Source organism: Mongoliitalea sp. (genome assembly GCF_054166905.1).
On sequence record NZ_JBSZCK010000047.1, the window covers coordinates 1 to 57,671 of the forward strand.

The following is a 57,671-nucleotide window of genomic DNA, read 5'->3' on the forward strand; positions in this document are numbered from 1 at the left end:
GTTGGCTGAAAGGAAGGCATTGAGGGCATCCATCCCACCGACAAACTCGGGCGCATCTTCTACCAGATCAAAAATTTCTGGCTCTTGAGGTTCTGCAATGGGTACGTCTATTAATTCGACTATTTCTACGGCTTCCTCTTTCTTGTTTTCACATGCAAAAACCAGCAGCATCGCTGCCATCAAGGGGAGTGCCAACAAAAATAGAGACTTTTGGAAGGCAGGGGATGGTTTGGATTTCATCATCATTTGGATTCGTTTTTTGGTTTGAAAATGGTTGAAATTATTAACTAAACTGCCATGGCTTTCGCTGATCAACAGACCCAAAAGCAGGCGAGCATAGGCGGATTTGGGGTAATTACTGGTAACCACCTGGTCTGCTTCGTATTCATGAACTTCCCGAATACTCGCCTCGTAGTAGCGACAAACTGGATGAAACCACAACAAGGCTTGCACCAACTGAAAGAAGAGCAAGTCTAGCGTATGGCCCTTGCGGGCATGTACAGACTCATGATGGATGATGGGTTGCATGGTAGCATCCACCGTGGCGGCATGCGGCAAAAAAACATAAGTAAAGAAAGAAGCCGGCTGAAAATCCGGATGAACTACCAAGGTCAAGCCATCCTGTGTAATATGCTTGCCTCGACGGATTTGACGTACAAGCTGTACTAAGCCCATACCTAAGACACCCAACTTCCAACAAACACCCAGCACATAGACTAATAAAAGGATATGTCCCAGACTCAGCGAACTCGATTGAACCGGCTCCACTCCTACTTGGAACGCTGGCAAGGCATACTCCAAGAGTTCAGGCATCAATCTCTGCGCAGGCCCTATGCTAAACTGCATCAAAGGTAAGCTGACCACAAAAACCAACCCGGTCATCAAGTACGCCCGATTCCAGCTAAAGAAGGTCAACCGAGCTAGGAACAAGTAATAAAATCCATACAGGATTAGGAGCGCCACACTCGCTTCCCATAGATAATTGGTTAATGAATTCATGGCTCTTGGGAGTTATCGTAGTCATCGATCAACTTCTTAAGTGCTTCCAGTTCCTTGTCGGAAATCCCTTGTTCCTTCACCATAAAGGACAATACATTTTGTACAGAGCCCTCAAAGTAGTTGTTTACCAATTGAGTGAAACTCTTCTTGCGGTACTCTTCCTGTGAGACCAATGGGTAATACTCATGGATATTCCCATAGGTCTGATGCGACAGGTATCCCTTTTTTTCCAGTTGCTTGATACTGGATGCCAAGGTGGTATAGGGCGGTTTCGGTTCTGGCAGTTCATTCAAGACATCCCTCACCAACCCCTTCCCCAACTTCCAAAACACCTGCATCAATTGTTCTTCGTTTGCTGTCAATGCTTCCATAGTTTCAAATGTATTACTAGTTTTTTAAATAACCTACGAAATTTTCGTAAATCTACGGGAGTTTAGTAATTAGTTGATTGAGTGATTAGTTAAAAGTGAGTAATGAACAGTGAGCAGTTTAAATTAGGAATGAAAAATGAGGAATTAGGAATGATTGTACACAAGACATTCCTTTTTTTAAACAGCAATTCCCCCTAGGCAACAACATCCCCATATTTCGACCATATTTTTAAAAAAGTAATCTTCTTTGCAAGCCACAAACCCAATATCTTAGCATCTAACAAATATCCCAATATCTCCATTAGACCTTATTTCAAATTATTTCCACCATATTTCAACTTTATTTCAATTTGATTCCGTGTGTTCTGCGCATTCCGCGAGCCAAACTAATAGTTTGCGCCAGCAAAGCATCTGTGTAAATCAGTGAAGATCACATTTTCAATCCGTGTCTAAAAATCACCCCTCTGCCCCAAAGAAATTCAACCCCCATCCGGGGGTTGCTATAACCAATAAACTATCCATCAAAAAACCCCGAGTAGCGACTCGGGGCTAATAACCTTTGGTATTCAACCCCTAGCGGGGTTTTTCATCCTTAATAAATCCACCACTTCGTTTTTCAAAAAATTGTCTTTTTTCCAGACGGTATTCCCAATATCCTAATATCTAGTATCCCAATATCTACATCAGTCCAGATTTCAATTTATTTCCACCATATATCAACCTTATTTCCCTTTATTTCCGCGTCTTCTGAAAGCAAAACCTTTTTCCAAATTTCCGTATAAACATATACATGCGCTCGGTATCACCGGTTTACTTGATTAGGTGGTTTTTTTATTATCCTATTTCCTTCTTCCATTACAACAACATTCCTATGAAAACCTTCCTAACAACTCTTATCAGTTTGGCTTGCTTGATGGGTTTGCAGGCGCAAACATTCCAAAACTTTCCTGCTCAAAATGGGGTGCAATCCATCTTCCCAAATAAAACCATCAGCCCTGCATCGGGACAGAGTAATACCTTCCATGTGTACGAACATACCAATGGGATCCAAAACATTGCCCCCTCTCAAGTTATCCGTGTACAGCCCAATGGGAAAAAAGAAATATTCAACACCCAATTTGGAATCCCAGAAATCACACCCAGCCAAATCATCAAACCTACCAATACTGGTGGATTTGACGTGTTTTCAACACAAAATGGAATTCAAAGCATTTTCCCTACCCAACGTGTGCAACCTACGTCTTCTGGAGGATTGAACGTATTCCCGACTACTAATGGCATCCAATCGATCAATCCTTCAAATACGATCAAACCTATCAATAACAACAGTTTTGGGGTATTTCCCACGACCAATGGGATACCATCCATCTTCCCAGATAAAGTAATCCATCGGAAGGATTGATTCACCCGCGCACTGATTGGACCATTTTTGTGTGAGCAAAAGCACTGTGTAAATCCGTGAAAATCACCTTTTAGATCTGTGTCTAAAAAATTATCCCTCTGTCCCAAGGAAAATTCAACCCCCAACCGGGGGTTGCTATAACCAATAAACTATCTATCAAAAAAACCCGAGTAGCGACTCGGGGCTAATAACCTGCGGTATTCAACCCCTTTCGGGGTTTGTAATCTTTAGTTAGTACCCAATTAGTATTTCAAAAAGTAATCTTCTTTCCAGATGGTATTCTCAATATCCTAGCCCCGAGGGTCGGGACAAGTTATCTAATATCCCAATATCAAAGCCAGACCTTATTTCAATTTATTTCCACAATATTTCAACTTTATTTCCACACCTCCCCCAATATCCTAGTATCTAATCCCGAGGGTCGGGACAAGTTATCCCAATATCTTTTGAATACCCTATTTCAATTTATTTCAACTTTATTTCCCTTTATTTCCCGAATAAATTAAATAAGCCTAGGTCTCCAAAAATTCAACTACTCCCAAAATCCCTCATCCCCATCTGTGCAAATCTGAGTAATCTGTGGACCATAAATAAATGATGAATTAAAAATTTAGAATGATAGTATACGTAAGATGAATTTCCTAAATGGCAGGTAGCGATAAAAAGGGGAAGGGATAGGCGGAGGGTTCAGGGTGTGGGATTGCAAATCCCAATTATCTGTTTCCCGAAATTACAAATTTCGAGAAGCGTAGGAGCCTAATCCCGAGGGTCGGGACAAGTTATCCCAATATCTTTTGAATACCCTATTTCAATTTATTTCCACCTTATTTCAACTTTATTTCACAAACCAAATTCCAATTCCCCTGAATATCGAAGACAGCTTTGCTTTTTCGTGATTTTTTCACTAACTAAGGGATTAAAATAAAATGCAGACCTGATTTTTCCAATGAACAAATCTTACTCCTCATACAATCATTTTTCTTGGACTTACCTTTTCAGTTGGCTGATTCTTATGATTGGGTTGCCAACTAGCACATCACATGCACAAGACCTCCTTCAAAGCAGGCAAAGCAGTTTTTACACCTACATCTATCAACTTACCGACCAAGAAGCCGAGAAAATCTACCGAGACAAACCCCCAATCATCAACCCACGCTACTTCCATATCCTTGTTGATTCCTTTCCCACCGATGCTGTTTTCGATAAAACCCTCCCCAAAGGACATTACATACAGACATTCGCTGCACAAAATCAGCAAGTCAATACCCTGCTTTCTATCCAAGACATCCAACTTTTCATCCTCAACAATGAACAAGATCTCCTCTTGCAACTATTGGACACGGATGGCCAGCTGATAGCAGATGCACAGGTGCGCTTGGGTAACAAAAAGCTCAAGTTTGATGAAGCCACTCAATCCTATATAGATCGAAAGTCCAACAAAGACGGACTTCTCATAGTGAATCACAAGGGTTCTACTTCCTTCTTTGAGCTTTCCAAGCAACAGGACAACCCGTGGATTCGAAGAGCAAGCAAAAATATCCTGTACCAAAGCCCCCTTCAGTATGTATGGAAACCAGTATATTTTGTGATCAGCCTGCCGGTAGATGCTTACAAATCCATCAAGCGACACTCAACCACAGGCAGCATTTATCAGACAGCTGACTTTTTCCAAAGAGCTTACCATCGGACAGCCTGCCTTTTTGATCCCGCACACTGTAACTGGAGACGGTATAACCTCCCTTCTACCAAAGGCTATCTTGTATTCAACAAACCGAAATACATGCCACAGGATAGCGTGTTTTTTAAAGCGTTTATCACCAACGCCAAAGGTAAACCTATACACCAAGAGGCAGAGGCTTACCTATTGGGTGGAGACAAACCCATCTCTCTTGGGCGAATTGAAAGCTACCGGAGAGGGGCATTTGAACACAGTTTTTTCCTCCACGACTCGTTGGGATTGAGGCTGGACAAATCGTATAGGCTCGTTCTTCAAAATAAAAATAAGTCACCACTTATCTTCGAAGAGTTCTACTATGAAGCTTACGAACTGAATAAAATTACCCTAGATGTTAAATCTGATCAACCCATACATCAGCAAAAGGAATCATTGAAATTTCAAGTAAGTGCCACCGACGAAAATGGCTTAAATTTAAAGGATGCACGCATTCAGGTTTCATTGCTGACTGATCGAGCTACCCAGGTTCATCAGCCAATTGTCTTTATTCCAGACACATTGAAGCATTTTACCCAAGAACTACTTCCGGACAAAGTTACCGAGTTACTCATTCATACCGATGATTTTCCCACAGCGGACTTTACATACAGCATTGATGTGCGCTTGTTGACAGCAGACAATGAATCTGCCAAGAAAAGGATACAGATAGCCTATCAGCATGCAGGAAATCCTTTTTTGTTGGGCTTCCAACTGGATTCGTTGATTGTCGACAGACATCCGCTCAACGAATCTGCTGAAGCTACTACTCAACTGATTGGTTTGGATGCTTTTGGCAATGGGCAGCTGATTACAGAAGGCATGCTACCCTTTTCCTATCCTATTCAGACACAATACAGTAAATTTCGGGTTCAATCCTCCCAACAATCTCAGGAGTTTGATTGGAATGAAGCAAATTCCAGGGTGGAAATGTTTGCCGAGCGTAATGCTAAGCAGTTGAACATACAAGTCCGTAACCCCAGAAATCTTCCTTTCTCTTATCATTTATTCAAAAAAAACACACCCGTTGCTTCGGGTTATGGCAATTCGCTAGCGTTTGAGCGCAAAACTCTTTCCAAACAAAATTACTACCTGAATATCAATTACCTATGGGCAGGAAAAATGGTTCAGGAAACATATCGCATTGCTTACAAAAAGAAACAATTGACTATTCAGGTTGATGAACCGCTGATTGTAGTCCCAGGACAGGAAGCTGAGGTACAGATTCAAGTGACAGATAGCAAAAAACGTCCACAAAAGGATGTAGACATCACAGCTTTTGCACTGACCAATAAATTTGGCTTTACCCCACCGCGAGTCCCTGATTTTGAAAAACCAAAACCTGGGAAAAAGCTAATAAATAGCTTTACAGTCCATCAACCTTCTGAACTTAAAAACACACAGCCACTCGACTACCGCACATGGAAACTATTGGCTGAAATTGATTCGATTGAGTTTTATAAGTTTATGTATCCTCAGCAGGACATGTATCGCTTCCAAACCCAAGCACATGAGGGACTTACCCAAATCGCTCCATTCCTCTTTATCAACGGGAAACCAGAAGCTCCCTCCATTATTTACGTGGATAATGTCCCGGTTTATTTTGCATGGAATTCTGTTCAGACACCCTACGCATTCCCGATCAGTGCCGGCAAACATCAAATCAAAATCAGGACTCCTCATTACCTGATTACCTTGGATGACTTGATCGTAGCGGAAGGAATGAAAAACATTTTTTCCATAGATTTGAACGAGTACCAAGGGGCCTTCCAAAAAGAACTGCTTAAACCTGTCTTGAGTGAAGATGAAAAAACTGCACTTTACCCCTATGTTTTTCCCCTCCGAAATATCCCAAGCGAACGTATGGCCTATCTCAAAAAAGGGAACCAAATTCACTTCCTGGGAATGCCTGGCACCCAGTTTGGCAATAGACTTTTTACAGGTCCGATCTATGGAGATTTCACTTATCAGGTGGTGGATGGATTTTCCCATCAACTCAGACATGAACCTCGTATGGAGTATGAGTTTTTTCCCGGGGTCGTAAAAATGCGAGAGTTGCAAACCAATGCTTACCCTAGGAACTTATATGCTCGCTCCCGATTTCTGCCCATTCAAGATTTTGCATGGACTGAAAAACAACTGGAACAAGAATGGGAAAAGCACTTGGAAGAAAAAAGGAAAGAATCCATTATCTTCCGCTACCCCCAATACGCACGTCAAAACACAGGGAAACTTCGGCTAGACCTCATTCAAAATGACGCTCTAAAGCAGGCCCAACCCATTAGCATTGTATTGAGACACAAAGAAAACCCCTTGGACCTTTGGGTGTATCCTAGTAGTCGATCGCAAATGGATAATTTAAGTCAAGGATTCTACGAAGTGACCCTATTCTTTCCAGGTATGCAATACATCCACATAGATTCGGTGGAAGTTCAAAAGAATGGTTGGAATTACGTGCAGCTGCCTGTTGCAGCGCTTGAAAAAAAGGATGTCTTCAGTAGTGAAATCACGCAAGCACTCGAGCGCTATGTATTTGCCAAAAGCATCAGCATTTCAGATGAAACCCAACTGATTTCTGAAATCAATAAAAGCTATTTTCAAAAATTCACCTACAATGGTCCTGGACAAGTAATCTCAGGATATCTACTGGACAAGGAAGACTCCCAACCCTTACCTGGAGCCATGGTGATGATAAAGGGGACCAATTTTGGAACCACTACAAATCTGAATGGCTTCTTCTCTTTGGTTGTGCCCTTCGATAAAAATACACTCGTTTTTGCGTTTATTGGGTACCATCGACAAGAGATCTCAGTAGATAAGATCCATCAAGATTCGTTTTTTTTGGAGCCCGATTACAGCCCACTCTATGAAGTGGTCGTGACAGGTTATGCTGCATCCAATAAAGAGTCTTTGATCTTTGGAAATAGTGTCAGCAGTCCTTTAAACTTTTCTGAAAGTATGTCCTATTCAGACGCTCTGCAAGGACAGGTGATGGGCATAGCTACTGGCTCGGAAAGCAGCAAACAAGTCTTCATTCGCGGATTAGCAAGCAGTAATGCAAATGAACTTCCTTTAATTATACTGGATGGGTCAGTTTTCCTCGGGGATATCACCTCAATCAATTCCTCAGAAATCATTTCCATAGAACTTTTGACCAAGGAAGAAGCAGTCAAAAAATACGGAACTGCTGCTCAATTTGGAGCACTCCTTATCCGAACAATGGAAGGAAGCATACGTGATAGTGAATGGGGGGAAGCTTTGAAAACGAAAAATTCACTTCGTCAAAATTTCTCAGATGCCGCATTTTGGCAGCCTACCTTACGTACGGATAAAGAAGGCAAAGTATCTTTCAAAACCACCTTCCCGGATGATTTGACAAGTTGGCAAACCATGTATCTTGCGATGAATGACCGAAAGCAGACCGGGCAATCCAAGGGCCAAATCAAAGCCATCCTACCCCTGGCAGCACAATTGAGTGTTCCACGGTTTTTGGTGAGCAATGATACAGCTACGGTCTTAGGCAAAAGTATCAACTACCGCTCAGATTCCAGTTTGGTTCGACGGTCTTTCGAGGTTAATGGAAAGCAAGCTGGTATCAAAGAAGGATTTTTGAGTCAACTCTTCCTTGACAGTGCACAAGTAATCGCCCAAGATTCCTTATCCATCAGCTATCAATTAGTGCGGGAATCGGATGGCTATGAAGATGGCGAGCTGAGAAACATTCCAATATTTCCCAAAGGAATGATGCGAACCCAAGGACACTTTGCCGTTTTAAATGGAGATACTATTCTTCAGATTCAAAAAGATCCAGCCCTTGCAAGCGGAACGCTATGCCTTCGATCTGATCTCCGTTCAGTTTTGGAGGAAGAAATGCAATTCCTGCGTGCTTACAGGTACGAATGCAACGAACAACTGGCTTCCAAATTGAAAGGGTTGCTAGCCATGCAAGACCTTTCGGCTATGAGCAGTCAACCCTTCCAAGAAAGCAAAGAAGTTACTCGAATCATCCGTCTTTTGGAGAAAAATCAGGGAGAAAAAGGCTTATGGGGCTGGTGGAAAAGCTCCCCTGGCAACCTTTGGATCACCCTGCATGTGATAGAAGCCTTAGTGAAAGCCCATGCAAAAGGATATCCTCTTTCCATCAATCAATCGAAATTGCAGCAGCAATTAATCTGGGAACTGGAATATACAGACAACTTTGATTCCAAGTTACGAATCGGGCAAATATTCCTAACCCTTGGAACTGCTTTTGACGCGCAATCCCTCATCAGCAGCTTGGAAAGTTCCATGAAAGGAGGTCTTATGGAAGAGCTTCGCTTGATGGAATTCCAAACGAAAATAGGTCTACCGCTTAGCATCGACTTCGTGAGGCGTCATCAGCGAAGCTCTATTTTGGGGAATACCTATGTTGGAAATGCAACATCCTATGTGGACATATGGTCAAATGATGTTCAAAGCACCCTTCTCGCCTACAAAATCCTGAAAAAGCTCACGCCTCAAGACCAAGAAACGCTACGAAGTATGCAAAACTACCTGCTTGAAAAACGTGGAAACAAAGGCTGGACCAATACCTATGAAAGTGCACAAATCATCGAAACAATCCTTCCCGATGTCTTGGCCATGCAAGCCAATGGACTCCCTAGCGTTCGTCTGCAAGGGAAGGAGACCCTAGCAATAGATAAGTTTCCAATGGAATATACCTTGCAGGAGGATGAATCCATTTCCCTCATCAAAACTGGAGCAGAACCACTCTATTATTCCTATGTAGAACGATTTTGGGAAGAAAAACCTGAGAAATCCGATGGAGTCTTTGAAATCAGTTCCTCTTTTTCGGACGGAAGTCAGATGCATTTGCAGGCGGGTAAAGAGGTTACTATAGATGTTCAAGTAAAGGTACATGAAGATGCCTCCTACGTCATGATCAACATCCCCATCCCCGGAGGTTGTTCTTATGGAGAGAAAAAAACCGCTCATAGACGGGAATCTCACCGTGAATATTTCATCAACGAAACGGCGATTTTCTGTGAGCGCTTACCCAAAGGAGATTACACGTTTACAGTTTCAATTCTTCCACGATTTGAAGGCACATACACCCTCAATCCTGCCACCATAGAATTGATGTATTTCCCTACCATTCAGGCAAACGAACAATTAAAAACAATAACGGTAGCAGGGGAAGCGAAGAAATAAGAAAAAACCGGGTTAAAGATAGACTGACGGTTCAGGGTATGGGATTGCAAATCCCAATTATCTGTTTCCCGAAATTACAAATTTCGAGAAGCACAGTATCCAACCATCGATTTCCCCCTATTTCAAATTATTTCACAACGTATATTTCAACTTTATTTCAATTTATTTCTGCGATTTCAGCGCTTTCCGCGCCTTCCGCGAGCCTACTTCACCTTCCACACATCTCCTTATACGCACAATACTGGCATTTCTTCGGATCATCTGTTTGGTCAAAAGGGATCTCTGGATTGAATAATTCGCTGAGTAAGTCGCTCAAACCTTGTTCAAACTCCTCAGCAACATCCAAATAATTTTGAAGCTCTTCCTTGCTGCGTGTTTCCCCCATCAATAAAAACGGGCTGAAGCCTTCCTTGAAAATCTCTTTCACATTAAAAAGACCGGGTTTCAAGGGCTGTTGATTGGCAGGATTGGAGAATTGGTAGAAATAGGCATACAACAGGGTCTGCATAGCAGCCTTATTCCGCTTGGAATCCGCTCGGTCAAATAAGGAGGCAATCGTCGTAAACTTATTCTCATCCTTACCTGTCTTGTAATCCAACAAGCGCACCACACCATCTTTCTCATCTACCCGATCAATCAGCCCAAACAGACGAACATCCTCCCTCCTGCCATTCACCTCAATCGGAATGCTGGTGGTATGCTTCTGCTCCAAACCCAAGACCTTAAAGTCTCCACCCTCATGGTCATAATCCACAATCGCCTGAATGTACTCGATAAAAATCTCCCGCACGACCTGCATCTGACCGCTTGGTACAAATTCTTGCCCTTTCTCCACATGGTAAAACTCCCGTATGGCTTCATCCACAGCAGGGGCAATCATCGGCTGAATCCGATTTAATTCATGTGGAGTAATCAACTTGGGTGCTTTGTCTCCTTCCGGCAAATACAGCAATTCAATGGCTCTATGCAAAATCGTCCCAAATACACCCGCATCCACATCAGCGGCAACCTCCTCCTGCTCCTTCAAACCTGCCACATAACGCAGATAAAAACGTAGGCGACAATCCAAGTAGGAATTGATGGCAGAGGCGGACAGCGAACGGGGATAGGCATCTTCCTCGCTCGATAGCCAGTAAGCAGCCAACTTCTCCATTACAGCAGGATCTTTGCTAACCACAATTTCCTTCCCCATGCGCACATCTGCGGGCAAGAGTTGTACTTGTGGCTTTGCTATATTCAACTCTACTTGCATCTGTTGCAGGAATCGGCTCATTTCTCCATTCTTCCCTTGGTCGGATGCTGTACTGTAAATCAAATGCACTTCTTCTGCCTGATGCAGCAAGCGGTAAAATGTGTAGGCATAGATCGCATCATTTTGCTCTTGCACAGGCAGGCCAAAGGCTCTACGAAGGTTATGAGGAATCATGGAATTGATACCACCTCCGGGCGGGAAACTCCCCTCATTCACATCACAGATAATCACCCTTCGAAAATCCAAGTTCCGAGACTCCAATACCCCCATCACCTGCAGTCCCTGTAAAGGTTCCCCTTCGAAAGGAAGGCGAACTTCCTGAAACAACTGCCGGAAAAGCTTCAGGAAAAACTCCAGAGACAAATCCCCCAGTCGGTGATCAGACAATACTTCATGAATTCGGTTCAATTGCTTGAATGCTTGGAATAGATAGCTCGATTGAATACTGTCCGCTTTCAACTGTTGCGCGAGCAATTGCATCAATTTCCCCAGGTACTTAACCAATTCATGGGAAGCTACCTTTTGAAAGACTTCTTGGAAAAGCCCTCCTCCTGCGTGCAATTGCTCGATGGACAATTCGATCAAGTTATCCGATTGAATCTTGACTTTGAGCGCTTGAGTAAACTCCGGATTAGAGTCCAGTAGGTAAGGAAAAGACAAAAGGTCCAATACCTGCTTGTGATAAAAAGTCACTTTTCCATCCTTCACCTTGATATACCGCTGCAAATCCAATATCGCATCCAAGAATGCATACACAGGCGCATTCCGAATGGGATACCCCATGGTCACATTCAATTTGTCCACGTTCCCTGGCAAAACATGAAGCAAGGGAAAGAGCAATTGCTCATCGGGCAGGATGACGACCGTTTCTTCCAAGGACTCCTCTGCCCCTACCGTCTCCAATAACTTACCCACCACGTTGGCCTGATTGATTTTTAAAGGAATCGCATAGGTATGAATATTCCTCGCTTTGGATGCTATTGTTTGAGGTAATTCTTGTGGGAATGTAGGTCCCAATACAGGATCTTTGATATAATCTCTGAAAAATAGCCCAGATTCCTGCCGCTTATCCTCTATATAGTAAGCATCCACGTCCCAGAAGACCTCCGCTCCAAATTCCTTGATAAAATGCTTGATCAATTTTTCCTCTGCCAAGGTAAAAGCATTGAATCCTACAAATACATACTGCTTCTCCGGTTGGGCTAATTCGGGCAACTTGCCTACAGCCTTTCTATATACCTTCCCACCATAAGCTAAACCCAAGACATCCAGCTGTGCATTGAACTGCTCGTACAACTTTTCCAAAATCTGCCAAAAGCGAAGGAATCGCTCCTTTTCTTCCGGTTTTTGTGCCTGAAAGGATTTCCAAAATTGAGAAATCAGCGCAACCTGCTCTTCAGTCAGGAAACTTAAATCGGACTCAATGGCTTTGATTTCGGATAGATTTCTGTACACCAGTTTCGCATCTGCCAAAAATTGGTCTAAATCATTGAAATCTTTTAAAATCAATTCTCCCCAAAAATAAAAGCGATCAAAGGTTTCTGCTTCGGGTTGGAGCTGCTGATAGACATCGTACAACTCAAAAATCAGCGTGAGATCATCTGCTTTCCGCTGCTTGGCAATGCCTGAGAAAACCTGCTCAATGGTTTTCACCTCGGGCATCCAAGTAGGAGACTCGATCAACTCCTCCAAATACTTGACAAAAAACAAGCCTGCCCTTCTGTTCGGTAATACGATAACCAATTGGCTAAGGTCTTTGCCTGAATTCAGGACTTTTTCTGCTGTATTTTTCAAAAAACTGTTCATAGCACTTCAATTAATTCTGTAGGCTCCAAATAACAAACATATCCCTTCACCGGCTTATGCACGATGGTGGCAACCAAGTCCATGTACGAGCGGACCTGTGCTTGGTGTTGAGGCTTTCTTGCCCCGGTCTTAAAATCTACTACCAATGCCTCCTCCGAGGAGATAAAGATTCGATCCGGTCGCTTTTGCCCACCTTGGGGAATTAAAATTCCTTGTTCAGCTAAGGATTGATATCCCTCACCAAACCAAGCCTGTAATTGTGGGAGGGCGAATAACTCCTTCAATTGCTGTTCTACTTCTTGCTGAATTTCTGAGGTAAAACGTCCTTCAAACCCATACTCCTGAACCAATCCAAGGGCATCCTCTAACCGGTTGGAATGTTCCAGAATCTCGTGCACCAACACACCGATTCTTCGTTGGGAGCGGTCCTGCACTCCTTGTGGAGAAAAATCCCATGCATATTCTTTGGGTTTCAACAGCTCATTCCAGTCCCGAAACTCCCAGCGCAACAAGGGTGGCGCAATGGCTCTTTCTGATTTTTCAAGGTTAATTCCCTCCAAGTCACCCCAAGCAAACAGCTCCTGTTCTTCATCCCAAGTCATACCCTCCATGCTTGCTTCCGTTCCCATTTGCATCATCAGATTTCTCAAAACCCCACCGGTACTTTTGGTTTGAATACCCTCTTTGGTAACTGTGTAATCCGAAAATCCCCACAACATATCCTCCGCCCGAGTAAAGGCCACATACAACATATTCAAGGTATCCATATAGGCCAACTTCACCTCTTGGGCATAGAGTTCTGCAAAGAGCGTTTTGGTAAGGTTACTTTGTTGCTTGATAGGGGCAATAGTCTGAAGGCCATTATGCTCATAATTGGCCCAAAGAATGGGGGCTAATGAATACGGGGGGAGAATATCCCAATTGAGGTAAGGCATGATGACTACCTTAAACTGCAAGCCTTTGGACTTGTGGATGGTCAAAATACGCATGGCATCGTGGTCCTCCGGGATTTTGACGGTGCGCTTGCTTTTATTCAATTCCCACCAATCCAGCAAGCCATTCAGGTCGGCTCGATTCTTTTTCACATAATCAAACACCGCCTCTTTAAAACCAGCGATGTAAGCCAAATCAGCTCCAATTCTTGTCAAATCCAAAAACTGCACCACATGCTCGATCAGCTCCAACAAAGGATACTGCAACCAACGGCCACGCAATCCCTGCAATTCCCTATATTTTCCTTTCAATTCTCCCGGCAAACTGAATTTTTCAAAGAGCTCATGGGAAAAAGGAAGGTCTTTCATGAGGGCGTAGTAGTAAAAAGCAGTTTTCAAAGCTACCGTATCATCGGCATTTCGCAGGTAGGTCAACAAAGCCACCATGGCTTTCACAGCAATGGATTTATCAATAAATAAAGACTCCTCCGATAATACATCAAAGCGATAGTTTGAAGCCGCTTCTGTTTGCACATATTCCATTAAAAAATCTGCAATCGCTGCTCCTTCGCTTTTCTTACGCACCAAAAAAGCAATATCCCTTAATTGATAGCCTTGATCCTGCAGGTTCATCAAGAGCTGGGGAAGCTTTGATAATACACCTGTACCTTCGGATTCCTCCCCATTTTCCTCTAGGGAGGCGCTATCACTGCTTCCTCTACCTGCCTTTTGCTGAAATGCAAGTTGAATCATTCCCTGAAAAGGAAGTTTCCGCTTTTTAGAAGGCACTTGCTGCTTCACATCTGCATAGGCTTTTTGCAGTAGATTTTCAGCTGCTACTTCCGTGTTTGCCAACATGTATTCTTCCAATAAGCCTGGGAGTTGCTCAAAAACGGAATTATTGAAATCAATGACCTTGGGCAAACTTCGGTAGTTGACATCCAGATTTTTTATCGCTATCAGCTGCTTGGAAATCTGCTGCTCCACTTCCTCCAAGAGCAGCTCCAACTTTCCTCCTCTCCAGCGATAGATGGATTGTTTCACATCGCCTACCAGGAGGTTGGTGTGACCGGATGCAAGGGAATTTTCCAACAATGGTCGGAAGCTTGCCCACTGAAAGTCGGAGGTATCCTGAAACTCATCGATGAGAAAATGACGGTATTGATTACCAATCTTTTCATAGACAAATGGAGCCTCGTTGTCTTTGGTAATTTCTTTCAAAAAATCGTTGACATCCGAAATCAACAAAATGCTTTCCTCATCCTTCAGATCCCGAAGTTCCAAGATCAGATCTCTGAAAATCCCGAAAACATTCAACTGCTTCAGTAAAGTACTATAGGTCTCCCATTGAACCATGTGCACATGGCAATTCTCTATCATGTCCCGCAAGCCTGCATTCGCTGCGGCTTCTATGGCAGCCTTCTGTTTGCTGGTTTTGGTATACCATCCCTCCACACTTGCTGCTTTGGATAGTTGATTTGGGTTGAAGCTTGGGAAAGGATTGTCCTTATCTCCCAGATTATCCAGTTTTCGAACGAAATTTTGGTTCCCATTCCCTCCACTGAAATCTGTCCATTCCAAACCAAATTGCAGGCGGATATCATTCGCTTGTTGCTTCCATTCCAATCCTTTTTGAATCAGTAGGGCTCTCTGTTCCAAGAGCTGCTTTTTCAGTTCCTTGACAAAGTCCTCTTGGTCCATAGCCTGTTGGAAGGTACTTCGATGGGCCTTGAATCCCTCCGTGAAAATCTCCCGACCCAGCGTTTGTATGCCTCCACGGATATCCCAGGTACCCCCCTGTTGAATTTGTTCGGTTGCGTATTCCACCATCCATTTTTTCAAAGATTCATCCGAAGACACCTTCTCCATCAAGCGATCCACTAAGCGCTCCAATACCGCTTCCTGATCCAATTCCAAATCAAATTTGGCCTGCAGATCCATTTCCTTCGCAAAGGATCTAATGACCCGTTGAAAAAAGGCATCAATAGTACTGACAGAAAAGTAACCATAGGCATGCAAAATATCCAATAAAGTTTGATGAGCTTTTTCTTGTAAAGTCGGAGCATCGATATCCAAATGTCTCATCAACTCCTGATCCAAAAACTCCTCGGGTTTAACTTCTCGTGAAAGACGCTCCAAGTACTCCAGGATACGGGATTTCATCTCCTGGGTAGCTTTATTCGTAAAAGTTACTGCCAAAATACCCTTAAATGCACCTGGATATGCCAAGGCAATTTTGAGGAATTCCAAGGTCAGGGTATAGGTCTTACCCGATCCAGCCGAGGATTTATAGATGATAAAAGGTGCTTGTTCCATGCTGTCAAAAATGGTTTAAGCAAATCAAGTTCATTTTGTGCTGAATAAAAAATGAATGACGGAGGTTGTCGTAATTATTGTACCAAGTACCAAGTACAAGGTACCAAGTAGGGATGCTGGGAGAAAAACTGATGAATCAACCATTTATTAGTTGACAGATGAGGACCTGTTCTTATTTCAAAGTTTGACTCATTGATGTTTCAGGAAAAGTTTTCTCATAGGAGTCGTTGCGATAACACTTTGCGGACGTTGCGTGAAAAAAATAGGCTGATTCAAAAAAAATTTCTCAATTTGTGGCTTCGAAAATACATACACATGATTATTAATAACAATAAACTCTTCACCCAAGTAAAAAAAGGACTATCGGTCTTGATATTCGCAGGATTGATTGCCTCTTGTAGCAGTTCCAAAAGTATCTTGGACAAAAATCCCGATGCCATTCAGTTTTGGGGGCATTTGGATCCCAAAAAAGATAAAGTTCCCGGGATGTCTGTGGATAAAGCCTACAAAAAAATCATTAAAAACCAGTCCATTGCTCCGGTAATCGTTGCAGTCATCGATTCGGGAATTGATTTAGGTCATGAAGACCTACAAACAGTCCTCTGGATCAATGCGGGCGAAATCGCAGAAGATTTGCAAGATAACGACGGGAATGGGTACATAGACGATATTCATGGTTACAACTTTTTGGGAGAGTCCTATCATGAACAGTTAGAAGCTACCCGTATTGTCAACTTGGGAATTGGTGATGCTTCCCTGCAGGAAAAAGCAAGGGCACGTTTTGAGAAAGACCTGACCAAGGCTGCCAATTCAGCTGAGGAGATGCTCATGATGAGTCAGATTTTTCAATATACAGACCAACTCATTCAGAACAAGCTTGGAAAAAACTTCTACACAGCCCAAGACTTGGAAAATTTCCCTACGGATGCAGAAGTGACGCCCATGCATATTGAATTGATGCAAGATATTCTTTCATCAGAGGGTACTATTCAAGTGGTATTTGATCAAATTGATGAAGCCATCAAGTACTACAAAGATCAATTGGATTACAATTTGAAGTTGGATTTTGACGGAAGAGCCATGGTGGGTGATGATCCTTATGACATTACTGATACCAACTATGGGAATGGAGACCCCATGCATCGGGTAAAGGATGAAAGCCATGGAACTCATGTGGCCGGTATCATCGCAGCCGACAGAAACAATAACAGGGGTATCAAAGGAGTTGCTACCAATGCCCAAATCATGGCCCTGAGGGCTGTTCCGAATGGGGATGAGTATGACAAGGACATTGCCTTGGCCATTCGCTATGCGGTAGACAATGGAGCAAAAGTAATCAACATGAGTTTTGGAAAGCCGTTCTCGCCTAATGCCGAGTGGGTATATGATGCGATTAAATATGCCGCAGAGAAAGATGTGCTGTTAGTACATGCTGCGGGCAATGATGGACAAGATTTAGATGATCCGGAAAACCCAAATTTCCCAAATGATCATAAATTATTAAATGAGCCGGAATTTGCACCCAATGTTATTACCGTAGGTGCTTTGGCTCCTGCCTGGGGTGAAAATATGATTGCTTCATTTAGCAATTACGGTCGTCTAAATGTAGATGTATTTGCACCTGGAGCACAAATTTATTCCACTATGCCTGAAGACGAATATGATTTTCAGAGTGGCACCTCCATGGCAGCACCGGCAGTTGCTGGGATAGCTGCAAAAATCAGAGGTCTTTACCCGGATCTGACTGCTGTTCAAGTTAAGCAAATCATCATGCAATCAGGAGTACGCCCAGACTTTCAGGTGACTGTCAATGGGGATAACCCACAAAAAGTATACTTGAATCAAGCTTCTCGAAGTGGGAAAATCGCCAACCTTTACCAAGCACTGCGCATGGCCAAAAATGTTGACTCAGGCAAAGTTCGCCTCTAGTTGAAATACTGTTGATTAAACACTACCAAACCAACTCACCATGTCTAACATTGATCTAATAATAGAAGAACGTGCTGCAGATATCGGATAAGGACCTTATCAAGTCAGCCAAAGAAAAATGGAGCAATCAGGCATTTGATAAAATAAAAGGTGAAGAGGATAAATTTGTGCCCTATCCTACTTTTCAAAAAAAATAATCATCAAAACCCATATTTAGGAAGCTCTTTTGAATCGAATTCTGAACTTTCAGTAGCCCAAATTGATTTCATAACATGGGTTTTGGAAGCCCGCTTTATTTAAAACCAACGATTCAATTACCGCTATGAATGAGCAACAATACCTCGCTTACATGAATACCCTTGTCCGTACACCATTGGAAGAAAATCCAGCTCCCTATAACAAGGCTGACTACATGGAATACACCAAACTCAACACCAGCAGACAATCCCGCTGGTTGAAGACGCAGACGGTTTCCGAAGAATTGAAATCTGTATTAAACGAAATCACAAGCCCACAGCAATGGTTGGTGATTACCGAACCTTGGTGTGGAGATGCGGCACATGTGAATCCATTCATTCTATTGGCAGCCAAGGAAAATAGCCTCATCAACTTGACATTTGAATTGAGGGATTCTGCTCCATTCAGTATAGAAAAATACCTGACCAACGGTTCAAAATCCATCCCAAAATTGGTTATCCGGGACGAACAAGGAAATGATTTGGCCACTTGGGGCCCACGCCCAGCGGGTTGCCAGACACTTTACAATGAGTTGAAAGAACGCAATGCACCTTTTGAAGAGGTACTGACTTCTGTCCAAAACTGGTACAATGCCGATAAGGGCAAAGAAATTCAGGCTGAATTGGCCCGATTAATTGAAGAAACACTTACTATAGCTTCACACAAATAAAGTATTCATGGCTTTGTGGTTCCTTGATTCTTGGGGCCACAAAGCCTGCTTGTTTTAAAGAATATGCAAAGGAGCATGGGCAAAGTTTGTCAGAAATGGTTGAAAATTGTTCTAAGCTATTGACTGCTGACAGAAGGGCCTTGAAGGAAGAAAAACTTTCCTCCAAAGTCAAAAAACTTAAAGGCATCTTGAAAGTAGAAAGTGATTTTGAAAAAATTCCTAGGGGTAAACCATAGCCATTCAGCTATTGTAAGTGAAAAGATTCAGATTTCTTTGAGGAATTCGTCCACTTGTGATTTAAGAGCAGGTAACTCCCTTATAATGATGGTCCAAATTACTTCATCCGAGATGTTATCATAACTATGTATGATTCGATTTCGTGTACCAATGATATTTTTCGCATCTCTTATCGGGAAGTTTTCATCTATTTTTAGAATGCGGTTTACAGCCTCTCCAATAATTTCCAAATTTCTATCGACTGCTTTTTTCGTTTTTAGATCCTAACGATACGATGAAAAGGTTCTACCTTCTTCTAAGAACTCAAATATTTCATCTATTGATTTCTGAATATCAAGAAGCCATACTTTTACTTTAACATCCATAAATCATCACTTTATTTTTCTCGAGCTCTTCCCGAAAATATCGATTCTTAATGGCTCTTTCTTCAAGCAAATCAATCTGCCTTTGGAGAATTTCTTCAAGTTTACTTTTTAGGCTGAAATATAGATCTGTGTATTTAAATGGATCGTCTTCATTAAAATCCACAATTAAATCAATATCAGAATTGTCATTAAAGTCATTTGTTGTTACAGACCCAAAGGCAAAAAGAGTTTTGACCTTGTTTTTTTTACAAAGCTCAATAATTTGATTTATTTTCTGTTTTTGAATATTCATAAACGAAAGTTAATCAAAAACTCTAATTGTTTTTGCATCTAGCCCTCCTTACCCAAACACAAATTAAAAGCTATAAGGTGACAGGACCTACCTCCAGAACTCTGATCTTTGGTGAATCCAACAAGCAATTGGAGAATTTTTTTATTTACACCAACGCCCCATACAACACCTCCACCGGATGCAAGGCTTTTCTTTGAGTACCATCAGCAATCTGATGGCGGCAGGAAGTTCCCGGAGCCACGATGAGAGTCTCCTGACTTGCGGAACGCACTGCTGGAAAGAGGACCATCTCCCCTATTTGCATACTCAATTCGTAATGCTCCTCCTCGTATCCAAAGGAACCAGCCATGCCGCAGCATCCTGAAGGAATCGTCTCTACAGAATAATTCTCTGGTAAGCTCAATAATTTCTGAGTCCAACTCAAGGAAGACAAGGCTTTTTGATGACAATGTCCATGCAACTTGATGGTTTTGGATTCTTTGGTAAAGGCCTCAGAAGTTATATTTCCAGCGGCAATTTCCCGTCCTATAAACTCATCTATCAGTAAGGTATGAAACTTCACCTTCTTAGCTGCTTCCACCAAGTCCTTATCCACCAAGCGGGGATATTCATCCCGAAATCCTAAGATTGCGGATGGCTCAATTCCCACCAAAGGTGCATTGCCATTGACCAAGTCTTTGAAAATACGCAAATTGGCATTGGCATGCTTTTTTGCTTTTTCTAACAAACCCTTGGATAACGCCGAACGCCCACTTTCCTCATGATCCACCACGATAACTTCATAACCCAGTTTTTTCAACAATTTCACGGTAGTAATTCCAATGGCTGGCTCGTTGAAATTGATAAACTCGTCTACAAAGAGGTAGATGCTTTTGATAACCGGCTGCTTCACAGGGATTGCAGCCGCCTCAGATCTGAACCACTGTCGAAAGCTTTGTGGTGCAATGGACGGCAGATTCCGTTTCGGTGCTACTCCCAGAACTTTCTTCAAAAGGCCACCTGTAAAGGAATTATTCAAGGAAAAATTGGCTAATCCTGGAAGCAAAGAACCTAATTTATTCAATTCATTGATGTGCGCAAAGGCCTTGGATCGCAAAGGAACTCCATTGGTTTGTTGATATTGATAGAGAAACTCAGCCTTCATGGAGGCCATATCCACATTGGAGGGACATTCGGAAGTACAACCCTTGCAGGACAAACACAAATCAAGTGCCTCCTTGATTTCCGGATGGTCAAAAGCATTGGATGGCTTGTCTTGGGTTAAAAATTCCCGTAAAGTATTGGCACGACCTCGGGTGGTATCCTTTTCATTGCGGGTTGCTTGGTAACTTGGGCACATTGTTCCCCCAGAACTCGGTAATTTGCGGCAGTCTCCACTTCCATTGCATTTTTCAGCCATGCGTAGGATTCCACCCACCTGTGAAAAATCCAGAACGGTATCGTGTTCGGGAGTCTTCATGCCTACTTCATATCTTAGGGAAGTATTTATGGGAGCCGTATCCACTATTTTTCCTGGATTGAAGATATTATCCGGATCCCAGGTGTATTTGATGCGTCTGAATAATTGGTAGTTCTTTTCCCCCACCATCAAGGGAATAAAAGGAGCTCTCACACGCCCATCCCCATGTTCCCCCGAAAGCGAGCCTTGGTATTTTTTCACCAGCTTAGCTGATGCTTCAGAGATTTTATAAAACTCCTCCACATCTTCCGCCTTTTTCAAATCCAAGATAGGACGCATGTGTATTTCACCTGCCCCAGCATGGGCATAGTGCACTGGATCTTGATTAAAACCTTTCAGGATTTCATCCAACTCATCTATATAATCCGCCAAGTCTTCGATATCGACTGCCGTATCTTCAATACAGGCAACCGCTTTGGGATCACCTGGAATATTGGCCAATAAACCTAAACCCGCACTGCGGAGTGCCCAAGCAGCCTTCGTTTTATCGGGACCAATAACAGGATAGGCATACCCCAATGAAGCAGCTTTTAAATCCTCGATTAATTTCTCCCCCTTTTCCCGTGCTTCTTCTTCCGATTTTCCTGTGAATTCCACCATCAGAAGGGCTTTCGGGTCTCCTTCTACGAAATAGCGGTTTTTGCTATATTCAATACTTTCTTTGGTACAGTCTAAAATGATTTTATCCATCAATTCCACTGCGGTGGCCGGATGTTTCATAGCCACTTGAGCGGCTTTCATACTTTGATGGATGCTTTCAAAATGGGCTGCCACCACAATTTCTATGGGGTCTGGAAGTGGATCTAAACTTATTTTAATCTCTGTGGTAAAAGCTAAGGTTCCCTCTGAACCACTCAACAACTTACAAAAATTGAAAGGCTCATCCCCTTCAAAAATCTCAGATTTCAGGAGCTCATCTACCGCATAACCCGTGTTTCTACGGTGAATGCTCTTTTTGGGAAATTGATCGTGAATCTCTTTTCTGGCCTCCTCAGATGTTAATTCTTCCCAAATCTGTTGGTAAACCTTCCCCTCCAAATCGGGTTGGGAGCGTTTTTGTTCAAACTCATCCGAAGAAAGTGAGCCAAAAACCGCAGGATTTCCATCACTCAAGAGCACCTTCAATTCCATCACCTTATCCCGGGTAACCCCATACACGATGGAGGTGGTCCCTGAGGAATTATTTCCTACCATCCCACCAATCATCGCCCGATTGGCAGTGGATGTAATGGGGCTAAAAAACAGTCCATGTGGTTTCAAAAAACGATTCAATTCATCTCTCACCACACCGGGCTGTACCCGAACCCATTTTTCTTCCGCATTGAATTCAAGGATCTTTGTGAAATGCTTGGAAACATCCACTACAATCCCATTGCCCACGCATTGGCCTGCTAAGGAAGTTCCCGCTGTACGGGGAATCAGGGAAGTTTGGTGCTTTTTGGCAAAAGCTATGAGCTGCTGAATATCCCTCTCAGACTTGGGAAAAGCCACAGCCAATGGAATCTCCCGATAGACAGAAGCATCCGTGGCATAAAGGGTCTTGCTCAGGGAATCAAACTTCAACTCTCCCTCCAAGGAAGTAGCAAGTGCTTGTAAAAAAGGCAACAGGTTTGTGGAATTTGTACTCATGTTTCAAAAATACACAGAGAATTTTGAGGGTTTGGAAAATTGAAAGATTTTTTCTCGAAGAAGTCGCAGAAATCATGGAAAAAATAGGATAGTTCAAGTCTTCAGACTTGGACTAGCACTACCGCAGTCTTCAGACTGCACTTTAACAGTCTGAAGACTGTTGAAAACTCAGGTCCAAGACTAAGTCTTGAACCATGTTGACTTGTGTCTCTCATGATTTTTTAGTATAATGCTTTCAAATTATAGGTGTATGGCAGGCGGAACTTCAGGTTTTAATATGATTCAATCCTTCAAGGATAATAGGAGTATCAAGAGTGGTCGCTCACCTATGAAAGATAATCCCTACCAACAAGGTAAATCCAATCGTTCAGATTCAGTAGACCCTGAAATTTATGCTTCGTTGATAGCAGACAGGGATCGTCGAAAGTCCTTTCAAAAAAAACTGAGTTTGGGGATATTTCTTGGAATGGCGTTGATAGCGCTCATTCTATTTTTATTTATTGGATGAAACACTGAAAACTATTGCTAACCTTTTTTTAGGAAATCAAGGATCATAGCGCCCAAACTACTATTGGTATATTCCTTTCTTTACTAATTTTGGGCTGGGTGCTGTTATTCAGTATTTCAAAACTCCTTGTTGATAGCTAATTAGATGTATTCATGTTTTTCATCCTCTCCCAATTCCTGAGTTTTCTCGTAATGCCTCTGAGCATCGTATTGATAGGTTTGACTGTAGGCTTTTTTCTCCCCAATCGAAAAAAAGGTAAGCTAATAATGGGTGTTAGCTTACTACTCCTCTATTTTTTCAGTAATCAGTTTATCGCTAACTGGGCTATGCAACAGTGGGAACCTGCTTTTATCCCGATGAAGGAAGTTCCTCATCATGAAGTTGGGATCGTATTGACAGGTGTGACCAACTTGAGTAAAACTGCCTATGACCGAACATTTTTCAACAAAGGAGCCGACCGCATTACCCATGCCCTTCAATTGTACAAAGAGGGCAAAATCAACAGCATTTTTATAACGGGAGGGCAAGGGCTTAATCCAACCAACCCCAATACGGAAGCTAAACTCTTGAAAGACTTTTTATTGGTTGCGGGTGTTCCAGAAACCGATATTATCATAGAGGATCAAGCCAAAAATACCTATCAGAATGCTGTATTTACAAAGGAAACGCTACTTGTACTTGATATTCCTGTGAATCAATCATTTATTTTAATTACCTCTGCTTTTCACATGAAACGAGCCAAAGGTTGTTTTGATAAAATAGGCCTAGAAACCCTCCCTTTTCCCACAGATTATTATGCCAGCGATCCCAAATGGGATATCCCGAATTTATTTTACCCCGACCCTTATGCCATTTTTATGTGGCATAAACTAGTAAAGGAGTGGGTCGGAATCGGGATGTACAAAGTAGCGGGGTATATGTGAAAGGAGGAAGGTTGAAGGCAGAAGGATGAAATGTGAGACTAGAAGCGAGAAGACACAAGTTCCCGTCCTTTACATACCCTAACAGAATCAAAAACACAAAAAAATCGTATACAGTTAAAAATCAATCAAAAAAATCGATGAAAAACATACTTACTACACTTGCACTTGGTTTATGCTTAATTGGAGGTGCTTTTGCCCAAACTCAATCAAGTATGAACCTAGAGTGGGCCACCAAAATTGCGGATGCAGCACAGGAAAAGGCTGTGAACGAAAATTGGAATGTAGTAATTGCAATTTTGGATCAAGGGGGCAACCTTATCCTGCTCAAAAGAATGGATGGCACGCAAATAGGCAGTATTGAAGTCGCACAATTAAAAGCCAAAACTGCCTTCGAATTCAAACGCTCAACAAAGATATTTGAAGATATGATCAAAAATGGGGCAGTTCATCTCACCACCATGCCGATTACAGCCGTAGAAGGAGGTCTACCCATATTTAAAAATGGCGATCTGATTGGTTCCATTGGAATTTCTGGAGTCACTTCCGCACAGGATGGAATTATTGCAGAAGCTGCGCTGAAGGCGGTTGGGTTGATGGAGTAAAACCATTTTATTGAAAATAACAATGGCGAAAAAACTTATTTATGCAAGTATTTTATTCAGCTTTGATTTTCATAACACTATTACTTTATCCCTTTCAAAAAGCAAATGCTCATTGCGATCTACATAACCCAACTGATTGGTCAATAACCTCGTGGTACCAATTTGGAATTCGGGGATATTACTGTGATGATGTCCATACACCCAACTATTTATCCTGGAAAATGTAATAAGGTCAAAGAGCTCGACTCCAAAGGCTTCATTCAATATACTATCCTTATATTGTTCAGGATAATTGAAAAAGGTTGGACAATGATGGGTAAAAACAGCCACCTGATCTGCCTGCCTTCCATTTAAATTTTCGATCAAAAAGTCCATGCTTTCAAGATGCATTTGATTGTATTGCTCCGTAGAAAGGCGAAAACCTTTATTCTTTATTACATGAAAATCATTTAGACCACGTTCTATTTGCCATTGACTACCTGGACCAATATGGCTTCAAAGGGTAGTGAAAATGAGTTGAACATGATCATATACTACCGAAGTATTATTGATCAAAAACACATTACTGCGAATGGCTTCATTAATAAATCCATTTTTTTCTGCTATATCAAAATAGTAGTATTCGTGATTCCCTGGTAGCCAATAGGTGATTTTAAAATTGTCCGATAGGAGGTTAAAAAAATCCTGATACTTATGCAAAATCGCTAAAGGGATTATATCCCCCGCTAGCACTAAAATATCTGCCTTTGGTAGCAAAGGTTGTCGCTTAAGATATTCCCTATTTGAAGGAAATTCCAAATGGAGGTCAGAGGCGTATTGAATAGTCATGATTAAAAGTACTGTTATTTTGATTACTGAAAAAGCATAGTAATCCTTAGTCAACTATCCCCCACCGTATCTTCAGTTCTGTCAATTTCTTACTATCCAATTCTGAACGGAGTCTAAAGCGCATGGTTACTTCTCGACCATTAGAAATAAACGAAAGGTGATTCCATGAGCCACTTGAACGCATAGGAAATTTAACCACAAAGACATAACCTATATCATCCCTCCCCTCATAGTCATAACAAATAAACTTGGTTATCTTGATTTCATCAATCCTGAAAATTTCCCCATCTAAGCTAAAACCATCAGGATAAAAGTTCAATTTTACTGGAAATGAACCAAACACCTTTTCTTTTTGACCCCATTTTAGAAACGCTTGAAAATAGCAAACAGCAAATATGCTAAGCCCTATAGCCAATCCTATAAAAGCATGGTCAAGTATGAAAAGTAACGCAGCCAATAAAACGAAAACCCAACCAATTAAATTTTTCCGTTTATCCAACAACTCTAATCGTTCACTTGGTTTAAATACATGGGCTTGAACTATTTCTGACATCCAAATTGAAATTCTTGACTATGAGTATTCCTCTCCTCGAAAAACATTTAATTAACCTGACTTAAATCCAGCTAAAAGACTGAATCCATCTCTCTTAATATCCTCTTAGCCTCCACCACCAAGGGTTGCTGTCTAGTCTTCCAAATTCGGTAACCAACAAATGCAGAAATGACCATGATAAACAAAAATAAACCATAAACTAGCCAAAAGTTAAACCAATTGAAAGCTTCTTCTTTAGGATAGTTAACCACCAGTGATAAGGCAGTTCCTACACTTAACAAGGCTGGAAGGAGTATTACCATTTTACTTACCTGCCCATTAAAACGCGCTATAATCAGTGGTAAAAGTTTGGCTAGCGGAACATCATAGCTAAATTTTGCTTTTGTTCTTCGCTCCCAGAGCAGATACACTAAAAAGTAAGCAACACCAAACAGGAAGAAGTAAGCAATTGCCCGATCAAACGGACAATCGCAGGATTCGATAGATACAACCCAAGCTGCTAAAATCGAAATCGCCATAAAGAGGATGTATACCCACTTCATCGCCTTCGAACCGACCGAATTGTAGGCATCCTCCTGCTTACAAGCTTCTATTAACTTTTCTACCGAATCTGTCAAAGATGACTTATTTGACTCCGGTTTGTAAATCCCCATATAATCAAACAATTAAAACCACAAAACCCGATTCAAGTTCACGCAACGGCCGCAACGACACCCGCCACGGCCGCTTCATATGTAATTGAGTAATCTCAAAGATCATATTTTCCCGATTCTCGGGACAGGCTTTTTTCACATCCTGAATTTCTTGAGATTTTTTTATAATTCTTCAATGCTTAAACAAAATCTTCGATCCCAGCGGGATCAACAATTTTTAGTTACAATATGTCTAGGGACAGGTGCGACTCCGAACGGAGTCGAATGTCTCTAGCTCAAAATAATTTAGCTATAAACATGTGACCTCTTCGAGGTCGGGATTTTCGGCATTAACAACAAATGCATACGCTGTAGTCAATCAGCATTTTCATACAAATCTATTAAGCATGATAATTCTCCGTGACAGTTTTGTCACAACATGATGTTTCTTGGCTCTTGTTTGTTGGTTCTTGGTTCTTAAGTCTAATCTCGCACATCTCGCTTCTCGCTTCTCATCTCTCGCTTCTCCCTCAATGCTTCCAATCCCATAAATCCATCTCCTCCAGACAAGCTTTCAATAAACGGATAGAATTCGCAATATCCTCCTTATGTGCCATTTCAATCACTTGATGCAAATGACGGGTAGGAATAGAAATAGCTCCTGCTATCGCTCCTTGCTTACCCATGCGCTGCACACCTGCGGTGTCTGTGCCTCCGGCAGTAAGGATTTCAGGTTGCCACAAGATCTCGTGTTTTTCAGCAGTTGCTTTCATAAAGGCCACCATGCGGTAATCACAGATGGTCATCGCATCCATGATTTTGATGGCTGTTCCCTTACCCAATTCAGTCACTTTCTCATGTGGCTGTGCTCCAGGCACATCAAAAGCGATGGTGGTATCCAAGGCAATTCCAAAATCAGGATTGATCTGATGAGCAGCTACATTGGCACCACGAATACCTACTTCCTCCTGTACGGTGAAGGCCGCATAAACATCGTAGGCTGGATTTTCCAATTGCTTTAAGGTTTCCAGTTGGATAAATACTGCCACCCGGTTATCGATGGATTTACAATTGACACAGTCCCCCATTTCAATCAGTTCCCGGTCTCTTGTGATGGGATCACCAATGCTGATGTGTTTTTCCACCTCTGATTTAGGCATTCCCATATCAATAAAAAAGTCTGTTACCTGAGGCATTTTGGTTCTCTCCTCTGGAGACATCACATGGATAGGCTTCGTACCCATCACTCCTATCAAATCTTTTTTTCCATGAACGATCACTCGCTGGGCAACCAAGGTTTTGGGGTCAAAGCCTCCCAAGGTGTGAAACCTCAAAAACCCATTATCGTCAATATGCTTCACAATAAAACCAATCTCATCCATATGGGCAGCCAGCATGACCCTTTTGCCCTCAGGATTGTTCTTGGCTTTTTTGATGGCAATCACATTACCCAGATTATCCACCTGAACCTCATCCACATGCGGATTCACTTGCTCTATGATAAAATCCCGAATTCTTTTTTCAAATCCCGGCGCACCCGCAATCTCACAGGTTTTGCTCAATAAGGCAACATCTATACTCATAGCTTCTTTTTCTCTTAAATAACAATGATAAAAAAAAGCTCCGAAGAAAATCTCCGGAGCTTCAAGTTTTTTACTCTCCTTGTGCCAAGCTAAAGCCTCTGACACCATCGAAGGTGTATAAATGCTCTGTTTTGATAAAGTCAAAACCAAGCGCTTTGATTTGTCTCAACAATTCCAACACATCTTCGTGAGAAATCGCACGTTGATCGTCTGTTTTGAATCGACATCTCCAGTGATCCGTACAGAAAGTTTCAGGCTGTCCTTCTGGGAATACTTTTACTCCTCTATTCGTAATCAAATGCAATTGCAAGCCGTATACATTGGCTTTTCTCAAACCTTCTCCAATTACATCCGGATTCCTTCCTGCTTCATCCCAATCGATAAATACATCTACTCCTACCAATTCTTTCTTAGCCTTGGTTACCGGTCTCAATTTGATATTGATAGGCGTAGTGTCTGATTTGTCAAACTTGGCTGGCACCATGTTCACAGGAACTTGACCCAATCGATCAATCACTGCCTGTGCAAATGCCTTAGTACCTACTTTTTGAGTAGAAAGACCTTCTTGATAAATATCACCCGTATGGATACCATCCTCCAAAGTCTTCATCCATGCATTGGCAACCTTCTCCGCAACTTCCGGCTGACCAATGTGCACCAACATGGAAATCGCACCATTCAACAAACCGGATGGGTTGGCCATGTCCATGCCAGCGATATCCGGAGCAGATCCGTGAATCGCCTCAAACATGGCTACTTCAGCACCCACGTTGGCAGAACCACCCAAACCAACAGAACCGGTCACTTGAGCGGCAATGTCAGAGATGATATCACCATATAAGTTCAACGTAACAATCACATCGAAGATTTCCGGTCTTTCAGCAATCAAGGCCGAACCGATATCAATGATTTTGTGATCTGATTCGATTTCCGGATACTCTTTTGCGATTTCGTCAAAAGTCTTGTGGAATAAACCATCCGCCAATTTCATGATATTGTCTTTGGTCATACAGGTCACTTTCTTTCTGCCATATTTCTTGGCATACTCAAATGCATAACGGATGATTTTTTCAGAACCCGGCTGAGAAATTAATTTCAAGGTCTGATAAACTTCCTCCGTTTGTCTGTGCTCGATCCCTGCATATAAATCCTCCTCATTTTCCCGGATGATAACCATATCCGTTTTTGGGAAGTGGGTTTTTACAAATGGATGGTAAGCCTTACAAGGTCTTACATTGGCAAAAAGTCCAAAAGATTTTCTGGTAGTAACATTTAAACTTTTGAAACCTCCACCCTGAGGTGTAGTGATGGGAGATTTTAAAAATACTTTGGTATCTCTCAAGGATTGGAAAGCCTTAGGCTCCATACCTGAACTGATCCCTTTTAAATATACTTTTTCACCGATTTCGATAACATCATATTCCAACTGAGCTCCTGCCGCTTCCAAGATATCCAAGGTTGCTTGCATGATTTCCGGTCCAATACCGTCACCGTAGGCTACTGTAATTTTCGTTTTTGAAGACATATATAATTGGGTTTTTGTGATTACTATTTGGCGCTGCAAAAATATAAAATTTAAGCAGAAAGGCAGGATAAACCTATGATAAATTAGCAGTTAAACGAAAGAAATGTGGCACAAGTGCTTTTCATAATCTTTATCCGTCTATCTCACTTTCATTGTATTTTTCTAAGAAATCCTTTGGGAATGCACGCCTCACTCGTATATTTGACCTCCAACATTCACCTTTTAACATGGCTGAAAGTAAAAACATCTTATCGGAAGAACGTGACGGGATTTTATATCTGACCGTCAACCGAGAATCCAAATTGAATGCACTCAACTTTGCAACCCTTGAAGAACTACGTACAATTTTCGAAGAGGTTGTGGATAACAAAAACATTAAATCTGTCATCATCACTGGTTCTGGTGAAAAAGCCTTTATAGCTGGAGCAGATATCAGCGAGATCGCTGAATTGAGCGAACTGAATGCAAGGAAATTTGCGGAAAATGGTCAGGAAATTTTCAGCCTGATCGAAACTTGTCCCAAGCCTGTAATCGCTGTCGTCAATGGCTTCGCATTGGGTGGAGGTTGTGAATTGGCTATGGCCTGTCACATGCGTATAGCTGCTGCCCATGCAAAATTTGGTCAGCCAGAAGTTAATTTGGGAATTATCCCTGGTTATGGAGGAACTCAACGTCTCACTGTCCTAGTAGGCAGAGGAAAAGCTAATGAACTCATGATGACTGGGGATATGATCGATGCAAACGAAGCAAAAACATTAGGTTTAGTCAACCATGTATGCGACACCAAAGATGACGCAATGGTAAAAGCTGAAGAAATCATCCGCAAAATCATGAGCAAAGCGCCCCTAGCTATCGGAATGATTGTTGATTGTGTCAATGCCGTCTACAGCACCAATGAGGATGGCTACCAAATAGAAGCCAATAGCTTTGCCCGCTGTGTAAAATCAGGGGATTATAAAGAAGGAACAAGCGCATTCCTCGAAAAGAGAAAACCAGTCTTTAAAGGGGAATAATTTCCCCTTTTTTTATTTTTGTATCATGGGTCAATTAAAAAATCTTGCTGGCCAAACGGCTATTTACGGCATCAGCAGCATCCTTGGCCGTACAGTCAATTTTTTACTTATTCCAATGTATACCGCCTATCTTTCCAAAGATGGAATGGGGGCTTACACGGCATTATACGCAAACATCGCCTTATTTAATGTCATTTTCACCTATGGTATGGAAACCACCTATTTCAGGTTTGCCACTGGAAAAGGTTTGGATCCCACCAAGGTATATCATCAAATCCAATCACTATTGATTACCAGTTCGTTGAGCTTAGGTGCATTGATTTATTTTTCAGCACCTTGGTTGGCGGAGGTAATGAATTATCCCGGACAAGAATACCTTTTCCAATGGATTGCCTGGATTTTAGCAATAGATGCAGTTCTAGCTATTCCTTATGCTAGACTCAGAAAAGAAAACAAGTCCCTTCAATTTGCGCTGACCAAGTTCTCCAATATTCTGATCAATGTAGGGCTCAACATTCTCTTTATTGTAGTATTTCGAAAAATCTATTTAGGTGAATGGCTTTCCGCACTACAACCTTTCATCAGTAACTTTTACAGACCTGACTGGGAAGTTGAATTTATTCTGCTGTCCAATCTAATTGCTAATGCACTAATGATCCCAATACTTTTCAAATATATGGGAAAATTCAGTTTTCAATTAAGCCGTAGTTATCTTTTACCCATGTGGCATTATGCATTCCCGCTTTTATTTATGGGGTTGGCGGGCGTAGTCAATGAGGCCATGTCCAGAAATTTATTTGAATACCTGATTCCGGAAAATTTTTACCCCGGCTTGACAGGAAGAGAAGCAGGCGGGATTTTTGGAGCCAACTTCAAACTGGCGATCTTCATGAATTTGATCATTCAAGCATTCAAATATGCTGCAGAACCATTTTTCTTCAATCAAAGCGCTGACAAAAATAGTCCCAAACTCTTTGCCCGTGTAATGCATGCTTTCATCATCTTTTGCTGTACCTTGATGATTGCAGTTTCGGTCAATTTAGGGCTTTTGGGCAACTTATTATTGAGAAATGAAGGTTACAGTATGGCTACCCATATAGTACCTGTTTTACTCATGGGCTACCTATTATTGGGAATTTATTTTAATTTGAGCATTTGGTTCAAATTGACAGATCAAACAAAATACAGTTTCTACATTACATTTATTGGTGCTTTGGTAACTATCCTCATCCTATTTACAGCCATTCCAAGCCTTGGCTTTTTGGGAGGCGCTCTGAGTACTTTGGGTTGCTACTTAGTTATGAGCATCCTGTGTTTTTGGTGGGGACAAAAGCATTTCCCTATCCCCTATCAGACTGGAAAAGGAATCCTTTACCTCTTACTTGCATTTGGCTTAAGCTATGCAGGATACTTCACCGTATTGGAGAATCCTATTTTGGAGTTTGCTGTTCAAAATAGCTTTATCTTGCTCTTCCTAGGCCTGGTGTTACTATTGGAAAAAGAGGAGGTTGCAACTATCCGAAAGCGCTTGAAAAATCGATAATCATTCATCCAATTACTATCTATGAAAGTCAACGTCATTAACCGATCCAAGCACGAATTACCAGCTTATCAAACTGCCGCCTCCGCAGGAATGGACCTCCGTGCCAATTTAGAAGAAGCTGTAATCCTGCAACCCTTGGAAAGAAAATTAATTGGAACGGGTTTATTCTTAGAGCTTCCGGTAGGCTTTGAAGCCCAAATTCGCCCGAGAAGTGGGCTAGCCTTCAAACATGGCTTGACTGTATTGAACAGCCCCGGAACAGTAGATGCAGATTATCGAGGTGAAATCAAAGTCCTTTTAGTCAATCTATCCCAAGAACCATTTGAAATAAAGGATGGAGAGCGGATTGCACAAATGGTCATCGCCAGACATGAACAAATCGCTTGGCAACTCACCGAGACATTATCTGATACAGAGCGTGGAGCAGGTGGGTATGGAAGCACTGGAAAATCCTAATGCTAACATCTTTTATGAATTTGCTAAACAAAAAGGCATTAAGTTTGCGTTAGAAAAGACAATCAGAGGTATTGCTGTACAAGTATCAATACCCTACCAATAATACTTAATCGATTCTACGAGTGAAAATCCTTCAAATCAGTATATTTTTAATTACCATCCTATCGTTCCCTTCCATGCTTTCGGCCCAGCAGCCTACACGGAAAGCCAAAAAAAAGGAATTGGAGCAGATTCGGGCCAATAGGTTGTTTATCGATGGTCAACGCTACATGATGCTTGAAGACTTCGATCGTGCTTACTTTTATTTCAAAAAATCGCTCGAAATAGCTCCCAAAGAGCCTGCAACTAACTTTAAGATTGCAGAAATTCTTCTGAGAGCCAATCAAGTGGATGAAGCTTTGGATTATGGGATGAAAGCAGTAGCTGCTGACCCTACCAATAAATATTACCGATTGGTAATGGCCGAGGTGTATACCAAACAAGGGCAGCCATTGAAGGCCGCTGAAATTTTGGAGGACCTGATGGCGAATACTACAGAAAATCAAAACTATATCCTGGATTTAGCTTCCCTGTATCTTTCTGCCGGGGATATGGACAACGCCCTGAGCGCCCTGGATCGGGCAGAGGACTATTACGGGGTTATCGATCAGCTTATCTTCCAAAAGCAACGCATTTACCTACGGAGAAATAATTTGAAAGCTGCAGTAGAGGAAGGTAAAAAGCTCATCAACTCCAGCCCAGGCAATGCGCAGTATGTAATCAGTTTGGTAGAGATTCTCTTCAATAATGGAAAATCAGAAGAAGCCATTGCTTTGATCGAAGAAAACCTTACTGCTTACCCTAATCAGGCGGAATTGCAAATGGCAGCTTATGCCCTCTATCGGGAAAGAGGCGATGTGACAACAGCAGAGGATTTTATCAAAACAGCATTTGCCAATCCTGACTTGGATCCATCCATCAAAGCAAAGGCATTTGCTGAAATTTTGCAAGAAATGCGAACGGAGAGAAGAGAGCGTCTGCTGGATAACTTGCAAGAGTCCATGCTAGCACATAATTCAACTGATGCAGATGTCTTAACAGTAGTAGGTGATCGATTCCTTTTTGCCAACAAAAAGGAGGAAGCATTAGAGCTTTACCGTAAATCTCTTCAAATCAATCCTTCCAACGCGCAAGTATTGCAGGGGGTGATTACGAATCTTTTTGAATCCACCCAGGATTTTGCTACAATCGAAACCTACACCATCATGGCCGTAGATGAATTTCCTGAAAGACCAGAGTTTTGGTTTTTTGATGGCACAGCAAAACTTGCTCAAAAGAAAGGAGAGCCAGCAGTGGAGTCCTTGGAAAAAGCAATAGAATTGAACCGAGGACGAAACAAACAGCTAGACCTATTGGCAAAAGCTTCTTTAGGAGATGCTTTGCATCAAGCAGGCAAAAAAGAAGAAGCCTTTGAAATGTATGAAAGTGTCTTGGCCGAAAAACCGGATGATGAACATGTGCTCAATAATTATGCGTATTTTCTTTCTTTATCAAAGCGTGACCTAGAAAAGGCCAAAAAAATGTCGGAAGGATTAGTGAAACGATTTCCTAAAAACGCCACTTATCTAGACACACACGCTTGGGTTTTATTCCAATTACAAGAGTATGAAGATGCAAAAAAATATATGGAGCGAGCCTTGGAACAGGAAGAAAACCCCAGCGGTGTCATGTTTGAGCATTATGGAGACATCCTATACCATCTAGGCAAAAGAAACGAAGCAATTTCCTATTGGAAAAAAGCGGAGGGAGGAGAAGATATCTCCGAGGTTTTAATCAAAAAAATAAGAGATCAAAAGTATTATGATTAAGCAGTGGTATCGTGGACTTCTCATGTCCGGACTTGTACTAGTTCTTTTCTCCTGCGCCAAAAAACCAAACCTCTACACCTCGGACGAGGTTATGCAGGAGTTTGAAGGTATTTACTTTGATTTTACTTACTTAAGTTCAAGAGGAAGGATTGTATTAGAAGAATCCAATGGAAAAGTCACCAAAGGCACGATCAATTTCCGCGCGAAAAAGGATAGTGTGATTTGGTTTTCAGTTACCCCAGGCTTAGGGCTTGAAGCTTTACGAGGCATTGTAACCAAAGATTATATCCGCATCAAAGACCGACTCAATGGAGAAGATGTAAATATGAGCTTCGCTGAGTTGAAAGATCGATTTGACTTAAACTTATCCTTTGATTTGATTCAAAACTTGGCCTATGCCAATGTACCTCATGAATTTAGCTATAGAGATCGACTGATCCGTATAGGGAGTTCTTTTGACTTGACACAGGTCAGAGAAGGCGTACGCTATCATTCCAAAATCAGTACAAGTCATGGAAAAGTTACCGAACTGACAAGTAATCCTCTTAATGAAAAAGGTGGATTAACAGCAAGTTATCGTACCTTTGAAGATGTAGAAGGGCAACCTTTTCCTAATAACATGCTCTTCAAATTGATCTTGGGAGAAGGGGCAGAAGCACAGAATACAGTCGTACACTTGGAAATATCCAGAATCGAGCGAAGCAACAATTCCTTGACCTTTCCATTTCAGTTTAACTAATGAAGAAGCTTTTTCTTTTTCTTTTTTTGACATGCCTTGGGTTCTCTACTCAAGGACAAAACATCGTTCAGACGAAAAAATCACGTGCAGAACTTGAACGGGAAAAAGCTGAAATTCAAAAAAAACTCCTAGAATTTGATAAGATTTTAAAGAAAACTACCGAGACTAAAAAAGTATCTGTAGGACAGCTGAATGCTGTCAATCGTCAGCTACAAGCTCGGGTCACTTATATCAGTACGCTTAGCCGAGAAGTGCAGCTTATCGATCGGGAAATCAAAAATACCGAACTGAAAATCAAAGCTCTGGAAAACGAGCTTCAGAACTTGAAAGATGAGTATTCCAAGATGATTTATACAAGTGCAAAGCTGAATCAGGGCATGACCATGACTGCATTTGTGTTTAGCTCCACTACTTTCAAGCAATTTTACATGCGCTTGAAGTATCTCAAACAGTATTCGGATGCCCGAAAAAAGCAAGCCGATCAGATTGAAAAGGTAACGGAAGAATTAGTAGTAGAACAGAAAAATCTGGCTTCAAAAAAAGAGGAAAAACAGGTAGTGCTTCAAAAGGAGCAACAACAAAAACGAGAACTTGACAAGGCCAAGCAAGAGCAGCAAGTAATTGTGAATTCTTTGAATAAACAGGAACAGGATCTCCGCAGGCAGATTGAAGCTGCGCGTAAGCAACAGGAAAACCTGAACCGATTGATTCGCTCCATCATCGAGGAAGAAATCAGAAGAGCGGAAGCTGAAGCTAAAAAATCCAATTCTACAGCTTCCCGAGCGTCAGGCAGTTCTATTCCCTTGACACCCGAGGCAGCTGCTTTGTCCAGTTCTTTTGCAGGCAATCGAGGGAAGCTTCCTTGGCCTGTGGAATCTGGATTTGTTTCTAAGCGATTTGGCAATCAGCCTCACCCAACCCTCAAAGGTGTAGTAGAGCCTAATGATGGTATCGATATACAAACCACTCCTAATGCAGGTGTACGCGCTGTCTTTGATGGAGAAGTGGTGAAAGTCGCCACAGTCCCAGGTTACGGTGGCACCATTCTGATCAAGCATGGGGAATATTACACCCTGTACAGTAAACTGAAGGTCATTTCTGTAAAAACAGGTGACAAAGTCAAAGCTAAACAGGTGATTGGACAGGTGTATACCAACAAAGACGGCGTTTCGGAAATGCATTTCGAAACTTGGAAGGGGCTCTCTCCTATGGATCCATCCATTTGGCTAGCAGGACGGTAAAATAAATAATCCGTATATTTACAAAAAAAGAAACAGTTGTGCCACGCTTTCCTTTGTGATAGCTATGCAGTTCTGTATCTTTGCAAGGAATATTCATCTAAAACAGATCTATTATGACTACATTAGGATTTATCGGAGGAATGAGCCCAGGGTCTATGATCCTTATCATTTTTGTGATTCTGCTTCTTTTCGGAGCAAAGAGAATCCCAGAATTAGCAAGAGGATTGGGCAAAGGAATCCGTGAGTTCAAAGATGCCACCAAGGAAATTCAAAATGACTTGGAGGAAGGACTCAACGATAAAAAGAAAAAAGACTAACGCTTAGCAATTATTTTGATTTTGGAAAAATTTCTTTCTTTTGACGATATACAAAAATCGCTGGAGAATGGGGAAACCTCTGTAACCGCGATTGTAAATTATTATCTCCAAAACATTCAAACGAAGGCGCACCTCAACGCCTTCGTTGAAGTTTATACGGATTCAGCCTTAGCTCAAGCAGCTGCGGTGGATCAAAAAATTTCGGAAGGCAAAGCAGGCCGATTGGCAGGCATGGTTATCGGTATCAAGGATGTATTGGTTTACAAAGACCATGAGGTCAATGCCTCAAGTAACATTCTCAAAGGCTTTGTTTCTCAGTTTACTGCTACAGCTGTGCAGCGCTTAATCGACGAAGATGCTGTGATCATCGGGAGATTAAACTGTGATGAGTTTGGTATGGGTAGTTCCAATGAAAATTCCAGCCATGGCAAGGTATTGAATGCTGCAGACGAAACCCGTGTGCCAGGTGGTTCATCGGGAGGTTCTGCTGTAGCCGTTCAAGCCAACCTTTGCACAGTTTCTCTGGGAACTGACACAGGTGGGTCAGTACGACAGCCTGCAGCTTTCACGGGACTTGTGGGCATCAAACCAACCTACTCCAGAGTATCGCGTTGGGGTTTGATTGCTTATGCTTCTTCATTCGATACCATCGGAATTTTTTCACGCAATGTCAGAGACAACGCACTCGTCATGGAAATCATGGCTGGGCCTGATAATTTTGACAGTACTTCTTCAAAAAAAGCTGTTCCTCCTTACAGTCAATTTTTACACTTTGACAAGCGTGTAAAAGTAGCTTATTTGAGAGAAACCATCGAATCTCCGGCTTTGCAACCAGAAATCAAGGCCAATACCCTAGCCTTGTTAGAAAAGCTTAAAAACGAAGGTCATGAAGTTGAAGAAGTAGAGTTCCCTCTATTGAAGTATGTACTTCCCACTTACTACATTCTGACGACAGCAGAAGCAAGCTCCAACCTATCTCGTTTTGATGGCGTAAAATACGGTTATAGAACCAGCGGAGCCCATAATTTGGAAAGTATGTACAAAAAAACACGCTCTGAAGGATTCGGAGAAGAGGTAAAAAGAAGGATCATGTTAGGAACCTTCGTTTTGAGTGCAAGTTACTACGATGCTTACTTTACCAAAGCTCAGAAAGTTCGAAGATTAATTAAGGAGTTTACGGAAAATTTATTGAATAAATTTGACTACATTGTTATGCCGACTACGCCTTCTACAGCGTTTAAGTTTGGGGAGCACAGCAATGATCCAGTAGCCATGTATTTAGAAGATTTATTTACCGTGCAAGCTTCTGTTTCTGGAGTACCAGCCATTTCTATTCCAAATGGAAAAGATGAAAAAGGCTTGCCAATCGGTATTCAAATTATTGCCAACTCCTTCAAGGAAGCAGAGCTTTATGCTTTTGCAGACTATTTAATGGATATTAATCAAGCTTAAATTCAACGCGCATGAAAAAATCTATCTACCTCTTCGCCTTGACATGGTTTACCGTTGTCTTGACAAGTACAGATACTATTCATGCGCAGGAATTATACAGTTTCAATGAGATTGGCCTAGAGGAGCCATTATTACAGCCTGTATACAACTACGATTACATTCCTGATTTCACTTACGAACAAGTAGCTAAGCGCGTGCGCTCCATGGAGACTAGTATGCCTTTCGAATTGAATGAGCGGGTATTTGCCTTCATCAATTATTTTGTGGTAAGAAACAGGGATTATACTCGTATGGTCATGCAGCGACAATACACCTATTTCCCGCTTTTTGAGGAGATTTTAGACGAGCACGATATGCCAGATGATATCAAGTATTTGGCAATCATTGAATCTGGCTTAAATCCAAAAGCAAAATCCAGAGTGGGCGCCATGGGTTTATGGCAGTTTATGCCAGCCACAGGTAAAATGTATAACCTCCATGCAAACCGTGATATTGATGATCGCATGGATCCAGAAATGTCGACTGAGGCAGCTGCCAAATACTTAAAATCCCTTTATCGCATGTTTGGGGATTGGGAGGTTGCCTTAGCGGCTTATAATTGTGGTCCTGGAAATGTGCGTAAAGCAATCTCTAGATCAGGCGGTAAGCGCACATTTTGGGAAATCTATAATTGGCTTCCAAGAGAAACTCGCAGTTATGTTCCTCAAATCCAAGCCATGATGTATATTTTTCGTTTTGCCGATGAACATAATCTTGCTTTGGAAAATCCGACCTTCCCTATTGCTTACGACCGCATCAAATTCAATCAGGAAATTGATCTAGAACAACTTGCCCAATTGGCAGATATATGCTTAGGTGATTTGGAAGCATTGAATCCATCCATTCAAAATAAACTTATTCCAAGCAGCAATAAACATATGGCGGTGAGAGTTCCAAAAACCAAATCCACCTATATCACAGAAAATAAAACCCTGTTTAAGGAAGCCATTGAGTTAAAACCTGAGCGAGCAGTAGCCCTTCGTACCTCCACACCAGTAAATACAACTGCTGTAGCTGCCTCCACAGCCGGACAGACAAGAATTGCATACAAAGTGCGCTCAGGAGATGTCTTGGGGAAAATTGCCTCCAATCATGGTACCAGCGTACAAAACATAAAAAATTGGAATAATTTAAGCTCAAATACCATTCGTGTTGGTCAGACATTATACATTTACACTAACCAAGCAACGAATACCAGCATTGCCGACAATTCACCCAGCGGCAGTCCTAAATTTTACACCGTTCAGCCAGGTGACTCTTTATGGACAATATCGAGAAAATCCAATGGTTTAACAGTGGAACAAATCAAACAATTAAACAACTTACAAAACACTACCATCAAGCCAGGTCAAAAATTAATCATAGGATAAACTAAAAAAATAGTAAAAAACTTTTTATTCCTCGGTTGATTTTTTACCTTAGAGCGGTAAACTAGTGTCTTATGAAAAAAATCCTTAGTATATCCAGTTTGTTGAGCCTATTCTTAATGATGGGCCTATTGAGTGCATGTGAACCTGAAGGTGAGGGAGGCTCTTCCTCTACTAAGCCAAAAGCAAGAGGTGCTATTGGTGAAATCATTTTAGCCATCGATTCTGCTAAATGGGAAGGTCCTGTCGGCAAAGCGTTGAAGGAAGTTTTTATGGAAGACCAAAAGGGGCTTATTCGTGACGAATACCTTTTTGATGTCCGCAAAGTTGACCCTAGAGGAATGACTAGAATCCTCAAAATGGCCACAAACATTATCTATGTGACCACATTTGACGATAGAAGTTCCGCCAGTCAAAATATCAATGCCACGTTTACTAAAGAAGCGAAAGAAAAAGCTGCAGCAGATCCAAGTTTATACATGTTACGAAGCAAAGATGAATTTGCGCAAGGACAAGAAGTGGTGTATCTCTTTGGAAGAGATGAAGAAACTTTAATTCAAAATATCAGGGAAAATAAAACCAGATTACAGAATCTTTTCCAAGTGAGGGAAAGAGCCCGATTGGAAAAAATCCTATTGTCTCGTAAAAACTCTGCCGCAAAAGTAGCTGGTAGAGAATTTGGATTAGAAATCAATGTCCCGGCATCTTATCAAATTGCCAAATCAGACAATAATTTTCTTTGGTTAAGACAGCCAACTCCCCGAAGTGACAAGCCGGATATTAGTCTGTTTTTCTACAGCACAGACTATACCTCAGAGGATCAAGTATTTCCACAAAATGTATTGGCGCTAAGGGAAAGTATAACCAAGCAACACATCTATGGAGATCCTAGCAATCGCAACTCTTACATTGTCACCGAACGCGTAGATCCAAGTCCCGTCTTTAATAACTTCAAAATAAATGATAATTTTGCGGTCGAAATCAGAGGAGGATGGAAAACAAACAACCTTAGTATGGGCGGTTCGTTTTTAGGCTATTTACTGGTGGACAATGAACACGGCAAAATGTATTACATGGAAGGCTTTGTGTATTATCCAAATGAAGCACACAGAGAAGCTATCCGTGAAATTGAAACTATCTTGCTAGCGACAGAAATCTCCAATCAGTTAGCAACAGATTAAGAAACTATCAAACAATAAACCTATATGGCAATTAAAATTCGTAAAGAAGACGCCCTTAATTACCACACCCAAGGAAAACCCGGAAAAATCGAAGTGGTACCAACGAAACCACTTTCCAGCCAACTAGATTTGGCTTTGGCTTATTCACCAGGAGTAGCAGAACCCTGTCTTGAGATTAAAGAAAATAAGGAAAACGTATACAAATACACCTCCAAAGGTAACTTGGTTGCCGTTATCTCCAATGGTACAGCTGTATTAGGTTTGGGAGACATAGGCCCTGAAGCATCTAAACCTGTCATGGAAGGTAAAGGTGTTTTATTCAAAAAATTTGCCGGTATCGACGTATTTGACATCGAAATAGATGAAAAAGATCCAAAGAAACTGATTCAGATCATCAAGTCCCTTGAACCAACCTTTGGCGGTGTCAACCTGGAAGATATCAAAGCTCCAGAATGCTTCGAAATCGAGACTACCCTAAAAGAGGAAATGAATATCCCTTTGATGCACGATGATCAGCATGGAACAGCTATCATATCCGGTGCTGCCTTATTGAATGCCTTGGAGGTAGTGGGTAAAAATATTGAAGACATTAAGCTTGTGGTTAATGGTGCAGGTGCATCCGCTGTTTCTTGTACGCGCTTCTACATGAGCTTAGGTGTAAAGAAAGAAAATATTGTGATGTGCGATCGCGACGGTGCTATCCGTGCAGACCGTGAAAACTTGGATGATATCAAAAGGGAATTTGCTACTACCCGTGATGTCAATACACTTACAGAAGCATTGATTGGTGCAGATGTTTTTCTCGGCTTATCAGCGGGTAATATCATGCAGCCAGAACAAATCCAACAAATGGCTGATAATCCAATTGTGTTTGCTTTAGCTAATCCAGACCCTGAGATCGCTTATGACCTTGCTATGGCCACAAGAGATGATATCATCATGGCTACAGGACGATCCGACTATCCGAACCAGGTAAATAACGTATTGGGTTTCCCATACATCTTCAGAGGAGCTTTAGATGTAAGAGCTACAGCTATCAATGAAGAAATGAAATTGGCTGCTGCCAAAGCTATCGCAGAATTGGCAAAAGAACCTGTACCTGAAATTGTCAACAAAGCTTATGGGAATCAAAAACTTTCCTTTGGTAAATTTTACTTGATTCCAAAACCTTTTGATCCTCGCTTAATTACCACCATTGCTCCAGCTGTAGCCAAAGCTGCTATGGAATCAGGAGTTGCGAAATACCATATCACGGATTGGGAGTCTTATGAGTTAGAATTACAGGAGCGTATCGGAATCGATCAGCGCTTGATGCTTCGAGTAATTACCCGAGCTAAAAAAGATCCAAAACGCGTAGTTTTTGCTGAGGCTGACAATGTGAAAATCTTGAAGGCAGCACAGCTTCTCTGGACGGAGAAAGTGGCTATTCCGATTTTATTGGGTAACAGTGAGAAAATTGACAGATTGATCGAAGAGCATGGCCTTGATTTATCTGGTGTGACCATCATCGATCCATTTAAAGAAGAAGAAAAACTTCAGCAATACGCCAATATTCTTCATCAAAAACGTCAGAGGAAAGGTTTAACTCCAAGAGAGTGTCTACGTCTGATGAGAGACCGCAACTACTACGGTGCCATGATGGTGGAATTAGGAGAAGCAGATGCACTTATCTCTGGTTTAACCAAAGATTATCCAAAAACTATCCTTCCTGCATTACATGTGATTGGTGTGAAAAAGGGAACCGACCGTGTAGCAGGTATGTATATCATGAACACCTCCAAAGGTCCTTTCTTCTTCTCTGATACCACTGTAAATGTCAATCCAAATGCAGCTCAATTGGTAGAAATTATTGGTCTCACTGCCAAAGGTGTAAGATTCTTTGATATTGAACCGCGGGTAGCTGTATTGTCCTACTCTAATTTCGGTTCTGCTAAAGGAGAAATCGCCAGCAAAACAGCTGAGGCAACTCTTAAGGCAAAAGAAAAATATCCAAATCTCATTATTGAAGGGGAAATGCAGGCGAATGTGGCTTTGAATGAAGAAATTCAGCGAGAAAATTATCCTTTTTCTTCCTTGATCGGTCAAAAGGCAAATACGTTGATTTTCCCTGATTTAAGTTCCGGAAATATCGCCTACAAGTTACTCTCCGAACTAGGAAATGCAGAAGCAATCGGTCCGGTACTATTGGGAATGAACAAACCTGTACATATATTACAGCTTGGTAGCTCCATCAGAGAAATCGTAAACATGGTGGCTATCGCAGTAGTGGATGCACAAAGTCAGGAACAATTATGATCGCCTATCTCAAAGGAAAATTAGCTTATAAAGACCCAACGTTTGTAATCATTGATATCAATGGAATTGGATATCAAGTAAAGATATCCTTACAAACATATTCAAAGATTAAGGATGAGGAGCAGGTGATGCTCCTCACCTTTTTACATATCAAAGAGGACGCACATACCCTCTATGGATTTAAAGAAGAAACAGAAAAAAAACTTTTTTTACATCTCCTCTCAATTTCAGGAGTTGGACCTAATACAGCCTTGATGATTTTATCCTCCTTGAGTTCAGAAGAACTAGAAGTTGCCATTATTCAGGGAGATGTCAGAGTGATTCAAGGAGTAAAAGGTGTAGGCGCAAAAACCGCACAACGGATTATTTTAGAACTCAAAGACAAAATAGGAAAAGAGACGAGTTTGGATACTACAAGTCTTGGAAAAGGATTTGATGTATCGCATACGAATTTGAAAGAAGAAGCGTTACAAGCCTTGGTAACTCTTGGTTTCCCAAAAGCTGCCGCCGAAAAAAATATTGCGACTGTACTCAAAAAAACAGGTTCAAATATTTCTTTGGAAGAATTAATTAAGGCATCTTTAAAGACAACTTAACATCTCTTAACATTTCGAGTCTTTTGCATTACCTGAATTTTTTTTTGAAAGACAGCTTATCCAAGCACCCAACAATACCACTAGTATTGATGGCATGTTTATTATTGTTTATTTCCACACCCAGTCTTTCCCAACAAACAAGCAATGACAGCCTGAATATCAGTAGAATAGATTCAGTTGAACGCGTAAGAATCCAACTACTAGAACAAGCTCGAAGAGATTCTATTGAAAGAGCTGCCCTGGAACAAGCAAGACTCGATTCTTTGGAAAGAAGAACCCGAATTCCTTCTTACCTCTTATGGCCTACGTATAGAACGAATCCTTTGTTTCCAAATACTAACCCCTATAACCCAAGTTATTCACCTTTTTACCCGAATCCTTCTTTTGATCAACGCGTCCGGGTAGAAATGGACTCTACCCTGCAATACAAAATTCAGGACGAGTTGGACAGTACTTCGGTCAATCAAGGGGTGATGTATGACTTTGATGAATTTTCCAGAATTCAGGAATATAAAATCAGGCAGGAATATTGGCGCAGTAGATCTAGGGGAAGAGATGGAAACAGTCCTGTAGGTGGATGGGATTTAATTCCACCATTGGTGATGACACCTGAGTTTGACAGGCTGTTTGGAGGAGATGAAATCAATATTGTTCCCAATGGATTTGTCAACTTAGACTTAGGAGGAATTTTCCGGAGAATTGATAATCCAGCAATTCCTATCCGACAGCAACAGAACGGAAACTTCAATTTCAATCAGCAGATCCAAATGGCTGTCACTGGAAATATTGGAGAAAAGATACGGTTAGGAGCCAACTTCGACTCCAACAATTCCTTTGACTTCCAAAACCAGTTGAAGTTGGAGTATAATGGTTTTAAAGAAGACATCTTAAAGTCAGTTGAAATCGGTAATGTAAGCATGCCTGTTCAAAACAGTTTAATTCAGGGAGCTCAAAATCTCTTTGGAGTAAAAACTCAAATGCAGTTTGGCAATCTCTTTGTCACAGCCGTAGCTTCTACCCAACGAGGCAGAAGAGATGAATTGGTATTGGAGGGTGGCACGCAAGGAAGAATGTTTGAAATCCAAGGATCTCAATACGATGAAAACAGGCACTTTTTCTTAGCGCATTTTTTCAGAGATAACTACGAGCGTTGGTTAAGAGGCTTACCTCAGATTCTTTCAGGTGTTAATATTACCCGGGTGGAAGTCTATGTAATGAACCGGGCAAACAATACCGAAACCCTCAGAAACTTCATGGCATTTATGGACTTGGGTGAAGGCAGAAGGCTTTTCAATCCCAACAACCCCAATATAGGTCAAGGTACACCAAATGCTCCTGCAGGTAATAATGCTAACCTACTCTTCAGAAATTTGAGTAATAACCCTGCCTTCAGGCCCTTCGATACAGGTTCTGGAGCAATTGAAAGTAATTTAAATATCATTCGGGGAGTAGATTATGAACAAGTTAATGGTGCAAGATTGCTTGCACCTTCTGAATTCACTTTTCATCGTGAATTAGGGTATATTAGCTTAAACAGAAGATTACAGAATGACGAGGTATTGGGAGTTTCATTTGAATACACCTTCAACGGTCAGGTTTTTAAGGTCGGTGAACTATCTGAGGATTATCAAAGCAGACCCGCCAATGAAGTGATTTTCTTAAAAATGCTTCGTCCGGCAAGGATCAATATCCGAATTCCTACTTGGGATTTGATGATGAAAAACATCTACAATCTTAATGCTAATCAAATCCAACAAGATGGTTTCCAATTACAGGTAATCTATAGAGATGACCGCACAGGCTTGGACAACCCTACCCTCTTAGAAGGTGAAAATGTAAGAAACAGACCGTTGATTCGCTTGATGGGCTTGGACCGGTTAAATCCTCAAAATGACCCTGCACCCGATGGGAATTTTGACTTTATCCCAGGCATTACAATTTTTCCTGAAAGGGGATTGATTGCTTTTCCTGTACTCGAACCTTTTGGCCGAACACTGAGCGATTTATTCCTACCAAACGAAGCCAATTTGGTTGATCGGTATGTTTTTGACACGCTCTACCGAACTACTTTGGCTGATGCAGAATTGGTAACCCGTTTGGATAAATTCTTTATCAAAGGTCGGTTGACAGCAGGTTCTGCCTCAGAAATATTGCTTCCAGGCTTGAATATTTCTCCGGGTTCTGTCATCGTATCAGCTGGTAACATTCCGCTAACTGAGGGTGTAGACTTTACTGTAGATTATAATATTGGTCGGGTGAATATCATCAATGAAGCGATTTTGCAATCAGGCAAACGTATTACCATCAGTTTTGAAAAAGCAGACCTTGTTTCTTTCCAAACACGGAGTATGCTCGGAACACGATTGGATTACATGGTCAATCCCAAGTTAAATGTAGGGGGTACCTTCCTTTACCTCAATGAACGACCAAACATTACAAGGATTGCAGTTGGTTCGGAAACACTTCGGAACAGTATGTGGGGTTTAGATGCCAATTTCAATGATGAGTCCCGCTTCCTAACAAAATTGGCGGATGCTTTACCATTTACGAATACCAAAGAAAAGTCCATAGTCCAGTTTAGTGGGGAATTTGCCCAATTACTTCCGGGGACTTCTGTCAGAGTCCAAGGTGAGCCTGCTATTTACATCGATGACTTCGAAACAGCGATCACCCCATTTGGCTTAGGTAGTGCTGCCGCTCAAACTTGGCATTTGGCAGCGACTCCACGAACGGATAACAATGCCTTTGATTTGAGTGATCAAACGGAAGACCGCCTAGGAAATGCCTACAGAAGAGCAAAAGTAGCTTGGTATAATATCGACAATATTTTCTACAGAGAAGGAGGTCCTGGAGTTCCAGGAAATTTAAACCGAGAAGACAGGCAAAACCATTATGTACGAAGAGTAATTCCACAAGAAATCTTCCAACAGCGTGACCGAGATCAGATTATTGTACCTGAACCACTATTTGAATTGGCTTACTTTCCTCATGAAAGGGGTATGTACAATTATAATCCTGGCTTAACCACCAATGGATTGTTACCAAATCCACGTCAAAATTATGGAGGAGTAACAAGGGCGATCACCACCGAGGTTGATTTTGACAGAACCAACATTGAGTACATAGAATTTTGGTTATTAGATCCTTTTATTGAGGGACAAAATGGTCGTGTGTTGGATGGTATTTTTAATCAAAACAATACAACGGGTGGTACTTTACGATTTAATTTAGGGGAGATATCAGAAGATGTAATCAGGGATGGTAGGCATGGATTCGAAAATGGACTACCAGCTGATGGAAATCCGCTTGATGCCAATACCACCGAATGGGGCCGAATCACTAGAAACCAATTTTTACTACCTGCATTTGATAATTCTCCCGAAGCTCGAGCCAATCAAGATGTGGGGTTGGATGGTTTACGAAATCAGGACGAAGCAGAATTCTTTCGAGATAGATTCATTAACCGACTCAATGTCAGTCAACAGGCTTTACAGGAGATTATCCGTGATCCTTCTGCTGATGATTTCAGATATTACCTAGATGAGCGATTTGATCAAGAAGACGCTAAAATCTTGGAAAGACATAAATTCTTCAATGGTATGGAAGGCAACACCCCGGTTGCAGGAAATGTCAATTTAGGCTTTACGCCTGCTGGGTCCAACTTGCCGAATAATGAAGACTTGAACAGTGACAACACCATCAATGAATTAGAGGCATACTATGAATATGAAATCGATCTTCGCCCAGGGCAATTGGAAGTAGGTCGAAATTACATTGTAGATAAAGTAACCACTGTCCCTATCAATGGGCAGCAAGTGGACTGGTATTTGTTCCGTATTCCTATCCGTACCCCTGATCGTGTTCAGGGAGACATCAGCGGTTTCAAATCCATCCGATTTATGAGAACCTACCTGACTGACTTTGAGCAACCAGTGGTACTACGTATGGCCAACTTCCGTTTGGTAGCCAGTCAGTGGCGTGTATTCCAAGAGTCCTTATTTGAAAGAGGTTTCTTTGAAATCCCTGAACCTGATAATTCCAACTTGGTAGTAGGTGTAGTGAATATTGAAGAAAATAGCCAAGGTGGTCCTGGCCAAAGCCCATACGTACTTCCTCCGGGAATTGTACGGGATAGAGATAACTTGGCCGCAGTGGAACGTCAATTGAATGAGCAATCCCTTCGTTTGTGCGTGGATAATCTTCAAGCTAGAGATGCCCGAGCGGTGTTTAAGAATGCCAACTCATTAAACTTAGTACAGTATGAGCGTCTTCGCATGTTCTTCCATGCAGATTCTGATGATGCACAGGACGGTGAACTGACCGCATTCTTGCGATTAGGGACGGATTATACAGATAATTACTACGAAATCGAAGTGCCGTTATTAATTACACCAAGAGGCACACGAAACCCGCGTGATATTTGGCCTTTAGAAAACGAAATCGACTTGGCCATTTCTGAAATTGTCGGCGTAAAAGTAGATCGGGATGCTCAGCGGGTACCTTTGAATTTGGCCTTCACTCAAGATATCAGGCAATACAAAGTAACTGTTGTGGGTAGACCTGAACTGAGTCTTGTGCAAGCCTTGATGATCGGTATTAGAAATCCAGGTGAGACAGGCACTGCCTCTCGCTCCGTATGTGTTTGGGCCAATGAACTCCGTGCTACTGGCTTTATCCAATCCAGTGGATGGGCAGCCAATGCTATCCTAAATGCACAAATCGCTGATGTGGCAACCATTTCTACATCCATCAGACACAGTACCGTTGGTTTTGGGGGATTGGAGACCCGTCTCTCTCAAAGAAGCTTGGCAGATATGACTCAGTATGACCTGTCTGCCAATGTAAGCGTGGATAGATTACTTCCAGAAGGCTTGAATGTAAGCATTCCGATGTATGTCAGCTTGGAAAACTCCATCATCCGACCAGAGTTTGATCCGTTAAATCCTGACGTTCCTCTGGACTTGGCCTTAAGCAAATTTGAAACAGATGCCGAAAGGGCAGCCTATAGGGAATTAGTGCTCGATCAGGTCAGACGAAGGAATATTGGCTTTTCCAACATACGGAAAAATAGAAACCCTAATGCCAGTGGCGCACCAAAATTATGGGACATCAGTAATTTCTCGGTTTCCTATGCCTATGGATCTATCCGTCAAACCAATATCAATACAGAAAGCTATGTCTTCGAAACCTATGTAGGAAACTTAGCTTATGTGTATCAGCCCAAGCCATTGGTATTGGAGCCATTTAAAAATGCGGAATGGCTTGGTGGAAGTAAATTCAGTTTGATTCGGGATTTTAACTTCAACTTTGTTCCGAGTTCGGTAGCTGCTAGAGCAGATTTTGATCGGAGATTTATGAGGACCCAATTCCGAAATGACCAATTGGGAACTGAAGGTGTAGATCCGTTTTTACAAAAGAGTTTCTTCCTCAACAGGACTTACAATGTCAATTGGGATTTTACCAAAAATTTGCGGGTAGATTTCTCTAGTAGAGTTTTAGCTGTGATTGATGAACCTGAAGGTGATGTGGGAAGAGATATTGCAAGAGACTCTATTCTAGTAAATCTTCGGAACTTTGGACGTCCAACCAATTACAGCCATAACCTGAATGCCAACTATAAAATCCCATTGGATAAAATTGAGGCAACGAATTGGATCAATGCCAATTACCGCTATGCTGCGAATTATGCATGGCTAACGGGTGCGATAGGTCAGCGAGATACCTTAGGGAATGTTATCCAAAATACTAGAGAGCAAACGCTAGATGGTAAATTAGATTTTGTCAAACTGTATAATAAAAATGCCAAAATACGGGCACTCAATGCTCCTAGAAGACCAAGTATCCCAGGAAGATCCACGGTAAATGCTGAGGATACCATTGGTACTCCATTTACCAGAAGGCTACTCAAATTTGTAACAATGGTCAAAGACGTCAACTTCCGCTATTCCTTAGTAGAGGGCACCTTCTTACCAGGCTTTATGGAAAATACAGGATTGATGGGCTTAGATCGTAGCTTCATGAATCCGGGATTTGGATTTATTTTTGGAGCCCAAAACCCAGGTCTCCGTAATGATTTTGCAGATCGGGGAATCATGGCCCCAAGTCCGGAGTTGACCCAGCAATTCCGCCAAAACATGACAGCAAATATCAATGTGAATGTACTCGCAGAACCATTTAGAGACTTTAGGATAACCTTAGAAGCACGTAAACGGGAGACAGGTGAATATGCCGAAATTTTCCGAGCCTCAGAGGAGTTTCCTGGTCAATTCAATTCTCTAAGCCCCAATAGACTCGCAGGCTATAGCATTACTTATTCTATTATCCGAACCACTTTTGCAAGAGATGATCGAAATAATAACTCCCCTATCTTTGATCAGTTTGCAAGAAACCGATTTATTATACAAGACCGATTGAATGCAGCCAATCCTGGAGGTGAATTTTCTTCAAATGGTCAAGATGTAATGACTCTTGCTTTCTTGGCTGCCTATTCCGGACGTGATGCAAGTACCATTGAGTTAAATCCATTCCCTCAAATTCCAATTCCTAACTGGAGAATTGATTACAAAGGGTTATCTAATATTCCTGCATTAAGGGAGTACTTCTCTAGCATTAATATACTTCATGCTTACAGGTCAAGCTATGAAGTAAGTAACTTCAGTAACTCACTTTTGTACAGGGATGGACTAGAATTGTTTAACCGTGTAAGAAACATTCCAGGAGCCACCCTAACCAATGAATTTGGGGAGTTTATACCAGTATTTATACTCAATCAGGTTATTCTTACGGAAGGGTTTTCTCCATTGGTACAAGTAGACCTCTTAACCAAAAGCAGGCTTAACATCACTATGGAGTATAATACAGAACGAAACTTAGGCTTGAATTTCTCCAATGCACAAGTAACCGAGCAAAGCAGTAGAGACTTTGGTTTTGACTTAGGGTATACCAAAGCTGGGGTTAAAATTCCATTTAAAATCCAAGGAAGGCAGGAAGTATTGAAAAATGACCTCCAAGTACGTATCAATACCCGAGTAGTCGATACCCGTCAAATCCAGCGAACATTAGAAGAAGGATCTACTGTGACGAATGGAAACCTCAATTTACAAATCAAACCAACCGTCAGCTATATTATTAATCAAAACTTAAACATTCAGATTTATTTTGATCGAATTATCAATGATCCACGAGTGACTACTGCCTTCCGTAGAAGTTCTACTGCCTTTGGTGGACAATTACGATTTAATTTAGCACAATAGGTTTTTAGATTTGTTTTATCCTTGTATTTTTGACAACCTTAAAAAAACCGAATATGAACTTTCCTCAAGAATTGAAGTACACCAAAGACCATGAGTGGGTACGAATCGAAGGCGATGTTGCAACTATTGGCATCACAGAATTTGCTCAAAGAGAATTGGGTGATATTGTGTATGTAGAAGTAGAGACCGTTGGTGATAGCATTGCTGCTGGAGAGGTTTTTGGAACTGTGGAAGCAGTAAAAACTGTTTCTGACCTCTTCATGCCATTGGAAGGCGAAATCATTGAATTCAATGAGGAACTAGAGTCTTCCCCAGAATTGGTAAACGAATCTCCCTACGAAAGTGGTTGGATGATCAAAGTTAAAATCTCAGGAGATCTTCCTGCGGACTTATTGAGCTCTGAAGAATATAGTGAACTTATTGGGGCTTAATCAACAACAAATCAAATTTTATGCAGCAGTAGGTTGGCTCATCATTGTCAACCTATTGCTTCTTACACCTGGCAATAACCTCCCGAAAGGGCCTTCTATACCCCATTTAGACAAAGTCGCACATGTTAGTGTTTTTGCAATACTCACATTCCTTTGGGCCCAGGTTGGAACGGTTGATGCGCAAAAAAAAATCATATGGAAAAAATTATTGACTAATTTATTAGTATTTACAATAATTTTTCCTATCTTTGTTGAGTACGTACAGGCCTATGTTCCAAACAGGTCATTTGAGTATGAAGACATTGTTGCCAATTTGATTGGCGGGACAATTGGGTTTATTGGTTTCATAATTTTATATAAGGTCAAACCTTCGCTTGTATAATTGAAAATTAATAACTACAATTGTTATTCGTAACCGTGAAATTATTAACCTTTATAAAGTACAACCATGGAAGCTAAAAAGACGCCACAAGCGGATTTATCCAAGAAATCAAGCATGTTCTTGAACTTGGGACTTCTAGTCAGCGTTGGTATCGTTCTGTTTGCTTTCGAATACAAGTCATACGATGACAGAAATTTGAAAGATTTAGGGCAGCTAGACGTTGAAATAGAAGAACTACTAGACATCCCAATCACAGAACAACCACCACCACCACCGCCACCAGTGGAGCAACCTGTCATCCAAGAGATCCCAGATGAAGTGGAAATCGAAGAGAAAATCGAAGTAAACTTTGACGTTGACGTTAAAGAAGAAACGGTCATCAGAGAAGTAGTTATTGCTGATGCTCCAGTAGTAGAAAAAGCAGACGAAATCTTCGACGTAGTAGAAAATGCTCCTGAATTCCCAGGAGGTATGGAAGCTTGGTATCAGTATTTACAGAAAAATCTTAAATACCCAACTCAAGCGCGAAGAATGGGTATCGAAGGTACTGTATACGTAGTATTCGTTGTAAATACCGATGGTTCTATTCAAGATGTAGAGTTATTGAGAGGTATTGGAGGAGGCTGTGACGAAGAAGCTATTCGTGTAGTGCAGAATGCTCCGAAATGGACACCTGGTAAGCAAAGAGGTAGACCTGTACGAGTTCGTATGAGACTTCCTGTGAGATTCAAACTAGGATAAAAAAAGAGGGGTTTAAAACCCCTCTTTTTTTATAGAATATTTAATGCTTGCTCTTTGATTTTTTCGAGCTCATCTTTCATGATAACTACTGATTGCTGCATCTCCGCATCATTTGCTTTCGATCCGATTGTATTGATCTCTCTTCCGATTTCCTGGGAGATAAAGCCTAGCTTTTTACCTTGATTGACTTCCTCTAAAAGATTTTTTTCAAAGTAGTTCAAGTGCATTTCCAATCGGACAATTTCCTCGGTAATATCAATCTTCTCGAAGTAGTAAATCAATTCCTGCTCGAATCGATTTTGATCAAAGCTATTTTCCTCTAACCAATCTTTGAAGTTATTACGAATTCTTCCACGAACACGTTCTTTACGAATGGGATCCAAAACCTTTACCTGTTCTAGATTCTTCCGAATGATGTTCACATTGGAAAGAAATTTCTCTTGAAGGGAGTATCCCTCATCCATTCTAAACTTATCACAGTTGAGCAAGGCTTGATGAATTGTACTTTTTAGGGTATTCCATTCATCCTCAGAGGAAGACTTCTCTACCAGCGATGTCATTACATTGGGTGATTGTAAAGCTAACTTGAAAAGGTCTACAACCTCCACCCCACTCCTTTCACCCATTTCCTGGTACTTCAGAACATAGGATTGAAATAATTCATGATTGAAGGAAACAGGAAGGTCAACTCCTGCTTTTTGGACTAATTCTACTGAGAGATTAACCTTTCCTCGGTCTAAAACTTGACCTACCAGATTCCTTATTTCTAACTCTTTGTCAGAGTATTGACGAGGACTTCTAATGGTGAGGTCTAGAAATTTTGAATTAAGTGTTTTTACTTCTACGGTGATGATCAACTCATCACTCTCGTAAATAGCCTGGCCATAGCCAGTCATTGATTTAATCATAAGTAATGGGGGTGGCTTAGAAATTATACCCTAAGGTAACATAAAATCTCAGATTCTCCGTTTCAAAGTTCCTGACAGGTCTTGCAACATCAAGCTTACAATAATAATTCAAGAAGATCGTACGTAGGCCTGCACCATAACTTTGTAACCATGCATTACCAAAGTTATTCAACGTAATGACAAATGGAGAACCAGGAGTTCTGATAATTTCTGTATTTCGATCGTTATTTCGCTCCCATGGAGCTGCTTCATTCCAAGCGGACCCTACATCGTAGAATGCCACCATCTGGAAGTTCTTCACAAAATTAGAAGTTATGTTACCTCTGGATAGGTAGGAGAATAGTGGTAAACGCAATTCACTGGTAAAAGTGATTACATTCCTTCCACGGATTTCGTCAAAAAGGAAGCCTCTCAAATCCACAAATTCTGCAAATAGGATATTGGAGTTTTCTACACCTTCAGGATTGCGGACTGGAGATTGTTCAGGCCTATTGGCAGGTGGCGTTCTAAATTGATTGAACAACCAATTATTCATCCCACCTACTAGGTAGTTCTGTGGATTTTGACCAAAGAAAGAGCCCGCAAATACGCGAGAAGCAAAAATTATGTTTTTATGGATCTTTTGGTAATTTCTGAAATCAAGGTAGAAATTTGAAAAGGACCTTTCTCCTAGATTCAATCCCTGATAATGCCTGATACCAACCTTGCCCTTCATACCTTCCTGAGCGAAGAGGCCAATTTGCTGGGTTTTGTCCAAAACAAATTCAGCTGTCCCCCCTACATAATTTACATCCAAACGATTCCTTTCCGGAAATTGCCCCCGTAGAATGGAGTCAGGATTTAAGTTGAAATACTGCGTACGGGCCAAAAACGGAGCAGCAGTAAACCTCGCATGTACACTCACGGGGTAAGAGAAGCCAAGTTCTGCTTTATTCAAGACGTATCGTTGGAAAGTCAAATCACCTTGATTGACCTGAATTGCTCTACGGTCATATCGGAAACGTGCATCTACTCGTTGCTTCAAATATTCATATTCAAAAGAAACATCACTCCCCGATCTAAAGTCCAAAGGAGTCATAATTGAACCTCGAAATGCATGGTTATCCAATAAATCGGTCATCTCTCCATTCAATTTAATACCAAAGCCGCGTAGAGGATCTACAATCCAATCAGTATTCAAACTACTGGTGATAAATTGCTGTTCCATTCTCCTAGGACCAACTACACGCTTTTGCATACCTTGTCTTCGGAAGTTTTCTAACAAATTACTTCTAGCTGTTGTCACTTGATTTTTAGAAGCTTCCAATAAGCTGGCAGCGGATGGGATAGTATCAAAAATATAATTATCAGTATCAATCGCACCACTTCTTTCAAAACGTAAACGGTCTACATTAATACTCCCTGTTAAATTTTGAGGTATCGGTAGAGAGTCGCTTACTACAGGAGGAATAGTGTCTGTTGGAGTAGTCACAACCACCCGCTCTCCTTGACTTGCAACTCTTCCGCTCATAATATCCTCTAGCCTAACATTAAGTGTAGAGTCGGGCTTCACAGTACTTGGACGGACATTACGTTCAAACGCAGGCCGCTTCTCTTCAACTTGCGCTCGTTCTTCGGTATCCATTTCTGTTCTCCTGTTAGATATTCGCTCGGAAAGATTTTTAGCCTGCAAAAGCTGCACTCGAGGAGTACTTGGAGTAAACTGATCTGCATTGGAAAAGCTCTCTAAGATTAACTTACTTTGATTACCATCCCTTACGGCGTAGGCGATTCTGTTGATTCTGGAGCTGTAATCAAATGCTTCAATACTTTTATTAAAAGCCGAAACCTGACTCATAATCCCATTGGATATGGTCAAACGGTTCAAGTTCATAATACCACTTTGATCACTTAGGACCAAAATGTTATTACTATTCAAAACCTTAGGCTTACTATTAATATTATTTTGATTCGTCAATCGCTGCATCTGATTGGTAGTATCATTCAGATCTACTTTGTAGAGATTAAAATAATCTGGTAATAGCTTCACGTCAGGTGTACGCGTAAGCACCGAATCAGGCAAATCTGTTCGATTGGATGCAAAAATCACAGTAGAGTCATTCAGGAATACCGGATAAATGTTATCAAATACATCATTGGTCAGTCTTCTTCCCACTCCTCGTACATTGAGCGTATAAATATCTGTTCTTCCATTAGCAATGGCAGACAAAACCATATTCCTTCCAGTGGAATTGAAATCCAAGTTGAGGACTTGGGTAATATTTCGTAAGAAAATCCTGTCTTGATACGACCCATCAATCGCTCTGGAACGAAGGGTAGTAGTTCCTCTTCTGAAGGTGGCAATGGTTAAGTTTAAGGTATCTCTCCAAGCAATAACTGGTGAAGTAAGATTGGCAGGTTGGTCAGGAGTGGAAGAACCACCGGAGAAAATCGTCCGTTCTCTTCCTGAGGATATTTCCCTTACTTGAACTCTATATTTACCTCCATTATTAATCACATATGCTAAATGCTTAGCATCTGGACTGAATTTAATATCGTTGATTGCACCTGTGACATTTGGTTTGGTCACATTAATTTGATTGGATTGATTGATATCCTTAAATGAGGTAAAAACTGGTTCACTGGTAGAAATATAGAACTGTCTCCACTGCTCCTGAAATGACTTATAATTTAAGCCAATGGTATTAGCAATGGAGTTTTCTTCATTTCTATTGATCCTGCTTAAGTTAAGAATGCTAGAAATGTAGCGACGACCATATTTTTCAACAATAAAATTCCAAACCGATTGACCTACCAACGCCGCTTCTTTTTCTTGCAATCTGTGAAGCTTGATATTTTTATTTTCTTTGAAATAATGGCGGACAAAATCATCCATATCTCTACTCCAACCATAACCTATATATCGGGCGGCCCCTTCAATGTACCAATCCGGGAAACTATTGATCAAGTTTGATTGAAATGCATCCACAATAGTAGACCCGTATAGCATTTCTTCGATGATAATCTTAGAAGTAGTGAACAGGAGGTCTTTTTTAAATTTTTCCCAAGTCCCTTCAAAGGCTACTTCTCCAATCAATCGACTAAAATAGGTCTGTCCATCAATAGTGTACTCGTCTTTATTCAGGTTCAAGTTACTTTGAAGCAATTCCTCAGGTGAGTTGTAAATAAAAACCTTAGGTTTTGTGTAGGCAACATAACCGATCATTTGAGTCAAGCGATCAAACTCGCTTTCTAAAAAATCGATTGCCATTCTCGCATTATTCATCCCCCCATCGAAATAATACACCTCAAAATTATTGGAAGAGTATAAATACCATTCGATGTTTTTATGTTGAACACGATTTTTACCAAAACGATCTCTATCAAACTGAGCGAAGACCATGCTTGGAGCAAGGAAAAATAGAAGTATGAAAAGAGGTAAAGTTCTTTGTTTCATGTACCAATTACATTGACTTTTAAATATACTTAAAAAATCCACTTATGTTTATTTCCATCGGCTAATGTTCACTTCTTTTTCAGGATTCTTTCCATGAAGCAATAAATCTGTCATAACCAAGCTGAAGTACGGTGTCAAAGATACGCCTTTAGCACCAAAACCATTGAACATATAAACGCCTGAATGCTCGGGATGTTTTCCTAAAAAGGGTTTTCTATCTTTTGTGGCAGGACGGATACCTGTACGGTGTTGAATAAGCACTTTTTCTTTGGAAACAATTAATTTATCCAGCTTATCTAAGATTTCCTGCTTTGCCCGCTCAGTTGGACCGACATCTAAATCATGCCATGTGTATGTTGAGCCTACTCTCAGATACCCGTTTGGTAAAGGAATTCTGAATACCCCGCGATTGATAATTTCATCTGGAACAAAATCCTGTTGCACATCCAAAATCTCCCCTTTTACAGGAGCAAAAGGTGCGTT

General features: G+C 41.3%; 40 protein-coding genes and 1 pseudogene (1 of these 41 running past the window's edge). 25 read left to right on the top strand and 16 right to left on the bottom strand.

What is annotated here, in order from left to right; genetic code table 11:
• Window positions 1–999 (bottom strand): M56 family metallopeptidase (locus ACXIUD_RS17985; RefSeq protein ID WP_458054037.1); only part of this gene is annotated, 999 nt, incomplete at its 3' end.
• Entirely contained in the window at window positions 996–1,370 is a 375-nt protein-coding gene (locus ACXIUD_RS17990) for a BlaI/MecI/CopY family transcriptional regulator (protein ID WP_458054038.1), read from the bottom strand. The genes ACXIUD_RS17985 and ACXIUD_RS17990, both read right to left, overlap by 4 nt.
• Before the next feature lie 871 nt (window positions 1,371–2,241).
• On the opposite strand from ACXIUD_RS17990, the gene ACXIUD_RS17995 reads away from it, so the two are divergent.
• Together ACXIUD_RS17995 and ACXIUD_RS18000 are read left to right on the top strand one after the other, a co-directional pair.
• On the top strand, window positions 2,242–2,772 hold the full coding sequence (locus ACXIUD_RS17995) for a hypothetical protein (RefSeq protein ID WP_458054039.1): 531 nt from the start codon (window positions 2,242–2,244) through the stop codon (window positions 2,770–2,772).
• 946 nt (window positions 2,773–3,718) lie between these two features.
• The gene (locus tag ACXIUD_RS18000; protein ID WP_458054040.1) at window positions 3,719–9,673 is read left to right on the top strand and encodes a carboxypeptidase-like regulatory domain-containing protein; all 5,955 of its coding nucleotides are present in this window, start codon (window positions 3,719–3,721) and stop codon (window positions 9,671–9,673) included.
• Window positions 9,674–9,881: 208 nt separating this feature from the next.
• On the opposite strand, the gene ACXIUD_RS18005 is transcribed toward ACXIUD_RS18000, so the two are convergent.
• Window positions 9,882–12,731, bottom strand: a complete 2,850-nt coding sequence (locus ACXIUD_RS18005) for a PD-(D/E)XK nuclease family protein (protein ID WP_458054041.1) — start codon at window positions 12,729–12,731, stop codon at window positions 9,882–9,884.
• Entirely contained in the window at window positions 12,728–15,979 is a 3,252-nt protein-coding gene (locus ACXIUD_RS18010) for a UvrD-helicase domain-containing protein (protein ID WP_458054042.1), read from the bottom strand. The genes ACXIUD_RS18005 and ACXIUD_RS18010 overlap by 4 nt, the downstream gene beginning before the upstream one ends.
• Window positions 15,980–16,294: 315 nt before the next feature.
• Here ACXIUD_RS18010 and ACXIUD_RS18015 point away from each other — a divergent pair, with 315 nt between their 5' ends.
• The 4 genes from ACXIUD_RS18015 to ACXIUD_RS18030 all read left to right on the top strand — a co-directional run bounded on the left by ACXIUD_RS18015 (window position 16,295) and on the right by ACXIUD_RS18030 (window position 19,051).
• Window positions 16,295–17,908 carry a S8 family peptidase gene (locus ACXIUD_RS18015; protein ID WP_458054043.1) on the top strand — a complete coding sequence of 538 codons (1,614 nt, stop codon included), beginning with the start codon at window positions 16,295–16,297 and terminating at the stop codon, window positions 17,906–17,908.
• Between the two features lie 71 nt (window positions 17,909–17,979).
• Entirely contained in the window at window positions 17,980–18,105 is a 126-nt protein-coding gene (locus tag ACXIUD_RS18020; RefSeq protein WP_458054044.1) for a hypothetical protein, read from the top strand.
• Between the two features lie 125 nt (window positions 18,106–18,230).
• Window positions 18,231–18,815, top strand: a complete 585-nt coding sequence (locus tag ACXIUD_RS18025; RefSeq protein ID WP_458054045.1) for a thioredoxin family protein — start codon at window positions 18,231–18,233, stop codon at window positions 18,813–18,815.
• A gap of 23 nt (window positions 18,816–18,838) precedes the next feature.
• On the top strand, window positions 18,839–19,051 hold the full coding sequence (locus ACXIUD_RS18030; protein ID WP_458054046.1) for a DUF6364 family protein: 213 nt from the start codon (window positions 18,839–18,841) through the stop codon (window positions 19,049–19,051).
• Between the two features lie 27 nt (window positions 19,052–19,078).
• On the opposite strand, the pseudogene ACXIUD_RS18035 reads toward ACXIUD_RS18030, so the two are convergent.
• From ACXIUD_RS18035 to ACXIUD_RS18045, 3 genes and pseudogenes are all read right to left on the bottom strand, one after another.
• Window positions 19,079–19,303: pseudogene (locus tag ACXIUD_RS18035) on the bottom strand (HepT-like ribonuclease domain-containing protein); the annotation flags it as partial.
• A gap of 103 nt (window positions 19,304–19,406) precedes the next feature.
• Window positions 19,407–19,709, bottom strand: coding sequence for a nucleotidyltransferase family protein (locus tag ACXIUD_RS18040; protein WP_458054047.1), 303 nt, complete (start codon window positions 19,707–19,709; stop codon window positions 19,407–19,409).
• A gap of 145 nt (window positions 19,710–19,854) precedes the next feature.
• Window positions 19,855–22,797 carry an FAD-binding and (Fe-S)-binding domain-containing protein gene (locus tag ACXIUD_RS18045; protein ID WP_458054048.1) on the bottom strand — a complete coding sequence of 981 codons (2,943 nt, stop codon included), beginning with the start codon at window positions 22,795–22,797 and terminating at the stop codon, window positions 19,855–19,857.
• Window positions 22,798–23,047: 250 nt separating this feature from the next.
• Between ACXIUD_RS18045 and ACXIUD_RS18050 the strand changes: the two genes are divergently transcribed.
• The 3 genes from ACXIUD_RS18050 (at window position 23,048) to ACXIUD_RS18060 (ending at window position 24,830) form a co-directional block, all read left to right on the top strand.
• Window positions 23,048–23,305 (top strand): hypothetical protein, encoded by a 258-nt coding sequence (locus tag ACXIUD_RS18050; RefSeq protein WP_458054049.1) that lies wholly within the window; start codon window positions 23,048–23,050, stop codon window positions 23,303–23,305.
• A 152-nt stretch (window positions 23,306–23,457) separates the two neighbouring features.
• Window positions 23,458–24,228: a YdcF family protein gene (locus ACXIUD_RS18055; RefSeq protein WP_458054050.1), complete on the top strand. Its 771-nt coding sequence runs from the start codon at window positions 23,458–23,460 to the stop codon at window positions 24,226–24,228.
• 137 nt (window positions 24,229–24,365) lie between these two features.
• Window positions 24,366–24,830 carry a GlcG/HbpS family heme-binding protein gene (locus ACXIUD_RS18060; RefSeq protein WP_458054051.1) on the top strand — a complete coding sequence of 155 codons (465 nt, stop codon included), beginning with the start codon at window positions 24,366–24,368 and terminating at the stop codon, window positions 24,828–24,830.
• 69 nt (window positions 24,831–24,899) lie between these two features.
• Here the strand turns inward: ACXIUD_RS18060 and ACXIUD_RS18065 are convergent, their stop codons facing one another.
• The 6 genes from ACXIUD_RS18065 to ACXIUD_RS18090 all read right to left on the bottom strand — a co-directional run bounded on the left by ACXIUD_RS18065 (window position 24,900) and on the right by ACXIUD_RS18090 (window position 29,951).
• Window positions 24,900–25,205, bottom strand: coding sequence for a hypothetical protein (locus ACXIUD_RS18065; protein WP_458054052.1), 306 nt, complete (start codon window positions 25,203–25,205; stop codon window positions 24,900–24,902).
• Between the two features lie 120 nt (window positions 25,206–25,325).
• The gene (locus ACXIUD_RS18070; RefSeq protein ID WP_458054053.1) at window positions 25,326–25,658 is read right to left on the bottom strand and encodes a metallophosphoesterase; all 333 of its coding nucleotides are present in this window, start codon (window positions 25,656–25,658) and stop codon (window positions 25,326–25,328) included.
• Between the two features lie 46 nt (window positions 25,659–25,704).
• On the bottom strand, window positions 25,705–26,211 hold the full coding sequence (locus ACXIUD_RS18075; RefSeq protein ID WP_458054054.1) for a hypothetical protein: 507 nt from the start codon (window positions 26,209–26,211) through the stop codon (window positions 25,705–25,707).
• 71 nt (window positions 26,212–26,282) lie between these two features.
• Window positions 26,283–26,864, bottom strand: coding sequence for a hypothetical protein (locus ACXIUD_RS18080; protein ID WP_458054055.1), 582 nt, complete (start codon window positions 26,862–26,864; stop codon window positions 26,283–26,285).
• A gap of 509 nt (window positions 26,865–27,373) precedes the next feature.
• Window positions 27,374–28,426, bottom strand: coding sequence for a M42 family metallopeptidase (locus ACXIUD_RS18085; protein WP_458054056.1), 1,053 nt, complete (start codon window positions 28,424–28,426; stop codon window positions 27,374–27,376).
• Between the two features lie 70 nt (window positions 28,427–28,496).
• Window positions 28,497–29,951, bottom strand: a complete 1,455-nt coding sequence (locus ACXIUD_RS18090; RefSeq protein WP_458054057.1) for an NADP-dependent isocitrate dehydrogenase — start codon at window positions 29,949–29,951, stop codon at window positions 28,497–28,499.
• Between the two features lie 227 nt (window positions 29,952–30,178).
• Between ACXIUD_RS18090 and ACXIUD_RS18095 the strand changes: the two genes are divergently transcribed.
• From ACXIUD_RS18095 to ACXIUD_RS18170, 16 genes are all read left to right on the top strand, one after another.
• Complete coding sequence (locus ACXIUD_RS18095; RefSeq protein WP_458054058.1) at window positions 30,179–30,964, top strand: enoyl-CoA hydratase/isomerase family protein; 786 nt, start codon at window positions 30,179–30,181, stop codon at window positions 30,962–30,964.
• Between the two features lie 25 nt (window positions 30,965–30,989).
• Entirely contained in the window at window positions 30,990–32,507 is a 1,518-nt protein-coding gene (locus ACXIUD_RS18100; RefSeq protein WP_458054059.1) for a lipopolysaccharide biosynthesis protein, read from the top strand.
• Between the two features lie 21 nt (window positions 32,508–32,528).
• Window positions 32,529–32,963 carry a dUTP diphosphatase gene (dut, locus tag ACXIUD_RS18105; protein ID WP_458054060.1) on the top strand — a complete coding sequence of 145 codons (435 nt, stop codon included), beginning with the start codon at window positions 32,529–32,531 and terminating at the stop codon, window positions 32,961–32,963.
• 122 nt (window positions 32,964–33,085) lie between these two features.
• Window positions 33,086–34,810: a tetratricopeptide repeat protein gene (locus ACXIUD_RS18110; RefSeq protein WP_458054061.1), complete on the top strand. Its 1,725-nt coding sequence runs from the start codon at window positions 33,086–33,088 to the stop codon at window positions 34,808–34,810.
• A complete protein-coding gene (locus ACXIUD_RS18115) occupies window positions 34,803–35,549 on the top strand; it encodes a DUF4292 domain-containing protein (RefSeq protein WP_458054062.1) in 747 nt (248 codons plus the stop codon). Before ACXIUD_RS18110 ends, ACXIUD_RS18115 begins: the two co-directional genes overlap by 8 nt.
• Entirely contained in the window at window positions 35,549–36,790 is a 1,242-nt protein-coding gene (locus ACXIUD_RS18120; RefSeq protein WP_458054063.1) for a murein hydrolase activator EnvC family protein, read from the top strand. Before ACXIUD_RS18115 ends, ACXIUD_RS18120 begins: the two co-directional genes overlap by 1 nt.
• Window positions 36,791–36,903: 113 nt before the next feature.
• Window positions 36,904–37,107, top strand: coding sequence for a twin-arginine translocase TatA/TatE family subunit (gene tatA, locus ACXIUD_RS18125; protein ID WP_458054064.1), 204 nt, complete (start codon window positions 36,904–36,906; stop codon window positions 37,105–37,107).
• 21 nt (window positions 37,108–37,128) lie between these two features.
• The gene (gene gatA / locus ACXIUD_RS18130; protein ID WP_458054065.1) at window positions 37,129–38,559 is read left to right on the top strand and encodes an Asp-tRNA(Asn)/Glu-tRNA(Gln) amidotransferase subunit GatA; all 1,431 of its coding nucleotides are present in this window, start codon (window positions 37,129–37,131) and stop codon (window positions 38,557–38,559) included.
• A gap of 11 nt (window positions 38,560–38,570) precedes the next feature.
• The gene (locus ACXIUD_RS18135) at window positions 38,571–39,968 is read left to right on the top strand and encodes a transglycosylase SLT domain-containing protein (protein WP_458054066.1); all 1,398 of its coding nucleotides are present in this window, start codon (window positions 38,571–38,573) and stop codon (window positions 39,966–39,968) included.
• Between the two features lie 71 nt (window positions 39,969–40,039).
• A complete protein-coding gene (locus ACXIUD_RS18140) occupies window positions 40,040–41,146 on the top strand; it encodes a DUF4837 family protein (RefSeq protein WP_458054067.1) in 1,107 nt (368 codons plus the stop codon).
• A 24-nt stretch (window positions 41,147–41,170) separates the two neighbouring features.
• Window positions 41,171–43,441, top strand: coding sequence for an NADP-dependent malic enzyme (locus ACXIUD_RS18145; protein WP_458054068.1), 2,271 nt, complete (start codon window positions 41,171–41,173; stop codon window positions 43,439–43,441).
• Window positions 43,438–44,037, top strand: a complete 600-nt coding sequence (gene ruvA / locus ACXIUD_RS18150; RefSeq protein ID WP_458054069.1) for a Holliday junction branch migration protein RuvA — start codon at window positions 43,438–43,440, stop codon at window positions 44,035–44,037. Before ACXIUD_RS18145 ends, ruvA begins: the two co-directional genes overlap by 4 nt.
• A gap of 89 nt (window positions 44,038–44,126) precedes the next feature.
• Window positions 44,127–51,290, top strand: coding sequence for a T9SS outer membrane translocon Sov/SprA (sov, locus tag ACXIUD_RS18155; RefSeq protein WP_458054070.1), 7,164 nt, complete (start codon window positions 44,127–44,129; stop codon window positions 51,288–51,290).
• A 53-nt stretch (window positions 51,291–51,343) separates the two neighbouring features.
• On the top strand, window positions 51,344–51,721 hold the full coding sequence (gene gcvH, locus ACXIUD_RS18160; RefSeq protein ID WP_458054071.1) for a glycine cleavage system protein GcvH: 378 nt from the start codon (window positions 51,344–51,346) through the stop codon (window positions 51,719–51,721).
• Entirely contained in the window at window positions 51,711–52,103 is a 393-nt protein-coding gene (locus ACXIUD_RS18165; RefSeq protein WP_458054072.1) for a VanZ family protein, read from the top strand. The genes gcvH and ACXIUD_RS18165 overlap by 11 nt, the downstream gene beginning before the upstream one ends.
• A 66-nt stretch (window positions 52,104–52,169) precedes the next feature.
• Window positions 52,170–52,844: an energy transducer TonB gene (locus ACXIUD_RS18170; protein WP_458054073.1), complete on the top strand. Its 675-nt coding sequence runs from the start codon at window positions 52,170–52,172 to the stop codon at window positions 52,842–52,844.
• A 29-nt stretch (window positions 52,845–52,873) separates the two neighbouring features.
• Here ACXIUD_RS18170 and ACXIUD_RS18175 read toward each other — a convergent pair whose 3' ends face one another.
• The 3 genes in view from ACXIUD_RS18175 to ACXIUD_RS18185 are tightly spaced (at most 48 nt apart) and all read right to left on the bottom strand, a layout consistent with a single transcriptional unit that may run on beyond the window.
• Window positions 52,874–53,752 carry a YicC/YloC family endoribonuclease gene (locus tag ACXIUD_RS18175; RefSeq protein WP_458054074.1) on the bottom strand — a complete coding sequence of 293 codons (879 nt, stop codon included), beginning with the start codon at window positions 53,750–53,752 and terminating at the stop codon, window positions 52,874–52,876.
• Between the two features lie 16 nt (window positions 53,753–53,768).
• Window positions 53,769–57,188, bottom strand: a complete 3,420-nt coding sequence (locus tag ACXIUD_RS18180; RefSeq protein WP_458054075.1) for a biopolymer transporter Tol — start codon at window positions 57,186–57,188, stop codon at window positions 53,769–53,771.
• A gap of 48 nt (window positions 57,189–57,236) precedes the next feature.
• On the bottom strand, window positions 57,237–57,671 hold the 3' end of the coding sequence (locus ACXIUD_RS18185) for an NAD(P)/FAD-dependent oxidoreductase (protein ID WP_458054076.1). 609 nt of this gene lie beyond the right edge of the window; 435 of the gene's 1,044 nt are visible here — the last part of the coding sequence; its start codon lies beyond the right edge, outside the window; it ends in the stop codon at window positions 57,237–57,239.

Bases quoted from the DNA above. Each gene is read 5' to 3' on its own strand.
- ACXIUD_RS17990 (WP_458054038.1), bottom strand. From the start codon at position 1,370: ATGGAAGCATTGACAGCAAACGAAGAACAATTGATGCAGGTGTTTTGG.
- ACXIUD_RS17995 (WP_458054039.1), top strand. From the start codon at position 2,242: ATGAAAACCTTCCTAACAACTCTTATCAGTTTGGCTTGCTTGATGGGT.
- ACXIUD_RS18000 (WP_458054040.1), top strand. From the start codon at position 3,719: ATGAACAAATCTTACTCCTCATACAATCATTTTTCTTGGACTTACCTT.
- ACXIUD_RS18005 (WP_458054041.1), bottom strand. From the start codon at position 12,731: ATGAACAGTTTTTTGAAAAATACAGCAGAAAAAGTCCTGAATTCAGGC.
- ACXIUD_RS18010 (WP_458054042.1), bottom strand. From the start codon at position 15,979: ATGGAACAAGCACCTTTTATCATCTATAAATCCTCGGCTGGATCGGGT.
- ACXIUD_RS18015 (WP_458054043.1), top strand. From the start codon at position 16,295: ATGATTATTAATAACAATAAACTCTTCACCCAAGTAAAAAAAGGACTA.
- ACXIUD_RS18025 (WP_458054045.1), top strand. From the start codon at position 18,231: ATGAATGAGCAACAATACCTCGCTTACATGAATACCCTTGTCCGTACA.
- ACXIUD_RS18040 (WP_458054047.1), bottom strand. From the start codon at position 19,709: ATGAATATTCAAAAACAGAAAATAAATCAAATTATTGAGCTTTGTAAA.
- ACXIUD_RS18045 (WP_458054048.1), bottom strand. From the start codon at position 22,797: ATGAGTACAAATTCCACAAACCTGTTGCCTTTTTTACAAGCACTTGCT.
- ACXIUD_RS18050 (WP_458054049.1), top strand. From the start codon at position 23,048: ATGGCAGGCGGAACTTCAGGTTTTAATATGATTCAATCCTTCAAGGAT.
- ACXIUD_RS18055 (WP_458054050.1), top strand. From the start codon at position 23,458: ATGTTTTTCATCCTCTCCCAATTCCTGAGTTTTCTCGTAATGCCTCTG.
- ACXIUD_RS18060 (WP_458054051.1), top strand. From the start codon at position 24,366: ATGAAAAACATACTTACTACACTTGCACTTGGTTTATGCTTAATTGGA.
- ACXIUD_RS18065 (WP_458054052.1), bottom strand. From the start codon at position 25,205: ATGGACTTTTTGATCGAAAATTTAAATGGAAGGCAGGCAGATCAGGTG.
- ACXIUD_RS18070 (WP_458054053.1), bottom strand. From the start codon at position 25,658: ATGACTATTCAATACGCCTCTGACCTCCATTTGGAATTTCCTTCAAAT.
- ACXIUD_RS18075 (WP_458054054.1), bottom strand. From the start codon at position 26,211: ATGTCAGAAATAGTTCAAGCCCATGTATTTAAACCAAGTGAACGATTA.
- ACXIUD_RS18080 (WP_458054055.1), bottom strand. From the start codon at position 26,864: ATGGGGATTTACAAACCGGAGTCAAATAAGTCATCTTTGACAGATTCG.
- ACXIUD_RS18085 (WP_458054056.1), bottom strand. From the start codon at position 28,426: ATGAGTATAGATGTTGCCTTATTGAGCAAAACCTGTGAGATTGCGGGT.
- ACXIUD_RS18090 (WP_458054057.1), bottom strand. From the start codon at position 29,951: ATGTCTTCAAAAACGAAAATTACAGTAGCCTACGGTGACGGTATTGGA.
- ACXIUD_RS18095 (WP_458054058.1), top strand. From the start codon at position 30,179: ATGGCTGAAAGTAAAAACATCTTATCGGAAGAACGTGACGGGATTTTA.
- ACXIUD_RS18100 (WP_458054059.1), top strand. From the start codon at position 30,990: ATGGGTCAATTAAAAAATCTTGCTGGCCAAACGGCTATTTACGGCATC.
- dut (WP_458054060.1), top strand. From the start codon at position 32,529: ATGAAAGTCAACGTCATTAACCGATCCAAGCACGAATTACCAGCTTAT.
- ACXIUD_RS18115 (WP_458054062.1), top strand. From the start codon at position 34,803: ATGATTAAGCAGTGGTATCGTGGACTTCTCATGTCCGGACTTGTACTA.
- ACXIUD_RS18120 (WP_458054063.1), top strand. From the start codon at position 35,549: ATGAAGAAGCTTTTTCTTTTTCTTTTTTTGACATGCCTTGGGTTCTCT.
- tatA (WP_458054064.1), top strand. From the start codon at position 36,904: ATGACTACATTAGGATTTATCGGAGGAATGAGCCCAGGGTCTATGATC.
- ACXIUD_RS18135 (WP_458054066.1), top strand. From the start codon at position 38,571: ATGAAAAAATCTATCTACCTCTTCGCCTTGACATGGTTTACCGTTGTC.
- ACXIUD_RS18140 (WP_458054067.1), top strand. From the start codon at position 40,040: ATGAAAAAAATCCTTAGTATATCCAGTTTGTTGAGCCTATTCTTAATG.
- ACXIUD_RS18145 (WP_458054068.1), top strand. From the start codon at position 41,171: ATGGCAATTAAAATTCGTAAAGAAGACGCCCTTAATTACCACACCCAA.
- ruvA (WP_458054069.1), top strand. From the start codon at position 43,438: ATGATCGCCTATCTCAAAGGAAAATTAGCTTATAAAGACCCAACGTTT.
- sov (WP_458054070.1), top strand. From the start codon at position 44,127: ATGGCATGTTTATTATTGTTTATTTCCACACCCAGTCTTTCCCAACAA.
- gcvH (WP_458054071.1), top strand. From the start codon at position 51,344: ATGAACTTTCCTCAAGAATTGAAGTACACCAAAGACCATGAGTGGGTA.
- ACXIUD_RS18170 (WP_458054073.1), top strand. From the start codon at position 52,170: ATGGAAGCTAAAAAGACGCCACAAGCGGATTTATCCAAGAAATCAAGC.
- ACXIUD_RS18175 (WP_458054074.1), bottom strand. From the start codon at position 53,752: ATGATTAAATCAATGACTGGCTATGGCCAGGCTATTTACGAGAGTGAT.
- ACXIUD_RS18180 (WP_458054075.1), bottom strand. From the start codon at position 57,188: ATGAAACAAAGAACTTTACCTCTTTTCATACTTCTATTTTTCCTTGCT.